The 52,069-nt window shown below is 74.2% G+C and carries 43 protein-coding genes, 1 rRNA gene and 2 pseudogenes; 10 read left to right on the forward strand and 36 right to left on the reverse strand.

What is annotated here, in order from left to right; all coding sequences use genetic code 11:
• Window positions 1–369: 369 nt before the first annotated feature.
• Window positions 370–1,377, reverse strand: a complete 1,008-nt coding sequence (locus ACZ7BZ_RS35400) for a PI-PLC domain-containing protein (protein ID WP_470361933.1) — start codon at window positions 1,375–1,377, stop codon at window positions 370–372.
• A gap of 214 nt (window positions 1,378–1,591) precedes the next feature.
• Here ACZ7BZ_RS35400 and ACZ7BZ_RS35405 point away from each other — a divergent pair, with 214 nt between their 5' ends.
• Complete coding sequence (locus ACZ7BZ_RS35405; protein WP_470361934.1) at window positions 1,592–3,196, forward strand: phytoene desaturase family protein; 1,605 nt, start codon at window positions 1,592–1,594, stop codon at window positions 3,194–3,196.
• 55 nt (window positions 3,197–3,251) lie between these two features.
• Here ACZ7BZ_RS35405 and ACZ7BZ_RS35410 read toward each other — a convergent pair whose 3' ends face one another.
• On the reverse strand, window positions 3,252–3,962 hold the full coding sequence (locus ACZ7BZ_RS35410) for a hypothetical protein (protein WP_470361935.1): 711 nt from the start codon (window positions 3,960–3,962) through the stop codon (window positions 3,252–3,254).
• 323 nt (window positions 3,963–4,285) lie between these two features.
• Here ACZ7BZ_RS35410 and ACZ7BZ_RS35415 point away from each other — a divergent pair, with 323 nt between their 5' ends.
• The 3 genes from ACZ7BZ_RS35415 (at window position 4,286) to ACZ7BZ_RS35425 (ending at window position 7,402) form a co-directional block, all read left to right on the forward strand.
• Complete coding sequence (locus ACZ7BZ_RS35415; protein WP_380459909.1) at window positions 4,286–4,840, forward strand: TetR/AcrR family transcriptional regulator; 555 nt, start codon at window positions 4,286–4,288, stop codon at window positions 4,838–4,840.
• Window positions 4,841–5,133: 293 nt separating this feature from the next.
• Window positions 5,134–6,171 carry an agmatine deiminase family protein gene (locus tag ACZ7BZ_RS35420; RefSeq protein WP_470361936.1) on the forward strand — a complete coding sequence of 346 codons (1,038 nt, stop codon included), beginning with the start codon at window positions 5,134–5,136 and terminating at the stop codon, window positions 6,169–6,171.
• Between the two features lie 67 nt (window positions 6,172–6,238).
• A complete protein-coding gene (locus ACZ7BZ_RS35425; RefSeq protein WP_470361937.1) occupies window positions 6,239–7,402 on the forward strand; it encodes an agmatine deiminase family protein in 1,164 nt (387 codons plus the stop codon).
• Between the two features lie 158 nt (window positions 7,403–7,560).
• On the opposite strand, the gene ACZ7BZ_RS35430 is transcribed toward ACZ7BZ_RS35425, so the two are convergent.
• Complete coding sequence (locus ACZ7BZ_RS35430) at window positions 7,561–8,787, reverse strand: agmatine deiminase family protein (protein ID WP_470361938.1); 1,227 nt, start codon at window positions 8,785–8,787, stop codon at window positions 7,561–7,563.
• A gap of 143 nt (window positions 8,788–8,930) precedes the next feature.
• On the opposite strand from ACZ7BZ_RS35430, the gene ACZ7BZ_RS35435 reads away from it, so the two are divergent.
• Window positions 8,931–9,572 (forward strand): TetR/AcrR family transcriptional regulator, encoded by a 642-nt coding sequence (locus ACZ7BZ_RS35435; protein ID WP_470361939.1) that lies wholly within the window; start codon window positions 8,931–8,933, stop codon window positions 9,570–9,572.
• Window positions 9,573–9,585: 13 nt separating this feature from the next.
• On the opposite strand, the gene ACZ7BZ_RS35440 is transcribed toward ACZ7BZ_RS35435, so the two are convergent.
• From ACZ7BZ_RS35440 to ACZ7BZ_RS35480, 9 genes are all read right to left on the reverse strand, one after another.
• Window positions 9,586–10,479 carry a DUF4436 family protein gene (locus ACZ7BZ_RS35440; RefSeq protein WP_470361940.1) on the reverse strand — a complete coding sequence of 298 codons (894 nt, stop codon included), beginning with the start codon at window positions 10,477–10,479 and terminating at the stop codon, window positions 9,586–9,588.
• Complete coding sequence (locus ACZ7BZ_RS35445; RefSeq protein ID WP_470361941.1) at window positions 10,476–11,678, reverse strand: agmatine deiminase family protein; 1,203 nt, start codon at window positions 11,676–11,678, stop codon at window positions 10,476–10,478. Before ACZ7BZ_RS35445 ends, ACZ7BZ_RS35440 begins: the two co-directional genes overlap by 4 nt.
• A gap of 322 nt (window positions 11,679–12,000) precedes the next feature.
• The gene (locus tag ACZ7BZ_RS35450; RefSeq protein WP_470361942.1) at window positions 12,001–12,798 is read right to left on the reverse strand and encodes an ABC transporter ATP-binding protein; all 798 of its coding nucleotides are present in this window, start codon (window positions 12,796–12,798) and stop codon (window positions 12,001–12,003) included.
• Entirely contained in the window at window positions 12,791–13,747 is a 957-nt protein-coding gene (locus tag ACZ7BZ_RS35455; protein ID WP_470361943.1) for an ABC transporter ATP-binding protein, read from the reverse strand. Before ACZ7BZ_RS35455 ends, ACZ7BZ_RS35450 begins: the two co-directional genes overlap by 8 nt.
• Window positions 13,748–13,838: 91 nt before the next feature.
• Complete coding sequence (locus tag ACZ7BZ_RS35460; protein WP_470361944.1) at window positions 13,839–14,711, reverse strand: ABC transporter permease; 873 nt, start codon at window positions 14,709–14,711, stop codon at window positions 13,839–13,841.
• Window positions 14,708–15,667 carry an ABC transporter permease gene (locus ACZ7BZ_RS35465; RefSeq protein WP_470361945.1) on the reverse strand — a complete coding sequence of 320 codons (960 nt, stop codon included), beginning with the start codon at window positions 15,665–15,667 and terminating at the stop codon, window positions 14,708–14,710. The genes ACZ7BZ_RS35460 and ACZ7BZ_RS35465 overlap by 4 nt, the downstream gene beginning before the upstream one ends.
• The gene (locus tag ACZ7BZ_RS35470) at window positions 15,664–17,316 is read right to left on the reverse strand and encodes an ABC transporter substrate-binding protein (protein WP_470361946.1); all 1,653 of its coding nucleotides are present in this window, start codon (window positions 17,314–17,316) and stop codon (window positions 15,664–15,666) included. Before ACZ7BZ_RS35470 ends, ACZ7BZ_RS35465 begins: the two co-directional genes overlap by 4 nt.
• Window positions 17,317–17,376: 60 nt before the next feature.
• Window positions 17,377–18,387, reverse strand: a complete 1,011-nt coding sequence (locus ACZ7BZ_RS35475; RefSeq protein WP_470361947.1) for an agmatine deiminase family protein — start codon at window positions 18,385–18,387, stop codon at window positions 17,377–17,379.
• A 162-nt stretch (window positions 18,388–18,549) separates the two neighbouring features.
• Window positions 18,550–19,746: an agmatine deiminase family protein gene (locus ACZ7BZ_RS35480; protein WP_470361948.1), complete on the reverse strand. Its 1,197-nt coding sequence runs from the start codon at window positions 19,744–19,746 to the stop codon at window positions 18,550–18,552.
• A 159-nt stretch (window positions 19,747–19,905) separates the two neighbouring features.
• On the opposite strand from ACZ7BZ_RS35480, the pseudogene ACZ7BZ_RS35485 reads away from it, so the two are divergent.
• The 3 genes and pseudogenes from ACZ7BZ_RS35485 to ACZ7BZ_RS35495 all read left to right on the forward strand — a co-directional run.
• Window positions 19,906–20,490 (forward strand): annotated as a pseudogene (locus ACZ7BZ_RS35485) (TetR/AcrR family transcriptional regulator); the annotation flags it as partial.
• 145 nt (window positions 20,491–20,635) lie between these two features.
• Window positions 20,636–22,327 carry a serine/threonine-protein kinase gene (locus ACZ7BZ_RS35490; RefSeq protein WP_470361949.1) on the forward strand — a complete coding sequence of 564 codons (1,692 nt, stop codon included), beginning with the start codon at window positions 20,636–20,638 and terminating at the stop codon, window positions 22,325–22,327.
• A 452-nt stretch (window positions 22,328–22,779) separates the two neighbouring features.
• Window positions 22,780–23,982, forward strand: coding sequence for an agmatine deiminase family protein (locus ACZ7BZ_RS35495; protein WP_470361950.1), 1,203 nt, complete (start codon window positions 22,780–22,782; stop codon window positions 23,980–23,982).
• A gap of 83 nt (window positions 23,983–24,065) precedes the next feature.
• Here ACZ7BZ_RS35495 and ACZ7BZ_RS35500 read toward each other — a convergent pair whose 3' ends face one another.
• The 10 genes and pseudogenes from ACZ7BZ_RS35500 to ACZ7BZ_RS35545 form a co-directional block, all read right to left on the reverse strand.
• Window positions 24,066–25,112, reverse strand: a complete 1,047-nt coding sequence (locus ACZ7BZ_RS35500; protein WP_470361966.1) for an NADase-type glycan-binding domain-containing protein — start codon at window positions 25,110–25,112, stop codon at window positions 24,066–24,068.
• 270 nt (window positions 25,113–25,382) lie between these two features.
• Window positions 25,383–25,451, reverse strand: a pseudogene (locus ACZ7BZ_RS35505) (zinc-ribbon domain-containing protein); the annotation flags it as partial.
• 3 nt (window positions 25,452–25,454) lie between these two features.
• Complete coding sequence (locus ACZ7BZ_RS35510; RefSeq protein ID WP_470361951.1) at window positions 25,455–26,018, reverse strand: phage tail protein I; 564 nt, start codon at window positions 26,016–26,018, stop codon at window positions 25,455–25,457.
• On the reverse strand, window positions 26,015–27,976 hold the full coding sequence (locus tag ACZ7BZ_RS35515; RefSeq protein WP_470361952.1) for a putative baseplate assembly protein: 1,962 nt from the start codon (window positions 27,974–27,976) through the stop codon (window positions 26,015–26,017). Before ACZ7BZ_RS35515 ends, ACZ7BZ_RS35510 begins: the two co-directional genes overlap by 4 nt.
• Entirely contained in the window at window positions 27,976–28,413 is a 438-nt protein-coding gene (locus ACZ7BZ_RS35520; RefSeq protein ID WP_380459944.1) for a GPW/gp25 family protein, read from the reverse strand. The genes ACZ7BZ_RS35515 and ACZ7BZ_RS35520 overlap by 1 nt, the downstream gene beginning before the upstream one ends.
• Complete coding sequence (locus tag ACZ7BZ_RS35525; RefSeq protein WP_470361953.1) at window positions 28,410–28,721, reverse strand: PAAR domain-containing protein; 312 nt, start codon at window positions 28,719–28,721, stop codon at window positions 28,410–28,412. Before ACZ7BZ_RS35525 ends, ACZ7BZ_RS35520 begins: the two co-directional genes overlap by 4 nt.
• 67 nt (window positions 28,722–28,788) lie before the next feature.
• Entirely contained in the window at window positions 28,789–30,567 is a 1,779-nt protein-coding gene (locus tag ACZ7BZ_RS35530) for a VgrG-related protein (protein ID WP_470361954.1), read from the reverse strand.
• Complete coding sequence (locus tag ACZ7BZ_RS35535; protein ID WP_470361955.1) at window positions 30,564–31,286, reverse strand: CIS tube protein; 723 nt, start codon at window positions 31,284–31,286, stop codon at window positions 30,564–30,566. Before ACZ7BZ_RS35535 ends, ACZ7BZ_RS35530 begins: the two co-directional genes overlap by 4 nt.
• A 48-nt stretch (window positions 31,287–31,334) precedes the next feature.
• Window positions 31,335–31,760: a phage tail protein gene (locus ACZ7BZ_RS35540; protein WP_465750777.1), complete on the reverse strand. Its 426-nt coding sequence runs from the start codon at window positions 31,758–31,760 to the stop codon at window positions 31,335–31,337.
• A 92-nt stretch (window positions 31,761–31,852) separates the two neighbouring features.
• Complete coding sequence (locus tag ACZ7BZ_RS35545; RefSeq protein WP_380459954.1) at window positions 31,853–32,122, reverse strand: hypothetical protein; 270 nt, start codon at window positions 32,120–32,122, stop codon at window positions 31,853–31,855.
• Window positions 32,123–33,986: 1,864 nt separating this feature from the next.
• Between ACZ7BZ_RS35545 and ACZ7BZ_RS35550 the strand changes: the two genes are divergently transcribed.
• Window positions 33,987–34,250 carry a hypothetical protein gene (locus tag ACZ7BZ_RS35550; protein ID WP_470361956.1) on the forward strand — a complete coding sequence of 88 codons (264 nt, stop codon included), beginning with the start codon at window positions 33,987–33,989 and terminating at the stop codon, window positions 34,248–34,250.
• 1,105 nt (window positions 34,251–35,355) lie between these two features.
• Here the strand turns inward: ACZ7BZ_RS35550 and ACZ7BZ_RS35555 are convergent.
• From ACZ7BZ_RS35555 to ACZ7BZ_RS35590, 8 genes are all read right to left on the reverse strand, one after another.
• On the reverse strand, window positions 35,356–35,514 hold the full coding sequence (locus ACZ7BZ_RS35555; protein ID WP_188307682.1) for a DUF6760 family protein: 159 nt from the start codon (window positions 35,512–35,514) through the stop codon (window positions 35,356–35,358).
• On the reverse strand, window positions 35,511–36,005 hold the full coding sequence (locus tag ACZ7BZ_RS35560) for a hypothetical protein (RefSeq protein ID WP_465750781.1): 495 nt from the start codon (window positions 36,003–36,005) through the stop codon (window positions 35,511–35,513). Before ACZ7BZ_RS35560 ends, ACZ7BZ_RS35555 begins: the two co-directional genes overlap by 4 nt.
• Complete coding sequence (locus tag ACZ7BZ_RS35565) at window positions 36,002–36,442, reverse strand: phage tail protein (RefSeq protein WP_030290301.1); 441 nt, start codon at window positions 36,440–36,442, stop codon at window positions 36,002–36,004. The genes ACZ7BZ_RS35560 and ACZ7BZ_RS35565 overlap by 4 nt, the downstream gene beginning before the upstream one ends.
• A gap of 45 nt (window positions 36,443–36,487) precedes the next feature.
• Window positions 36,488–38,041, reverse strand: coding sequence for a phage tail sheath family protein (locus ACZ7BZ_RS35570; protein ID WP_465750783.1), 1,554 nt, complete (start codon window positions 38,039–38,041; stop codon window positions 36,488–36,490).
• A 182-nt stretch (window positions 38,042–38,223) separates the two neighbouring features.
• Entirely contained in the window at window positions 38,224–40,314 is a 2,091-nt protein-coding gene (locus ACZ7BZ_RS35575; protein WP_470361967.1) for an AAA family ATPase, read from the reverse strand.
• 17 nt (window positions 40,315–40,331) lie between these two features.
• Window positions 40,332–41,069: a Pvc16 family protein gene (locus tag ACZ7BZ_RS35580; RefSeq protein WP_470361957.1), complete on the reverse strand. Its 738-nt coding sequence runs from the start codon at window positions 41,067–41,069 to the stop codon at window positions 40,332–40,334.
• A complete protein-coding gene (locus ACZ7BZ_RS35585; RefSeq protein WP_470361958.1) occupies window positions 41,066–44,299 on the reverse strand; it encodes a hypothetical protein in 3,234 nt (1,077 codons plus the stop codon). The genes ACZ7BZ_RS35580 and ACZ7BZ_RS35585 overlap by 4 nt, the downstream gene beginning before the upstream one ends.
• 245 nt (window positions 44,300–44,544) lie before the next feature.
• The gene (locus ACZ7BZ_RS35590) at window positions 44,545–45,288 is read right to left on the reverse strand and encodes a helix-turn-helix transcriptional regulator (RefSeq protein ID WP_470361959.1); all 744 of its coding nucleotides are present in this window, start codon (window positions 45,286–45,288) and stop codon (window positions 44,545–44,547) included.
• 226 nt (window positions 45,289–45,514) lie between these two features.
• Here ACZ7BZ_RS35590 and ACZ7BZ_RS35595 point away from each other — a divergent pair, with 226 nt between their 5' ends.
• On the forward strand, window positions 45,515–46,942 hold the full coding sequence (locus ACZ7BZ_RS35595) for a COG1470 family protein (RefSeq protein ID WP_470361960.1): 1,428 nt from the start codon (window positions 45,515–45,517) through the stop codon (window positions 46,940–46,942).
• Window positions 46,943–47,505: 563 nt separating this feature from the next.
• Here the strand turns inward: ACZ7BZ_RS35595 and ACZ7BZ_RS35600 are convergent.
• From ACZ7BZ_RS35600 to rrf, 6 genes are all read right to left on the reverse strand, one after another.
• Entirely contained in the window at window positions 47,506–48,081 is a 576-nt protein-coding gene (locus tag ACZ7BZ_RS35600; protein ID WP_470361961.1) for a hypothetical protein, read from the reverse strand.
• Window positions 48,078–49,475 (reverse strand): hypothetical protein, encoded by a 1,398-nt coding sequence (locus ACZ7BZ_RS35605; RefSeq protein ID WP_470361962.1) that lies wholly within the window; start codon window positions 49,473–49,475, stop codon window positions 48,078–48,080. Before ACZ7BZ_RS35605 ends, ACZ7BZ_RS35600 begins: the two co-directional genes overlap by 4 nt.
• On the reverse strand, window positions 49,472–50,281 hold the full coding sequence (locus ACZ7BZ_RS35610) for an ABC transporter ATP-binding protein (protein WP_470361963.1): 810 nt from the start codon (window positions 50,279–50,281) through the stop codon (window positions 49,472–49,474). Before ACZ7BZ_RS35610 ends, ACZ7BZ_RS35605 begins: the two co-directional genes overlap by 4 nt.
• A 120-nt stretch (window positions 50,282–50,401) precedes the next feature.
• A complete protein-coding gene (locus tag ACZ7BZ_RS35615; protein WP_470361964.1) occupies window positions 50,402–51,229 on the reverse strand; it encodes a zf-HC2 domain-containing protein in 828 nt (275 codons plus the stop codon).
• Window positions 51,226–51,786, reverse strand: a complete 561-nt coding sequence (locus tag ACZ7BZ_RS35620; protein WP_470361965.1) for an RNA polymerase sigma factor — start codon at window positions 51,784–51,786, stop codon at window positions 51,226–51,228. Before ACZ7BZ_RS35620 ends, ACZ7BZ_RS35615 begins: the two co-directional genes overlap by 4 nt.
• A gap of 134 nt (window positions 51,787–51,920) precedes the next feature.
• A 5S ribosomal RNA gene (gene rrf, locus ACZ7BZ_RS35625) occupies window positions 51,921–52,037 on the reverse strand.
• Window positions 52,038–52,069: the final 32 nt, after the last annotated feature.

The following is a 52,069-nucleotide window of genomic DNA, read 5'->3' on the forward strand; positions in this document are numbered from 1 at the left end:
AAGGAACGGACGCTTCCTTCGGACCGCCTTCCAGCGGGCCCTCCGGGCGCTTCGTTCTTTCGTGTTTCCAGCTTATCAGATGTTTTCCGCTCCGTTTTCCGGAGTTTCATTCATCCGATTTCCCGAACTGGCGGGGCCGCTTTCCGCGACGACCACCACATTAGCGCATTCCGAGAGTTACTCGAAATTCACGCTCACACCCTGTCGACGACAACGCCGACGAACCCAACCGAATGGGCTTCGAGGTGTGAGAGTGGGTCCTGCTGAGTGGGGCCGCCTCTCCGGCGACTGGAAGACAGTACCCCTCCCCGGCGCTCCGAACAAAACGGCCGGTCCGGGGCCGCACCCACACGGCCCCGGACCGGGCTGTCACCGGCTCCGCTGCCGGGCGATCAGTGGAAGAGGCGGTCGCCGCTGTTGGCCATGCGGTGGGTGCCGCTGTGGCGGCTCACCCAGTCGCGGACGAGGTTGACGGCGTTGGCGCACTGCCAGCTGTCGTCGTATCTCCCGCACGCCGGTGAAGGCTCCGTAGCCCGCGATGATGCCGTCGACCCGGGCGTCGCCGAGCAGCTTGTCGACGTACCAGGGGTCGTTGTAGGTGGCCGTCCAGGACAGCGTGGCGGCGAGCTGGCCCGAGGCCCGGTCGGCCGCTCCCTTCTTCAGCTCGGCGCAGGTGTTCCAGGTGGCCTCGGTGCAGTTGCCGAACCCGTTCTTGATGTCGGTGTCGCCGTAGTCCATCGCCCGGTGACCGACGGGGATGCCGCCGCCGGAGCGGTTGAAGGCGCCGACGGCCTTGTCGCGGGTGCCGGTGGTGGTCATGCCCTCCAGCGGGCCGAGCCTGCCCTCCAGGCTCTTCCAGCCGCGGCCGCCGACGTCCGGGGTGTTGCCGCCGTGGTACTCGAAGAAGCCGTAGAGGACCTGGATGCCGGCGGCGGTCAGCCGCTGCGCCTTGTCGTGCAGTCCGGCCACGCTGCAGGTGCGGTTGGGCTCCTCGCCGCAGTAGTTCGGGTCCTTGATGTCCAGCCAGACCAGGGACAACCGACGTCCCGCGTTGGCGTTGGAGAGGATGCGGTCGATCATGGCGTCGAAGCTGGGGCCGAGCCGGTTCTCCCCGGCGGAGGAGCAGTCGTGGTAGGCACGCCACTCGTTCGGGTTCCACCAGGCGCAGACGTCGATCTCGATGCCGTTGGCGCCGTGCTTGAGGGCCGCGTCCACGCCGTCCAGCGTGTCGACCCGGTGGGCGATGGCGTAGACGGGGTGGCGCTGGTCGGCCGCCTGGGCCGGGGACGTCCCGAGCGTGGTGCCGCCGATGATTCCGCACAGCGCCGCCGCCAGCGCGGGCAGCGCCCGCACGCCGTTCTTGAGGTGAGTGGTCAAGGAAGGGCACTCCTTCTGGTCGCTTCATCAGCCTGAGGTGAACATGACTGGCCCGACCGACTGTACGTCCTCGAACGGTGCACGGCGACCGAACGGAGCACGGACACAAGGCTTCTGACGGCCCGTACGGTGAGGACCGTTGCGGCGGGACGGGCCCGGCAGTCGCGGCGTCGCACCTGTTCCCCGGCCCGGCTCGGTGTCGTACCGTGACCGCGTGACCACGATCCTCAACTCCCGGTACGACGTCGTGATCGTCGGCGGCGGGCACAACGGACTGGTGGCGGCGGCCTACCTGGCACGGGCCGGCCGGCGGGTGCTGGTCCTCGAACGGCTGGCCAGGGTGGGCGGGGCCGCAGTCTCCGCCCGGGTTTTCCCCGGCGTGGACGCCCGGCTGTCGCGCTACTCCTACCTGGTCAGCCTGCTGCCGCGGAAGGTCGTCCGGGACCTCGGGCTGCGGCTGGACCTGCGCCGACGCCGGGTCTCCTCGTACACCCCCGCCGTCCGGGACGGGAAGCCCACAGGGCTCCTGGTGGACGCGGCGGACCCGGCCCGCACCCGGGAGAGCTTCCGGGCGCTGACCGGCGGCGACCGGGAGTGGCAGGCATGGCAGCGCTTCTACGGGATGACCGGGGAGGTCGCCCGCCGGGTGTTCCCCTCCCTCACCGAACCGCTGCCCACCCGCGCCGAGCTGCGGCGGCGGGTCGGCGACGAGGCCGCTTGGCGCTCTCTGTTCGAACGGCCGCTGGGCGAGGAGATCGAACGGAGCTTCACCGACGACCTGGTGCGCGGCGTGGTCCTGACGGACGCGCTGATCGGCACCTTCACTCATGCCCACGACCCCGAGCTCCGGCAGAACCGCTGCTTCCTCTACCACGTGATCGGCAACGGCACCGGCGACTGGGACGTCCCGGTCGGCGGGATGGGCGCGGTCACGGACGCGCTGGCCGAGGCCGCACTCGCGGCCGGGGCCGAGATCCGGACCGGCTGCGAGGTCACCGCCATCGCCACCGACGGCCGCGGCGACGCCGAGGTCTGCTACCGGCACCGGGACGGCGAAGCGACGGCGGCGGGCCGCCGGGTGCTGGTCAACGCCGCGCCGGCCACCCTGGCCGGGCTGCTCGGAGAGGACCCGGGGCCGGCACCGGAGGGCTCCCAGCTGAAGGTCAACATGGTGCTACGCCGCCTGCCACGGCTTCGGGACACCACCGCCGACCCCCGCGAGGCCTTCGCCGGGACGTTCCACATCGCCGAGGGCTACCGGCAGTTGGAGACCGCGTACACCGAGGCGCTGGCCGGCCGGCTGCCCTCGGCCCCGCCGTCCGAGATCTACTGCCACACCCTGACCGACCCGTCGATCCTCGGGCCGGAGGCCGTCCGGCAGGGGCTGCAGACGCTGACCCTGTTCGGGCTGCACATGCCGGCCCGGCTGTTCGGCGACCCGGCGGCCGAGGAGCGCGCGCTGGCCGCGAGCCTGGCGCAGCTGGACGCGGTGCTGGCCGAGCCGATCGCCGACTGCCTGGCCGTCGACGCCGACGGGCGGCCCTGTGTCGAAGCCAGGACGCCGCCGGAGCTGGAACGGGAGCTCGGGCTGCCGGGCGGGCACATCTTCCATCGTGACCTCGCCTTCCCGTTCACCGACGAGGCTGAGGACGCGATGCAGGGGCCGCAGGGCGTCGCCGCTCGTTGGGGAGTGGCCACGGCGCACCCGACCGTGCTGCTGTGCGGGGCGGGCGCCGTCCGCGGCGGCGGGGTCAGCGGCATCCCGGGGCACAACGCGGCGCAGGCCGTCCTGACCGACCCGGCCGTCCGAGCCGCATGAGCTGCACGAGCAGCCGTATGAGCAGCGGGGCCGGGCCGGTCAGGGGGTCGAGGCGTCAGGCGCGGGCGAGCACCCAGCCGCCGAGGCCGTCACAGGCGCCGGCGTTGTAGAGGGTGGAGCGGAAGCCCGGCGGGACGGGCGAGCCCGGGCAGGTCCACAGGCCGACGCGGGCGGTGTTGTGGCGCCAGGCCCCGGCGCCGTCGCAGCCGGCCGCCAGGTGCCCGGTGATCACGTAGCCGGCCACTACCGGGGAGCCCGAGCAGGTCCAGATCCCGTCGTGCGGCAGGCCGTGCTGCCAGCCGCCGATGCCACCGCAGCCGGCCCGCAGGTGGTTGGTGATGACGTAGCCGGGCACGACGGGCGAGCCCGAGCAGGTCCAGATGCCGTCGTGGACGAGGTTGTGGCGCCAGGCGCCGATGCCCCGGCAGCCGGTGGTCTGGTGGTCGGTGATCACGTAGCCGGTCACCACCGGCGAACCGGAGCAGGTCCAGATGCCGTCCTTGGCGGGCTGCTGGTACCAGGAGCCGTAGCCGTTGCAGCCGGTGCTGTCGTGGTCGGTGATGACGTTGCCGGCTGCGACGGGCTGCCCGGAGCAGCTCCACGTGCCCGCGCCCCACCTCGTCGTCCTGGCCTCCGCCGCGGACATGCCGGAGACCGTGCCGCCCAGGGCGACGGCCGCGATCAGGGCCACGGCCGCCGCGACGGCTCCGGCGCCCCGGCCGACGGACCGAGCGGCCGCGCGCTTCCATAACTGACGAAGCATCATGTTTGTTTTGCTCCAAAGGTGTTGAGGAAAGCCGACAGCCCCCGTGGGACCGGTTCGCCCGGCCCGCCCCGCCCGTCCGGCGGCGGAGCGAGAGCCACCCTAGGTGGTGGTGAGGTGAAAGTTCAGGGGAGGAGTCGAGAATTCCGGCTCCGGGGCCCACCTTGTCCGAAAGCCGTCCTGCCGATCCCCCGCCCTCCCCCGCCCTCCCGCCGCCTCCCGCTCGGCCCGGGCATCTCGGCTGACGGGACTTTCAGCAAGCGGAGGGATCTTGGCCCGGTCCACGGGTAAGGTGGTCGATCGTGGCCAGTCGTAAAACGTCGATCATGGAAGCAGCCGCACGGGTGATCGCCCGGCGTGGTGTGCGCGGACTGCGGGTGGAAGAGCTCGCCGCCGAGGCGGGGGTGTCCACCGCACTGATCTACTACCACTTCAAGGACCGCACCGGGATCCTCCGGCAGACGCTGGAGTTCATCAACGACCGGGCCGAGCGCTACACGACCGAACGCGCGGCGGACGCGCCGCCGTTGACGGCCCGCGAGGAGCTGGAGCAGACGCTGCTGCTGGAGCTCCAGGACAGCGTGGAGGTCCGCGAGAACAGCACCGCCTGGGGCGAGCTGCGGGCGAGCGCGGTGTTCGACGAGACGCTGCGCGAGGACCTGTCGCGCGCCACCCGGGTCTGGGTGCAGGAGATCGCCGAACTGCTCGGCACCGTGCAGCCGATGTCCTCGGCGGTCGCGCTGGCCGGCGCGGCGGAGCGGCTGACCGCGCTGCTGGAGGGCTTGAGCACCCGCTGGCTCAGCGGCAGCCTGCCGCTGGCGCACGCCCGCACCCTGCTGCTGGATGCCATCGACGGCGAGGTCACCCGGCTCGGATCCTGACCGGGTACCCGACCAAGCCCTGGCCGACCCCTGGCCGAACCGCGCCGCGCCCCATCTGAGCGGGCGGGCGATTCGTCGACTCGTCGATTCGTCACGCTCCGTATCGGCTTCCCAGCCGCGGAGTCATGACGCGCCGATGAGTTTGACTGATTTTTCAGTCAGTGCCAGCCTGGACCCGGAGGCAGGGTGCTGCCGCCGACCCGTCCCCGTGGTGCGCCGGTGCGTTGCGGCGCGAAGAGTGGTCCGGCGGCCCCGCACCCTCTCCGGCACCGTCGCACGAACTGGAGACCCTCATGACCAGCTACCACGACGCCCGCTCCGCCGAGACCTACCCCTGGGTGCCCGCGGACGACGTCCCGCACGCGCGGACCTGGATGTCCTGGCCGTCCCGCCGGGGTGTGTGGGGACTGCGCCTGGGCGGCGTCCAGGAGGACATCGCGCTGATCGCCCGCACCGTCGCCCGGTTCGAGCCGGTGGTCATGTGCGCCCCCGACGACTGGACCGCCGACAAGGCCCGGGACCGCTGCGGCCCCGCCGTCGAGGTGATCACCGCCATCCCGACCGACGACCTGTGGATGCGCGACACCGCGCCGGTGTTCCGCCGGGACGGCTACGGCGGCCTGGACGCCGTGGTGCTCAACTTCAACGGCTGGGGCAACAAGCAGGTCCACTACGACGACGCCCGGGTCGCAGAGCGGATCGCCGCCCGCCGCGGCCTGCGCCACACCTACGCGGACTTCGTCGGCGAGGGCGGCGCGATCGAGACCGACGGCGACGGCACGGTGATGGCCACCGAGAGCAGCCTGGTCAACAAGAACCGCAACCGCGGCATGAGCCGGGACGAGATCGAGGAGTCCGTCCTGGAAGCCTACGGCGCGGACAAGATGATCTGGCTGCCCGGCATCAAGGGCCGGGACATCACCGACGACCACGTGGACGTCACCTCCCGGTTCATCCGGCCCGGTGTGGTGATGGTGCAGCTGCCGCCGGCCGACCGCAACGACGAGTGGGCCCGGGACGCCCGCGAGCAGTTCGCGATCCTGTCCGCCGCGACCGACGCCCGGGGCCGCCGCCTGCACGTCACGGTGGTGCAAGGACCGGACACCGTCCGCTCGCGCAGCTCCAAGTTCGTGGACTCCTACCTCAACTTCCACCTCGTCAACGGCGGTGTCATCACCGCCCAGTTCGGCGACGCCTACAAGGACGCCGCCGCGCGCGAGGCGCTGGCCGCGGCCTTCCCCGGCCGCGAGGTGGTGCAGCTCGACGTCGACCGGCTGATGACCGGGGGCGGCGGCATCCACTGCTCGACCATGCACGAGCCGATGCCGTGACCCACCCCGCCCGTCCGACCGCCCGCCCGTCCGCCTGCGCAGCACCGACCTCGACCGGAGTACCCGCATGACCAGTGCCCTGTCCCGCCGCGGCATGATCCGCACCCTCGCCGGCGTCGGCGCCGGTATCGGCGCCCTCACCTTCGGCCTGACCGCCTGCGACCCCACCGACGCCGAGGACCCGGACGGCGCCGTGCCGCCCTCCCAGCAGCCCGGCGCCCCCGGCGTCCGCCGGTTCGGCGCCGAGTGGGAGAAGCACCTGCGCACGGTGATGTCCTGGCCCGCCTCCGAGAACGTCTGGGGCGACCAGCTCCCGGACGTCCGCCGAGACGTCGCCGGCCTGGCCCAGGCCATCGCCGCCCGCGAACCCGTCGTGCTGATGGCCCGCCCCGAGCAGGGGGACGCCGCGCGGAGGGCCTGCGGCTCGGCCGTCGAGGTGGTGCCGATCGCCGTCGACGACCTGTGGGCCCGGGACACCCTGCCGGTGTTCGTGGAGGAGGGCGGCAAGGTCAAGGGCGTCGACTTCAACTTCAACGGCTGGGGCGGCAAGCAGCAGCGCGGCAACGATTCCAAGGTCGCCCGGACGGTACTGGCCAAGTACGGCGTGGAGCGGATCGAGACCCGGCTGGTCGGCGAGGGCGGCTCCTTCGAGACCGACGGCCAGGGCACCCTGTTGGTCACCGAGAGCTCCGTGGTCAACGGCAACCGCAACCCGGGGATGAGCCGGGACCAGGTCGAGGCGGAGCTGAAGAAGGTGCTCGGCGTGACCAAGGTGATCTGGCTGGCCGGCGTCAAGGGCAAGGACATCACCGATGCCCACGTCGACTGCCTGACCCGCTTCGTCGCTCCCGGGGTCGTCCTGCTCGACCAGGCCTTCCCCGGCGGCCCGGCCGACGTGTGGTCGCGCGCGGCCGACCAGGCCCGCGGCGTCCTCACGAACTCCACCGACGCGACCGGCAAGAAGCTCCAGGTCATCGAGCTCCAGCAGCCCGACCCGGACCGGATCACCGGACGCGGGGACGCCTTCGTCTCCTCGTACATGAACTTCTACATCGGCAACAAGGGCGTCTACCTGCCGCAGTTCGGCGACGCCCGGGCCGATGAGCGCGCCCAGCAGGTCCTCAGGCAGTACTTCCCGGGCCGGGAGATCGTCCCGGTGAGGATCGACGCGATCGCGGCCGGCGGTGGGGGCATCCACTGCGCCACCCACGACATCCCCGCCGTGGGCTGACCGGACGGCGGCCGGTCCGGGTACCCTCCGCGGGACGGGCTCCGGGTCGGCCACCGTTCGGGCCGGGTCCGGTCGGCGGACCGGGCCCGGCTCCGTCGGGAGCAGGCTCCGTCGGGAGCAGGCTCCGTCGGGAGCAGGCTCCGTCCGGTGGACGGACCCTAAGCGGCGGGCTGCTGCTGGGTGACGCAGTGGATGCCGCCGCCGCCCGTGCCGAGGTAGTCGATGTTGAGCTGCTCGACCGTGCGGCCCGGGAACAGCCGGGCGAGGGCGGCACGGGCGGCGTTGTCGGCCCGGGTGTCGCCGAACTGGGCCGCGATCACCGCGTTGTCGCACAGGTAGTAGTTGGCGTAGGAGCCGACGAAGTTGGGGTCGGTCGAGCGGATCAGGTAGTAGTCGGGGCCCTGGATGGTGCTGACCGACACCGGGGTGCCCTGGGCGCTGGTGGCGGAGCCGAGGATCGCGTACTGCTGGCGCTCGTCCTGGGACCAGACGTCGGTGTCGGAGGACAGCGGAAGTTGGACGACGGCCTGGCCGGCGCCGAGGAAGCGCGAGGTGGCGTCCACGTGGTCGTCGGTGATGTCCTGGCCGGCGATGCCGGGGAACCAGATCACCTCGGTGGCACCGTAGGCGGCGCACATCGCGGTCTCGATCTCGGCCGGGGACATCCCGGGGTTGCGGTCGGCGTTGATGATGCTGCTCCGGGTGGCCATCAGGGTGCCGGAGCCGTCGGTCTCGATGGCGCCGCCCTCTGCGACCAGTCCGGCGGCGGTGAACGGCAGGCCGAGGTAGGCGGCGACGCGCTCGGCGACCAGGGCGTCGTTGCCGTGCGGGTTCTGGTGGTTTCCCCAGCCGTTGAAGTTGAGGCCGACGGTGTCGAGGCCGCCCGCGCCGTCGGTGCGGAAGACCGGCCCGGTGTCGCGCATCCAGCAGTCGTCGACCGGGATGTCCCCGATGACGGTGACGGACGAGCCGCACATCGAGCGCGCCTTGGAGACACTGGCGGGGTTGGCGCACACGGTCACCGGCTCGTACTTGGCGATGGTCCGCGCGACCAGGGCGATGTTCGACTGGGCGCCGCCGAGCTTGCCGCGCCAGATGGTGCTGTTGTCCGGCCAGGCCATCCAGGTCCGGGTGTGCGGGACGGTGTCCGGTGGCACCCGGAAGGCGCCCGCGGCGACCGGGCCGCGGGCGCTGCGGGTGGTGCTGCCGCTGGTGGTGCCGCGGGCGCTGCCGTCGGCGGTGCCGCGGTGCTGCGCCGCGCGGGCCGGTCCGCCGGTCGCGGCGGTCAGCGCGGTGCCGGCGGCGGCGAGCCCGGCGGCCGTCAGGAACCGGCGGCGGCCGAGCCTCGGGGCGTTCTCGGTGTACGGTCTGGCGCCTTCCTCCATCACTGCCTCCCTGTCAACGTCCTTCTGTGGTAGACGAGTTGAACGAAACGGTAAAACTGGCCAAGCGCTCGGTCAATACGTTGCGCAGGCATCCGCCACCATTCCGCCCTGACGCCTGTCCCGGAGTGGCTACAGTGACGGCCATGGCGACACGGGAGACGGCACCGGCCCCGCGCGCGGCCACCGGAACGGGCGGCGGCAGCGGCCGGGCGCGCGCCTCCGCCAAGGGCGAGCAGACCCGGGCCCGGCTGGTCGCGGCGGCCCGCACCCTGCTCGCCGGCGACGGCGCCGGGCGGTTCACCACCCGCAACGTGGCCGCGCTGTGCGGGGTCTCGCACGGGATGTGCCACTACCACTTCGCCGACCGCACCGATCTGATCGTCGCCGTCGTGGCGGACGTCCGGCCCGAGTGGATCACCCCGCTGGAGCAGGCCGTCGCCGGGCCCGGCGGCTACGCCGAACGCGCCGGGCGCGTCCTGGCCCTGCTCACCCGGCCCGAGAGCCCCGACCTGGCCCGGCTGCACGCGGCCCTGCACTGGCTGGCCCTCAACGACGACCGCGTCCGCACCGCCCTGGAGGCCGAGTACGCGCGCTGGCGGGCCGCCTTCGTCCGGCTCTTCCGCCGCCTGGTCGAGGAGCGCGGCACCGGCGCCGACCCCGTCCCGCTCGGCGAGGCCTTCGCCGCCGCCGTCGACGGGCTCGCCGCCATCGGCTCGCTGGACGGGACGGTGGACGACGGACGGGTGCTGCGGACCCTGCTGGACTCGCTGGCCGCCACCGTCTGACCGGCCGACACCGTCAAGACCCCGAAGGCGCAGTTGCCTCGGCGGCCTCGGCCCGGCGCTTGCGGTGCTCGACCCTGGTGCCCGCGACGACGGTGAAGGCCAGGCTCGCCGCGATGATCCCCTCCGCCCAGAAGAACGCCAGGTAGTCCATCAGCGAGCCGATCGGCGGCGAGCCGGGCGCCGCGTTGCGCATCCCGATCAGCGCGAACAGGGTCGCGGCCATCCAGCCGAGCGAGGGCCAGACCAGCCCCTGGCCGCCCCGGTAGAGCACCTCGGCCCCGGCCAGTACGGCCAGGGCGAGCGCCCACATCGCGGCGATCATGAACCAGGCCAGGATGAAGGTGCTGCGCCCCCGGGTGACCTTGCCCTCCAGCAGTCGCGCTCCGGAGGTGAGCGGGGTACTGGTCGGCCGGACCACGAAGAACGGGTCGACGTCCGCGAAGACCAGGCCGACCGGCACCGGGCCCGCGTTGTCCGAGGCCGCGAAGCCGAGGGCGAAGTGGTAGCGGTCGAAGGGGTAGTCGGACTCGGTGCCCTCGTAGAGGTTCGCCTGGACGGCCTGCGGCGTGGCCGGCTCCCCCGGTGCGGCGCGCAGGTCGGTGCGGGCCGCCGACTGCGCGGTGACGTCGACCTGGCGGGTGAACGCCGTGGAGTCCGGGCCCTCGGCGAGGCTCCCGTGCGGAACGGGCACGACGTAGAGGGTGAGCTCGCCCGTCCCGGGGTCGATCTCCTGGGCGGTGAGGTCCAGTTCGATCCAGTCCCCGCTGGTCGGCAGGGCCAGTTCCCGGGTCTGCTGCCGGGTGTCGCGCTCATTGAGGTAGAGCGCGATGCCGGCCGAGCAGAGCACCGCGAGGAGCAGCAGCGCGAGGGCGAATCGGTTGCCGCGCAGCCGGGCGGGGCCCCTCATGCCGAGGCGGAGGGGGTGGCCGGGCCAGACGTGCTGGAGGAGGCGGCCGTGGCCACGGGCTGCTGCTGGGTGGCACAGTGGATGCCGCCGCCGCCCGCGGCGATGTGGTTGACGGAGACCCGGGTGACCTTGCGGCCGGGGTGGAGGTCGCCGAGGATGCCGGCCGCTCGGTCGTCGGCGGCCTGGTCGCCGAAGCGCGGGACGATGACGCCGCCGTTGCAGACGTAGTAGTTGATGTAGGTGGCGAGGAAGTTCTTGCCGGCGCCCTGGATCAGGTCGAGGTCGGGCTCCGGCAGGTCGACGATCTTGAGGCCGCGGCCCTTGGCGTCGGTCGCGGACTGCAGCACCTGGAGGGCCTGGGCGGAGGCGGTGGTCCAGACGTCCGGCGGGGTGTCGGCAGCCGGGCGGTGCAGGACGACGGTGCCGGGTTCGGCGAAGCGGGCGAGGGCGTCGACGTGGCAGTCGGTGATGTCCTGCCCGGCGACGCCCTTGAACCAGAGCACCTTCTCGACGCCGAGCAGTTCCTTCAGGCTCGCCTCGATCTGGTCGCGGGTCCTGCCGGGGTTGCGGTTGTCGTTGACCCAGGAGCTCTCGGTGGCCATCAGGGTGCCCTGGCCGTCCACCTCGATGGCGCCGCCCTCGCCGGTGATCGGCGCCTGGACGCGGGTGATGCCGTAGTGGTCGAGGAGGGTGCGGGCGACCTGGCCGTCGTTGGCGTGGGTCTGCTTGCCGCCCCAGCCGTTGAAGTTGAGGTCGACGCCGGCCAGACCCTGGGGGCCGGTGACGAAGGTCGGGCCGGTGTCCCGGGCCCACAGGTCGTCGACCATCAGCTCCAGTACCTCGACCGAGGAACCGCAGGCCTGGCGGGCCTGGTCGGCCTGGTCGGGGCGGGCCAGCAGGACGACCGGTTCGAAGCCGGCGATGGCCTGGGCGAGTGCGGCGATGTCCTGGCGCACGCCGGGGAGTTGGTCGCCCCACACCTCCTCCAGGGCCGGCCAGGCCATGAAGGTGCGGGTGTGCGGGCCGGACTCGGCGGGCATCGCCCGGCCGGCGGCCGGCGCCGCGCCCGAGGCCGTGCCGCTCGGGCCCGGCTGCTCCTCCGACGTGCCGCCGGAGGAGCAGCCGCCGGCCAGGGCGAGGGCGGCGAGGGCGGCCCCGGATTGCAGGAGCGCGCGGCGGGACGGCCGGGAGGGAGCCATGGGGCCTCGTTCCGGTAGGTGTCGGGTTCGGCTCCGCAGGCTACTGAAAGACCGGTCAGGGTCCGGCGCGGCGCGGCTCCGCCGTCCGGGGGAATCCGCGTGGGCGAAGCCGCCGGACCGCACGGTGCGGGCCAGGCCGGCGGCGACGATCCCGGGTCGGTCGGGTCGGTCGCGGGGCTGGACTCGATGGTGACCTGCACGGTCGTCCCCTTCTGCGGCGGACCGAGCCGGCCTGCGGGGTCGCCGGCGGCCGGCGCCGGCCGCCGGTGGTGCTGGTTCGCCCGGGTCGGCGGGTCCCACCACCCGCCGGGCCCGGGCCGCCTTACAGCGCGCGGCGCGCGGCGGCGATCCGATCGGGATCCCAGCCGGGCCGGGGGACGGACTCCAGCAGCAGCCTGGTGTAGGCGTGCCGCGGGGAGTCCAGGACGTGGGCGGTGGGGCCTGATTCGACGATCCGTCCGTGCCGCATCACGACGACCCGGTCGGTGACGCAGCGGACCACGCCGAGGTCGTGGGTGATGAACAGGTAACCGATGCCGGTCTGTTCCCGGATGTCGGCGAGCAGGTTGAGCACCTGGGCCTGGACCGAGACGTCCAGGGCGGCGACCGCCTCGTCCAGGACCAGCACGGCCGGCCGTACGGCCAGCGCCCGGGCGATGGCGACGCGCTGGCGCTGGCCGCCGGAGAGCTGGCGGGGCATGGCCTCGGCGGCCCGGGTGCCCAGGCCGACCTGGTCGAGGAGTTCCCGGATCCGGGCCGGGTGGTCGGTGTCGGGGAAGTGCAGCCGCAGGGTCTCGCGGAGCACGGCCTCGACGCTGGTGCGCGGGTCCAGGGAGAGGTACGGGTCCTGGAAGACCATCTGGACCTCGCGGGCCCGGGCGAGCCGTTCGGCCTTGTTCCGGGCCCGGCCGGTCCTGGCCCGGCCGTGCACCAGCACCTCGCCCGCGTCGGCCTGGTCGAGGCCGACGACGATGCGGGCGGTGGTGGTCTTGCCGGAGCCGGACTCGCCGACGATGCCGAGCGAGCCGCCGGCGTCGAGGGTGAAGGCGACGTCGTCGACGGCCTGCACGGCGCCGAAGGCGCGGTGCAGGCCGCTGACCCGCAGGACGGGCTCAGCCATCGGTACGGTTCCCTTCGAGCGGGTGGTGGCAGGCGGCCGGGTGCTCGCCGCGCTGGGCGGGCACCTGTTCGCGGCACGGGTCGGTCGCGTGGCGGCACCGTGCGGCGAACGCGCAGCCCGTCAACTCCTGCCGCAGGTCCGGTGGTTGGCCGTCGATGGCGGCGAGCCGGCCGGCCGGGGCGTCCAGTGCGGGGGTGGCCGCGAGCAGGGCGGCGGTGTACGGGTGCCGGGGCCGTTCGAACAGCGCGGCGGCGGGGCCGTGTTCGGCGATCCGCCCGGCGTACATCACGTAGACCCGGTCGCTGATGGCGGCGGCGAGGCCCAGGTCGTGGGTGACGAACAGCAGGCCGGTGTCGAAGCGTTCGCGCAGCCGGCCGAGGAGGGCGACCACTTCGGCCTGGCTGGTGACGTCGAGCGCGGTGGTGGGCTCGTCGGCGAGCAGCAGGACCGGGTCGCCCATCAGGGCGGCGGCGATCATCACGCGCTGCAGCATGCCGCCGGAGAGCTGGCCGGGGTAGCGGCGCAGCAGTTCCGGTCCGAGGCCGACGGCTTCGAGGAGTTCCACGGCGCGCCGGTCGGCGTCCGCGGCGCTCATTGTGCCGGTGAGGCGGACGCTCTCGGTGAGGAAGTCCCCGATGCGGCGCAGCGGGTTGATGGCGGCCCGCGGGTCCTGGAAGACCATCGCGGCCCGGCCGGTGCGCAGGGCTCGCAGCCGGGCGGGGTCCATGGTCAGCACGTCCTGGCCGTCGACGAGGACCTTCCCCTCCGCCGTGGCGCCGGGTGGCAGCAGGCCGATGGCGGCGCGGGAGGTGAGGGTCTTGCCGGAGCCGGACTCGCCGACCAGGGCGACGGTCTCGCCGGGGGCGACGGTGAGGTCGACCCCGTCCAGGACGGGGCGGGCGGTGCCGGGCAGGCGGAGCCGGAGGCCCTGGATGTCGAGGGCGTTCACGTGGTCCTCCGAGTCATCCGAATCATGCGGTTCTCCGCTCCACGCGGTCCCCCGTTCTCACGCGGTCGCCCGTTGTCACGCGGCCCCCCGTTCATGTGGTCCTCCGGGCGACCTGGTCGGCCCAGCGCTCGCCGACGACGTTGAAGGCGACGACGGTCAGCACGATCAGAGCGCAGGGCAGGATCGCGGAGAGCGGGTAGCCGTGCTGGATCGCGGTCTGGCCGTCGAAGACCGTCCGGCCCCAGTCGGGGGTGAGCGCGGGGACGCCGAGCCCGAGGAAGGAGAGGCCGGCGAGGTCCATCAGGGCGTAGCCGAAGTTGACGGCGGACTGGGCGAGGACGATCGGCGCGATGTTGGGCAGGACGTGCCGCAGGCAGATCTGCACCGCGGAGTGGCCCTGGACCTGGTACGCGGAGACGTACGGCCGGGTCCGTTCGGCCAGCACCAGGGAGCGGGTGAGGCGGGAGACGTACGGCAGGTAGGCGATCGCCAGGGCGACGACGGGGGCGAGCAGGCCCTCCCCGTACACCGAGACGATCAGGATGGCGAGCAGCATGCCGGGGAAGGCGAAGACCAGTTCGGTGCTGCGGGACAGCACGGAGTCGAGCCAGCCGCCGCGCCAGCCGGCCGCGAGGCCGACCGCGATGCCGGCGACGGTGGAGAAGGCCACCACGCCGAGCGGGCCGAGCAGCGAGGTGCGGGCGCCGAGCAGCAGCCGGGAGAGGGTGTCGCGCCCGGCCGGGTCGACGCCGAGCAGGTGCTCGGGCGAGGGCCCGGCGAGGGCGTTGCCGAGGTCGACGGCGTTCGGGTCGTACGGCGAGAGCCAGGGGGCGAGCAGTGCGGCGAGCACGACCAGGACGGTGAAGCCGAGGCAGACCAGGTGGAGCGGGCCGCCGGCGGACTTGATCCGGGCGAGCCCGGGGCGGCGGGTGAGGCCCGACCGCTGGATGAGACCGGTACTCATGCGCCGGACCTCCTGGAACCGAGGGTGATCCGGGGGTCGACCAGCGGGTGGATCAGGTCGACGACCAGGTTCACCGTCATGAACAGGGCCACGATGATCAGGGAGATGGCGTGGACGGTCGGGAAGTCCTTGGTGGTGGTGGACAGTTCGAGCAGCTGGCCGATGCCGCCGATGCTGAAGGCGGACTCCACCAGGACGGTGCAGACCAGCAGGGTGGAGACGATCAGGCCACCGGTGGTCAGCACGGTGCCCAGCGAGTTGCGGAACACGTGTCGGCGGATCACCTCCCGCTCCGGGACGCCCCGGCTGCGGGCCACGGTGACGTGCTCGCCCTCCAGGGCCTCCAGCATGGCCGTGCGGGTGACCCGGGCGAGCATGCCGATGAGGTAGAGCGCGAGGGCGACCGCCGGCAGCGTGAGGTGCCGGAGCATGTCGCCGAGGCCCTCGCCGACGCCGCCGACCGGGAACCAGCCCAGCTTGACCGCGAACAGGCCCTGGAGCAGGACGGCGGCCACGAAGGACGGCGTGCCGAGGGCGATCGTGGTGGTGACCAGGATCGTGGCGTCGGTGGCGCCGCCGCGCACCGCACCGATCCGGCCGAGCGCCAGGCCGATGACGACCACGACCACCAGGGCCATCCCGACCAGCAGCAGGGTGGCGGGCAGCCGGTCGGCGAGCAGCTTGGAGACGTCGGTGCGGTAGGTGATGGAACGCCCGAAGTCGCCCTGGAGCACCTGGCCGAGCCAGCGGAAGTACCGGACCAGGAACGGGTCGTCGAGGTGGTACTGGTCGTTGATCGCCTGCAGGGCGGCCGGCGAGGCCGACCGGCCGGACAGCAGGAAACTGGCGGGGCTGCCCGGTGCCAGGTACATCGCGCCGAAGACCACGAAGGAGGCGCCGAGCAGGGTCACCGCCATCTCGATCAGCCGCCGGGCGGCGAATCGGAGGAAGCTCACCGGGCGGCCCCCACATCGGCGGCCCACGGGTAGTACATGTACGAGATGGTGGTCGGGGCGCCGGTGATCCGCTTGTTGAGGAAGACGGCGGTGGGCCACTCCGCGACCGGGATCCACAACAGCTGCTGGGAGGCGGCCTGTTGGAGCTTGGCCTCGACCGCGCCGCGCTTGGCCGGGTCGTACTCGGCGGTGGCCCGGTCGACCAGGTCGTCGTAGGCCTTGTCGCTGTAGCCCGCGAAGTTCTGGTAGGCGCCGGTGCGGAAGTTGACGAGCAGGTCGAGCGGGTCGGTGACGGAGTCGTAGTACGTCTCCGGGAACATGTCGACGCCCTCGCGCGCCTTGGCGTCGGTGAACAGCGCGGTGAAGGCGTTCGGGGCGATCGTCTTGAGCTGGATGTCGAGCCCGATCTTCGTCCCGGCGGCCTGGACGGCGGTGGCGAGCAGCGACACGTCCTGGCCGATGGTGCTGGTGGCCATGACGAGCGTCTTGCCGCTCGCGCCGGCCTCCTTGACCAGGGCCTTGGCCTTGTCGATGTCCTGGGTGGTGGGGGTGAGGCCGTCGAAGGCGCTCTTGCGGACGTCGTCGGGGGCGCCGCCCCAGGCGGCCCGGGTGGTGAGGGAGCCGGTGACGGTGCCGGCGCCGGCCAGGCCGGTCCTGACGAAGCCGGAGCGGTCCAGGGCCAGCGACAGCGCCCGGCGCACCCGGACGTCGCCGAGCGCGCCCTTCATGTTGGTGACGTTGACGTTGACGGTGCTCAGGCCCTCGCCGAAGTAGAGCGTGCCCGGGCCGCTCTTCCGCAGTCGGTCGTAGCTCTCGGTGGGGATCAGGTAGCCGCCGTCGACGTCGCCGGTGAGCATCGCGTTGGTGCGGGCGGAGGAGTCGGTGAGGAAGCTGAACACGACCTTCTTGGACTTGGCCTTGGTGCCCCAGTAGTCGTCGAAGCGCTGGAGTTCCAGCGACTGGCCCTTGGCCCAGGTGCCGAGCCGGTACGGTCCGGTGCAGTCGAGGCTGCCGCTGGTGCCGTAGTCCTTGCCCGCGGCCTCCACCCCGGCCTTGGCGGCGACGACGCCGGCCGCGGTGGCCATGTACTGCGGGAACTGGGAGTCGGGCTGCTTGAGCTTGACGGTGACCTGCAGCGGTCCGGTCCTGGTGACGGTGTCGACGTTCTGGAACACCTGGGCCCAGGCCGCCGCGTTGTCCGGGTTGGTCTGCCGGCCGAGGCTGTACACCACGTCGTCGGCGGTCATCTCGGTGCCGTCGTGGAAGTGCACCCCGGAGCGCAGGTCGTAGACCCAGGTGGTCGGGTCGGGGTTGGTGGCCTTCTCCGCCAGGCCGGGCGCCAGGGTGAGCTGGGGCGTCCAGCGCATCAGGCTCTCGCACACGTTGGAGAGGATGGTGTTCTGCGGGTAGTCGAAGGCCTGGACGTAGTCGAGGGTCGGCGGCTCGGCGTAGGTGGCCCAGGTGAAGGAGTCGAGCTCGCCCTTGGCCGGCGGGGTGGTCGCGGAGAGCTGGACGCCCCCCTGGTCGGCGCCGGCGTCGTGCGGCGGGCCGGAGCAGGCGGCGACCAGCGCCGCGGCGGACAGCAGGGCGGTGGTGGCGAGGGCGAGCCGGCCCGGGGAGGCGGCTCGTCTCGCGGGGGTGAGGGTCATGAGGGTGGGCTTCCGGTCGGAGCGGGGAGGGGACGTGCGGTGCGCCGTGCGGATGGCGCGTCAGTCGCGGACGGCCGGGACCTGCTGGGTGATGCAGTGGATGCCGCCGCCGCCCCAGGCGATCACCCGGGAGCGGACGCCGACGACCTTGCGGTCGGGGTACGCCCCGGCGAGGACGGCGAGCGCGGCCTCGTCCTCGGGGTGGTCGGCCACCGGGACGACCACCGCGCCGTTGGCCAGGTAGTAGTTGAGGTAGCCGACCTCGACCTCGCGGCCGTCGACCTCGGCGAACGCGGCCTGCGGGACGTCGACGATCTCGAACGGGCGGCCCTGGGCGTCGGTGGAGTGCTCCAGCACGGCGCGGTTGGCCCGCATCCGGGCGTAATCGGGGTGCTCCGGGTCGGCGGGGAGCTGGACGACGACCTTGCCGGGGGCGGCGAAGGCGCAGACGCCGTCCACGTGGCCGTCGGTCTCGGTGTCCAGCAGGCCGCCGTACGGCAGCCAGATCACCTTGGTGACGCCCAGGCGCCGCTTGAGCTCGGCCTCGATCTCCTCGCGGCTCATGCCGGGGTTCCGGTTGGGGTGCAGCAGGCACTGCTCGGTGGTGATCAGGGTGCCCTCGCCGTCGACGGTGATGGCGCCGCCTTCGAGGATCATCTCGGAGCGGACCGCCGGGGTGCCGAGGTGCTCCAGCAGCAGGGCGCTGATCCGGTCGTCGGCGTCCCACGGGTGGTGCTTGCGGCCCCAGGCGTTGAAGCGGAAGTCCACGCCGGCCCGGCGGCCCTCGGCGTCGAGGACGAAGATCGGCGCGGAGTCACGGAACCAGGAGTCGTCCATGGGCAGTTCGACGACGGTGACGCCCTCTCCGCACAGGGCACGCGCCTCCTCGCCGTGGCCGGGCGGGGCGGTCATCGTCACGGGCTCGAACCGGGCGATGGTGCGGGCGACTTCGGCGTACTCGCGCTTCGCCTCGGCGAGGGTGTCGCCCCACAGGTCCTCGCGGACGGGCCAGGCCATCAGGCAGCCCTCGTGCTCGGTCCACTCGGCGGGCATGCGGTACGTGACGGTCACGGGATACCTCTTCGGGATCGGGTGTGCAGGTGGAGCGGTGGGCCCGGCGGCCCGCCTCCGTGGGTCGGCCTGCGGGCCGCCGGGAGTCTCGGGGTGGTGCTCGGACGGTTCGGCCTGATCGGTGGCTCGGCCTGATCGGCGGCTCGGCCCGGCTCGGACGGTTCAGCCGAGCGGCGGGACGCTGGGCTGGGACTGGGTGGCGCAGTGGATGCCGCCGCCGCCGCTCGCGATGGTGTCGATGTCCAACTGGACGACGTCGCGGTCCGGGTAGGCGGCCTGGAAAATCGCGTACGCCGTTCCGTCGGCCACGGTGTCGCCGAACTGCGGGACGAACACGGCACCGTTGGCGGTGTAGAAGTTGGTGTAGCTGGACAGGAAGTCCTTGCCCTTGCCGCGGATCAACTGGCGGTCGGGGCCCGGGAGTTCGGTGACGACCAGGGAACGGCCCCGGGCGTCGGTGGTGCCGGCCAGGGCCTGCTTGGCCTGCTCGTAGACGTCGATCCAGATCTGGTCCGTGCCCGGGCCTGGCCGGTCCAGGACGACCTCGCCGGGTGCGGTGAAGCGGGCCAGGCAGTCCACGTGGTCGTCGGTGATGTCCTGGCCGGCCAGGCCGGGGAGCCAGATGACCTTGCTCAGGCCCAGACTCGTCCTCAGCGCCTGCTCGACCTGGTCCTGGGACATCCCGGGGTTGCGGTTGGCGTTGACCAGCGAGCTGACGGTGGCCAGCAGGGTGCCCTGGCCGTCCGTCTCCAGTGCGCCGCCCTCGCCGGTGAACGGCGCGCGGACCCGGTCGACGCCGTACTCCTGGAGGAGGGTGGCCGCGACGGCGGCGTCCTCGGTGAAGGGCTGGTAGTAGGGCGCACCGCTCTTGCCCCAGCCGTTGAAGTTGGTGTCCAGCCCGGCGATCGCACCGGGGGCGGTGAGGAAGGTCGGGCCGAAGTCCCGGATCCAGAGGTCGTCGTTGGGGATCTCCAGGACGGTGATGCCGTAGGCGCCGCCGCGGCCGAGCCGGTAGCGGGCGTCCGAGGCCTGGTCGGGGCGGGCCACCACGACGACCGGTTCGTAGCGGGAGATCGCGTAGGCGACCCGGGCGATGTCGTCGCGGACGGCCGACAGCTGGCTGCCCCAGATCGAGGACAGCGCGGGCCAGGCCATGAAGGTGCGGTCGTGCCGGTCGGTCTCGGCCGGCATCCGCAGCGTGGGGGTCGCTGCGGATGCCGGCTCGGTGGCGGCCCGGGCGACGCCCGGCAGGACCGCGCCGAGCGCCAGCGCCGGCAGGGCCGCCGCGCCGAACCGGAGCAGTCTCCGACGGGAGGGGGAGGGGCTGGGGGTGGCCTCGGTGGGTGTGGGGGTGGTCATGGACGCTCCCTGCAAGAGGTGGGAGGTGTGGGGGTTGCCCCGCATCCTGTACCTCACTGAAAATCCAGTCAACCCTGTGAGCGACATAAAGCTCATCGGCCTGACCAAATGATCAGGATTTCATCAAGTCCGCATCCAGGACGGGTAGAGTGAGCGTCCATGTCAGACCGCCGGACAGGGATACTCCAGGCCGCCACCCGCGTCATCGCCCGACGCGGCGTGCGCGGTCTGCGGATGGGCGAGCTGGCCGCCGAGGCCGGGGTGTCCACCGCGTTGATCTACTACCACTTCACCGACCGGGCGGGGATCCTGCGCCAGACGCTGGAGTTCATCAGCGACCGCGCCGACCACTACACCGCCGAGGACCAGCCCGCGCCCGCCGCGGGCCCGCCCGCCCGGGGGCAGGACCGGGACCCGGGCGCCGAACTCGAACAGGTCCTGCTGCTGGAACTCCAGGACACCACCGAGGTGCGGGAGAACAGCACCGCCTGGGGCGAGCTGCGGGCGACCGCCGTCTTCGAGCCGGATCTGCGCGAGGAGCTGGCCCGGAACACCCACAGGTGGGTGCACGACGTCGCCGGGCTGCTCGCCCACACCGACCCGACCGGCACCGCCCCGGCCCACGCGGCCGCCGCCGAACGGCTCACCGCCCTGGTCGAGGGCCTCAGCGTGCGCTGGCTGAGCGGATCGCTCCCGGTCGAGCAGGCCCGCCGGCTGCTCCGCGGCGCGATCGAGGCGGAGCTGGACCGCGGCCGGGCGGCTCCGGCGGGGGCCGACTCGATGGATCCTGACGAAACCTCTAAACTCTGCGGCGCCAGCGGGCCGTGCCCGCCCACTCCGGGGCACTACAGCCCGCTCCCGTCCCGGTCCGCCGAGAGAGGCAGCCCGCATGTCCGCTGACCGATCCCCCTTCGCCCTCCAGCCGGTCTTCCAGGAGCTGACCGCGGACGACCCGCGCGAAGTCGGCGGCCACCAGCTGTACGCGCGGCTCGGCGCCGGCGGCATGGGCCGGGTCTACCTCGCATACACCCCGGGCGGCCGCCCGGTGGCACTGAAGGTGGTGCGGCCCGAACTGGCCGAGGACCCGGACTTCCGGGCCCGGTTCGCCCAGGAGGTGGCCAGCGCCCGACGCATCCACGGGCTGTTCACCGCCCAGCTGATCGACGCCGGCCCGGACGCCGCCACCCCGTGGCTGGCCACCACCTACGTGCCGGGACCGTCCCTGCAACAGGTGGTGCAGCGCTTCGGCCCGCTGCCGGAGCGCACCGTGCTGCTGCTGGTGGCCGGGATCGCCGAGGCGCTCCAGGCGATCCACGCCAGTGGAGTGGTGCACCGCGACCTCAAGCCCGGCAACGTGCTGATCGCCGCCGACGGCCCCCGGGTGATCGACTTCGGCATCGCCCGCGCCGCCGACGCCGTCGCCCTGACCGGCACCGGACTGCAGATCGGCTCCCCCGCCTACATGGCCCCCGAACAGGCCGTGGGCCGGGCCGCGACCCCGGCCACCGACGTGTACGCGCTCGGCGCCCTCGCCGTCCACGTCGCCGGCGGCACCCCGCCCTTCGGCGACGGCCCGCACCCGGTGACGCTCTACCGGACCGTCCACGAGGAACCCGACCTCGACCGGGTGCCGAACGGCCTGCGCGACCTGCTCCGGGCCTGCCTGGCCAAACGCCCCGAGGACCGGCCGACCACCGCCGAGGTGATCGCCGCCGCCCGCAGCCACCCGGCGGTGGGCGGACACCTCCGGTTCGGCGAGGACTGGCTGCCGCGGCAGCTGACCAGCCAGATCACCCGGCACGCCGAGCTGCCGCAGGCGCCGGCGGAGGCCGCAGGCGCCGCCGCCGGGCCCGGCCTGAACGCGGCGCCAACGGTCCTCGCACGCCCGGCCGGGCCGACGCCCACCCTGCTCGCCGCCCTGGGCACCGAGGCCGCGACGGGCGGCGAGCCCGCCACACCTGCCGGGCCGGCCCCGGCGGCGCGACCGGGCGTGCCGCCGAAGCGGGCCCGCGGCCGCACCGCGCTGATCGCCGCCGTGGCCCTGGCCGTCGGCGCCGCGGCGGCGGTGTTCGTACTGGACGACTCGGACCCGGTGGAGGAGGCCACGACCGACGCCCCGGTGACCGGCTCCGCCGCACCCGGCGCCCCGGCCGGATCGCCGACACCCGCCGGACCACCGAGCCCCGCGCGCCCGGACCCCGCCGCCGGCTACACGGCCGACTACCGGGCGGTGGAGCTGACCTCGGCGGACGCCGGCTACGAGTTCGACCTGGCCTCGGGCACGGTGGTGCCGACCGACAGCGTGAACTGGTACGTGGGGCGCAGCGACAGCGAGTTCTTCGTGCCCGAGAACGCCGACGCCCACATCGGGCGGGATGCCGGCCTCGGCGTCGCCGAGTGCCTCCAGGGGCTCGGCGCCCACCCCACCACCCGGGTGCCGTTCAGGGCGGTCGGCCCGCGCGGCGCCTTCTGCGTGCGGTCCTCGGACGGCAAGGAGCTGGCGGTGGTGCGGGTGCTGTCGACGGCGGGCGCGGACGGGCCGGTCAGGGTTTCGCTGGACCACTACCGCCGCAACGGCTGAGCGGTCGGCCGAGGCGCGGCGACGTCCTGTCGACACCGGCGTACATCGGACGTCTACCGGGCCCCGCCGCGCATCCCGCACAGCGGCTGACGCCCGCCACAGGACCGGGAGCGGCCCGGCAGCCCCGTACGGGCCGCTCCCACCCGACCGCTGGCGACAGGAATCCAGGCCCCGGCGAACCACCCCCGTCTACCGGCGGCCGCGCACCTCGTGCTCCTGACGGCGACGGAGGTCACCCGGCGTTCGGACCGGGGTCGTGTGGAGGCGAACCGGGTGCACCGGATCGCCTCGGGGTGGTTTGGGTGGCTTCACCTTCAGACTTGACTGATTTTTCAGTCAATGCCAGAGTTCAGTTCCGGCAAGGCCGGGCGACTGCGCCCGCCCCCGTACGCGGCACCCGTCGGCGCCCCGCCCGCCGGACCGCCCCGCCCTCGGCCCCACCGGAGTCCACTGTGTCCCAGACCTCCCTCGCGCGCCGCACGGTGCTGCGCACCCTCGCCGGCGCCGGCCTCATCGCGGCCGGCGCGACCGCCTGCGCGGCCCCCGCCGACCAGCCGGAGCCGGCCGGCCCGTCCTCCTCCGGCGCCCCCGCCGACCGGCCGTCCGAGCCCGCCACCACGCCGCCCGCGCCGGCCGCCCCCACCCCGGCCCGCCGGCGCCGGCTCGGCGGCGAGTGGGAGACGCACGAGCGGACTTTCATGGCCTGGCCCGCCTCCGAGAACGTCTGGGGCGAACAGCTCGGGCCGGTCCGCAAGGACATCGCCTCGGTGGCCCGCGCCATCGGCGGCCGCGAACCGCTGGTCCTGCTGGTCCGCCCCGGCCAGGAGGACTCGGCCCGCAACTCCTGCGGCAAGGACGTCGAGCTGCTGTCCGTCCCGGTCGACGACCTGTGGGCCCGCGACACCGTGCCGGTGTTCGTGGAGGAGGGCGGCAAGGTCAAGGGCGTCGACTTCAACTTCAGCGGCTGGGGCGGCAAGCAGCAGCACGACAGCGACGCCCGGATCGCCCGGGCCGTCCTGGACAAGTTCGGGGTCGAGCGGATCCCGACCCAACTGGTCGCCGAGGGCGGCTCGTTCGAGAGCGACGGCCAGGGCACCCTGATGGTCACCGAGAGCTCGATCGTCAACGCCAACCGCAACCCGGGGCGCGACCGCGACCAGATCGAGGCCGAGCTCAAGCAGGCCCTGGGCGTCACCAAGGTGATCTGGCTGGCCGGCGTCAAGGGCAAGGACATCACCGACGCCCACGTCGACTGCCTGGCCCGGTTCGCCGCCCCCGGCGTGGTCCTCCTGGACCGGGCCTTCCCCGGGTCCCCGGCGGACGTCTGGTCCCGCTCGGCCGACCAGGCCCGGGCCGTCCTGGCCGAGGCCACCGACGCCACCGGCAAGAAGCTCAAGGTGGTCGAGATCAGCCAGCCCGACCCGGACCGGATCACCGGGCGCGGCGACGCCTTCGTCTCCTCGTACATGAACTTCTACATCGGCAACAAGGGCGTCTACCTGCCGCAGTTCGGCGACTCCCGGGCCGACGGGCACGCCCAGGAGGTCTTCCGGGACCAGTTCCCGGGCCGCGAGATCGTCCCGCTGGCGATCGACACCATCGCCTCCGGCGGCGGCGGCATCCACTGCTCCACCCACGACCAGCCGACCCTCTGACGCCCGCCGCGCCGCCGCCGGGGGGCCGGGGGCCCACCCGAACGGCCCCTGCTCCCTCTCACCCCGCGGCGGCGGGCACCGCTTCAGGTGCGTTTGAAGAACTCCACCTCGGCCAGCGCGATGGTGCGGCCCGGACCGGTGCCCGCGGCCTCGCGGACGGTCAGCTTCACCTGGACGACGTCGCTGATCCCCGTCCCCACCGTCTGCGGGCCCGGCTGGTCGTTGAGCGTCACCTGCTTGCGGTGCACCTCGCCGTCCGAGGCGGTCACCTCCAGGTCCAGCAGCACCGGACGGGCCTGCTGCCGGAAGTGCTCCGGGTCGGCGGAGTCGCCGGTGTGGATGATCAGGTCCACCAGCCGGAACGGGCTGCGGAAGGTGAAGCTGACGGAGTCCCCGATCGCCGGCGCCCCCCAGTAGGTGTTGGAGAGGCCGTCGTCGGAGAGGGTCGCGGGATGGCCCTCGACGGCGGCGCTCGCCGTGGTCAGCGAGGGGGCGATCGGCGCGGTGCTGCCCAGCTTGTCCAGCACGTCCTGGTAGGCGCTCTTGCCGAGCGGCCACAGCAGGACCCCCGCCACCACCAGCGCCACCAGCACGATCAGCGCGATGACGCGGCGCAGCGCGTTGCCCGAACCGCCGATCCGCACCCGGCGGCGGAACGGCCACCGGGTGCGCCACCAGGGCAGCTCGGGCGCGGCCGCGGTGACGGTCAGTGGCGCGGCGCAGCGGCGGCAGAACCGCCGCTCGGGCAGGTTGGGCGTGCCGCAGCGGGGGCAGGGCGGGCCGTCCTGGGCCTCGTCGACCGTGGCGGTCCGGACCACCGGGCGGGGCGCGATGGGCTTGGCGGGCTGCACCGCCACCGGGTCGGCCGGCGGCACGGGGGCCGGTTCGGCTGCCGGTTGGGGCACCGGTCCGGGCGTGGCGGCCGGAACCGGGGCGGGCTGGGGCGCCGGGGCGGGCCGGGCCCGGGTGGAGGTCGAGCGCGAGGTCGCCACCGCGGGCGGGGCCGGCGGCTCCTCGGCGGCCGGGGTCGGCGCCGCGGGTTCGGCTCCGGGCTGGGCCCCGGGCTCGGCCACGCGTTCGGGGGCGGGCTCCGGGGCGGGCGGCTGGGCGCGCCTGCTGCGGCTGGTCACCCGCCGGGAGACGTTGCGCCAGGTGGAGCCGGTGCGCGCGGTCCCGGGGGCGGCGGACTCGGCCTCGGCGGGCGAGGGCTCGACCCGCGCGGGCGAATGCTCGGCAGGGGCGGCCGCGGGCGCCGCCGACGCAGGGGCAGCGGGCGCGGGAACAGCGGGCGTAGGAGTAGCAGAGGTGGAAGAAGCAGGCGTAGGAGTAGCAGGGGTAGGAGCAGCGGGCTCAGGAGCGGCAGGCGAAGTCGCCGGCGTACTGCGCGACCACCCCAGGTAGGCGCCGCAGTTGCCGCAGAAGTCGTCCCCCTCCGCATTGGCCGTTCCGCATTCGGGACACACCGGCATCCGTCAGCCCTCCGATCGCCCGGGTGGACCGGGCAGGATCTCGATCCGGCAGTTCAGGTGGACCGGGCAGCCCGCCCGGACGGCGGACAGCAGCCGGTCCTCGTCCAGGGCCGCGCCGTCCAGCGGCCAGACCCGGATCAGCACCTCGCCGCCCGGCGCGGACGGCGGGGCCTCGCCGGGGGTGGTGGACCAGGAGACGCCGCCGCCGTCGCTGATCTCGCAGCCGGCGCCCAGCACCAGACGCAGCCGCTCGGCGAGGCCGCGCCGGGTGCCGCGCCACCGGTGCAGTTCCACGGCGCGCCCGACCACCGCCCGGCGCACCTCCTCCGGCCAATCCGGGTCGATGTCCACCGCGACCCAGGTCGCCAGCCAGTCCAGGAAGTCGACCGGCGCCAGGCGGGGCCGGAAGTAGGCGGGCAGGTTGTCCAGGGTGCTGAAGACCGGGGCGAGGACGGTGTCCAGGCCGGCCGTGAAGCGCTGGGCGAAGTCGTCCTCGGCGAAGAGGGCGGGCAGCAGCTCGCCGATCGGGTGCGGGCTGGGCAGCCCGGGTACGGCGGCGCGGGTCATGACGTGCCGTCCTCGGCGAGGGCGGTGACCACGACCTGGTGTTGGTGCGAGAAGACCAGGGCGTCCGGGGGGACGTCGACCCGCTCGGCGGGTGCGCCCCGGCGCCCGGTGATCGGGTCGGCCGGGAACAGCCGGAGCTCCTCCACCCCGGCGACGGCCGCCTCCCGCTGGAGCACGGCGAACACTTCCCCGTACTGCACCGCCCGGCCGAACGGCCAGCCCGTGCCGTCGGCGCCGCCGCGCAGCGGGTTGAGGTAGCGGTACAGCGCCTGCAGCACCGCCTCGCGGACCCGGTCCGGGTCGGCGGCGCGGGTGGTGAGCCGGGCGACCACCGTGACGCCCTGGTAGGTGGGCGGCTGGACGAGCACCCGGGTGCCGATCAGCCGCCGCTCGTCCAGGGCGGTCGCCACGGCGGCCAACACCTGCTCGTCCGGGATGAGTTGCTCGAAGCGCAGCCGGTCGCCGTCGTCCGCGACCGCGTCCGGGACGACCAGCACCCGCACCGCCCCGGCCTCGCCGCCGGCCGCCGGCACGCAGCTGACCCGGGCGGCGGAGGGCGCGGCCTGCCGGGCGATCAGCTCGAAGTCCCCGGCGGTGACGGCGCGTTCCTGCAGCCGCAGCTGGTGCGGGGCGCGCGCCTTGGCGTTGTCCACGGTCTCACCGTCGACCCCGCCCCTGGCCGCCTCGCGGTTGTCCACCCGGGCGATGTACGGGACGGAGCTGCGCAGCACCGTGACGGTGTTCCGGGCGACGTTGCCCGCGATCCCGCCGCCGGTGCGGTACTGCGGTACGCGCAGCCGGGCGCCCTTGGGCGGCACCGCGCCGAACGCGCGCAGGCTGCCGTCCGCCTCCCGGACGGCGGGTGGGAACAGGAACTCGCCGTTGGTGGCGTCCAGCACCACGTGCCGGTCGGTGGGCGCGGAGTCGCCGAAGTGCTCGACGACCGTCCAGCGCTGCCAGCCCTCCCCGGCCGAGACCTCGACCACCGGTGGCCCGCCGTCGAGCAGCACCGGCGGCCGGGCGAGGCGGAACCGCTGGCCCGCGACGCCCTCCGAGCTGCCCAGCGGCGCATCGGTGACGGTCTGGGCGTGCGCCGCCGTGGCGGTACCGCCGACGGTGAACACCTCGGCCCGCCGGACGGTCGGGGACTCGGAGTAGAACGGCTGGCCCGGCCGCGGCTCGGTGACCCGGCAGCGCAGCCAGCCGGCCCGGCGCCCGGCGACCACCGACGCGGTGTGCCCGGCCGGTACGAACACCACCACCTCGCCGGGCCGGTTGAGCCCGCCGGTGGTGTCGCTGCCGGTCTCGCACTCGATCCAGCGCGCGCCGTCCCACACCTCCCAGGCCAACGGCGGCTGGCGAGGGTCGACGCCGACGCCCTCCACCCGGCTGTCCAGCCGGACGGCCAGGATGCAGCGCGGCACCACGGCCGGCAGGGCGAACAGCATGGCGTCGCCGGCCACCGGGCGCGGCTGGAAGCACGGCACGTCCGCGCCGTCGGCCAGCCGGGTGGTCACGTCGGACTGCTCCCCGGCGGCCGAGACGGTCACCAGCCGCTCCAGCGTGCTGGGCACGATCGGCAGGTCCTCGGCGGTGGCGAAGACCACCGCCTCGTCGGTCTCGGTGCGCAGGGTGGACACCTCGGTGCCGGCCCGCAGCAGCACCGTCTCGGGCTGCGGGGCGGAGAGCCAGAAGTCGACCTCGGCCCGGGCGGCGGCCGGCGGGAACAGCCGGATGCCCAGCAGGTCGAGGAAGGCGGAGTAGTTCTTCTCCGGCACCCGGTTCAGCCGGTAGAGCAGCTGGTCCACCAGGTAGGCGAAGGTCTCGATGAGGGTGACGCCCGGGTCGGAGACGTTGTGGTCGGTCCACTCCGGGGCGCGCTGCTGGACGTATCGCTTGGCCTCGTCGACGAGTTGCTGGAAGCGGCGGTCGTCCAGGTTCGGGGAGGGCAGGGCCATCAGCGCACACTCCCGTCCAGGGCGGCCGGGGACTCCGCGGACGGCGTCTCCGGGATGGTGTAGAAGGGGAAGACCAGGTTGCGGCGGTCGTTGGTGGCCCGCACGGTGTAGTGGACGTCGATGTAGAGGGTGCCCTCGTCGACCCGGTCGAAGGCGATCACCACGTCGTCCACGGTGATCCGCGGCTCCCAGCGCTCCAGCGCGATCCGCACCTCGCGGGCGATCCGCCCGGCGGTGGTGCTGTCGCCCGGGGCGAAGACGTAATCGTGGACGCCGCAGCCGAACTCCGGGCGCATCGGCCGCTCGCCGGGGGCGGTGCCGAGGATCAGCCGGATCGCCTCGGCGATCTCCCGGTCCCGCTCGACCATGCCGATGCCGCCGGTGGCGTTCACCCGCAGCGGGAAGGCCCAGCCGCGGCCGATGAAGCTGCTGGTCACACGGCACCCCCGATCAGTACGTTGATGGCCCCGGCGATGATGGTGGCGCCGCAGGTGGTCTTGTCGCCCATCCGGGCCGCGGGCAGGCCGCCGATGAGCACCATGCCCCCGGTCATCCCGCCGAGTTGGGGCTCCACGAGGTTGGCGGGCCCCATCTCCACGTGTGGGACGCAGGCGTGCACGGTGCCGGCCACCGCGGCGGGCCGGCCGCCGATCAGCACCGTCGCGACCTTGAGGGCACCCGGCGGCGGGGTGGTGAGGGCGCCACCGTGGTCGGTGGGGTCGCCGGTCCGGGCTGCGGGGGGCATGTACGGTCTCCATTCCGATGGCTCCTGCCGGAGCGCAGTGATCTTCCTTCCGTCATCTGACGCCACGTCAGTTGATGTACACGAAAGCCCCCTTGATGACCGCCTCGGCACCGCCGTCCACGGTCACCGCCGTGGTGCCGCGGACGGTCACCGAGCCGCCGCGCACGTTCACCTCGCCGGTGCCCGCGTCCAGGGTGATGCCGGAGGGGGTGAGGCGCACCGTGCTGCCCGCCCCGCCGACCCCGCCGTGCACGGTCAGCACGATCTCCCCCTTCTGCTGGTCCAGCCGGACCTCCAGCTTGCCGTCGCCGCTGGCCAGCCGGACGCCGGAGCTGCCGCCCGGCACGTCCAGCAGTTCCATCCGGTGGCCCGAACGGGACACCACCGAACGGCGGTTGACCTTGCCGGCGGTCGCGTCGACCAGCGGCACGTCGTGCGGCGAGGGCTCGTCCACGCCGTTGTAGAGGCCGCCCAGCACATAGGGACTGTCCAGGTCCCCCTGCTCGAAACCCACCAGCACCTCGTCGTTGACCTCCGGGCTCACCACCCCGCCGCCGCCGTGGCCGCCCCACTGCACGGTGCGCACCCAGTCGGAGACGTAAGTGTCGTCCAGCCAGGGGAACTTGAGCTTCACCCAGCCGCGCTGCGCGCCGCCCGGCTCCCGGACGTCGGTGACCACCGCGACGGCCAGGCCGGGCATCCGCGGCCCGCGCGGCGGCGCGTTGCCGCCGGTCGCCAGCCCGGCCAGCGAGCGGTCCGGCGCCGCGCTGACCACCACCGTGGTGCGGTAGCCGCGGAACGGCTCCAGCAGGTGCCGCGCCCCGGTGACGGTGTAGCGGCCGGAGAAGGCCGCGCCGACGTTCCCCAGCGCGACGGCGGTGCCCGCCCGCAGCCGCGGATTGCCCTCCACCACCGCCTCCAGCTCCCCGAAGCCCGCGGCCACCGAGGCGGCCAGCGAACGCGCCACGGCGGTGGTCTCCGCCTGGGTGCGGTACGGGGTGTCGGCGACGGTGAACCGGGCCTGGCCGGGGAAGGCCGAGGCCACCACCGAGGGGCTCATCCCCGGAAGCACGGTCGGCGAGGTCACCGAGGGCTCGGTGGCCACCAGGGCGCTCTTGGTGGTGACGTTCCAGCCGCGCGCCTCCACGGTGTCCGCACCGGCCGCACCGGTCAGCACCCCGCGCAGCTCCAGCAGGTTGCGCCCGTACTCCAGCACCAGCGGGCTCTGCGGCGCGGGCGTGCTCGGGGCCGGGGCGGCCGACGCCGGCTGAGGCCGGACGAACTCCAGCTTGCCGTCGTCGTCCACCCGCACCTGCGCACCGCTCTCCTGCGCCAGGAACTGCAGGAACTCCCAGTCCGGGACGTTCGCCTGGGACAGCTGCTGGTGGACCACCGGGAAGGAGTCCACCCGCCCGCAGGTCAGGCCCGCGCCGGCGGCGACCTGGCGGACGATGTCGGCGGTCGTCATGTTCCGGAAGGCCTTCACCCGGCGCCCGCGCATCAGCCGGTGGGTCACCGCCGAGGCCCGCACCACCGTGTACGAGCCCGTGGTGTCCACCTCCAGCTCCAGCGCCGTCACCTCCCCGGTGAACAGCCGCACCTGGGTGTGCCCCTGCACGGTGACCACGGACACCCGCAGCTCGGTGCCGATGGTGATGCCCGTCGCGGACAGGAAGGTGTGGTCCGCGTCCCGGAAGCTCAGCACCGCCGTGTCCGGCAGCCCCACGCTCTCCTCGATGTCGCAGGACACCAACTGGGCCGCCCACACCGGCGGCAGCGGCCCCGGCGCCTCGACGACGGGATCCGCGGCGAACGGCCGGCCGCCCCGGGCCTCGGGAGTGGTCACGGCCGGCCTCCTCGGGTGAGTTCGTCGATCCCCGGCACGATCAGCTCCGCACCGGGCACCAGCACCAGCGGATCGTCGATGTCGTTCGCCTCCGCGATGGTCCGCCAGGCCGTCGCGTCCCCGTACGCGCGCCAGGCCAGCAGCGGCAGGCTGTCGCCCGCGATCACCCGGTGGGTGCTGCGGGCCTCCGGGGAGCCGGAGGTCGGGTTCTGCCCGGCCGGGTCGACGCTCGCCTCGTCGATAGACAGCGAGCAGACCGCGCGCAGCGGATTGCCGTCCACGTCGAACAGCGTGTACGTGACGGACAGACCGGTCAGCACCCCGTTGAACGAGGTCGTCTTCAGGGTGCCCCAGTCCAGCCGGATCCACGGACTCGCCGGGGTCTTGCGCGCCAGGCTGGTCGGCGTCGGCACGCATGCCTTCATCAGCTGCTCCACCGCCGCCTCCACCGAGTTGTCGTGCGTCGCCGTCGAATCCAGGAACACGTCGAGCGACAGCGAGCGAGGCCCGCTGCCGACGAACTCCGGCAGGGCCGACTCGCCCGCCATCCTGGACGGCGTACGCCGCCACTCGGTGGTCTTGCGCAGCACCAGGGTCGCCGGGTTGAACTGCAGCGGAAGCCGCGCGATCGGACCGCCGGGCTGGGCGCCGACCGTGGACGGGGGCTCCATGATGGTCAGTTGGGCCCGGGTGACGCTGGCGGGGACCGCCGAGGACATCCTGCTGCTCCTTGGGTGGTGGGTGGACGGGCGGGCGGGACCGGCTTCTCAGGACGGGCGCAGGCCCGCGTGGGCGATCTCCAGGGACTCCATCGCCGGCTGCGAACTCGACGGGTCGAAGGACGGGCCCTCCCAGCGCACCGGGACGATCCCCTGCACCTGCCAGCCGACGATCCGGCTCAAGTCGGGGCGCAGCGCCACGATCTCGCCGTCCTTCGGCTCGACCTTCCGGACGATCTCGTTCAGCCACCGGGCGATCTTGGCGGTGTCCGCGGTGACCGCGCGGGACAGCGTGATGTTCGACCAGGTGATGCGGCCCGGCAGCTGCCAGGCGAAGCCGTTGTTGCCGCCCTCCGCGTACTGCTCGATCTCGACCTGGGCTCCGAGCCCCGAACAGGTGGTGAACTCGCCCAGGTCGTTGCCGCCGATGGTCAGGCTGAAGAACACGCTGCTCGCGAAGATGTTGTCGGTCATCGGGGCCCCGCCTCCTGCTTGGTGCTCGGTACTCGCTGTTGCTGCTTGGCGCTTGCTGCCTACTGCTTGGTGCCTGCTGCCCGGCGTCGTGCTCAGCGGCGCAGGTCGTACGGCCTCCCGGCGCGTTCCCGCCCCCGGCGCAGTTCGGTGCGCAGCAGCCGGCCGACCGGCTCGACCAGACGCCGGGCCAGTTCGTCCAGGTCGGCGGGCGCGGCGCTCTCGGGGTGCTCGGCGGTCTCGCGGGGCGCCGGGGAGCCCCCCTTGGACGGCGAGGCGGTCGGCGGGGCCGCCTGCACCGTGGTCGGCCTTCGTGCCGGGACGGCGGTCAGCGGGATCCCGGCCAGCCCCGCCTGCTCTGCCACCCGTTGCAGCACCTGGGCGGTGCCGGGCGGGGCTTGGGCGGGCCGCGGCGCGGACGCCCCGGACCGGGGGATGACCGGCGAGGGCGCTGCGGGCGGCTGCGACCAGGACTGCGGCTGGGGTTGCCGGGGCTGCGCCGGTGGCTGAGACGAGGCCGCGGCCCCGGCGGGCAGCCGCTGGAGCGACCGGGCCACCGGGGGCGCGGGCCGAACCACCGGCACGGACCGGGCCGCCGACCCCGGCCCGGGCACCGGCGGGGCGGACAGCGGGGACCCGGCGGACCAAGCAGGCTCGGGCGGCGCGGAGGGAACGACCGGCGCGGCTCGCCCGGGGCCCCCTGGACGCGGCACGGCGGGCAGCCGCTGGAGCGACCGGGCCACCGGGGTGGCGGGCCGCACCACGGACGCGGACGGTGCGGCAGGGCGGGCGTCGTGGCCCGGGTTCCCCGCGAACACCCCGGCGACCGGGAGCCCTCGGGGTTCCGGGCGGCCGGCGCTCGCAGTCACGGCGCTCGTGTTCCCGATGCCCGCGTTCCCGACGCTCGTGTTCCCGGCGTTGGCGGCCTGGGCGTTGGCGTTCTGGGCGTTGGCGTTCTGGGCGTTCCTCGCCGCGCGGGCGCGAGCCGTCCGGGCCGGACGGGCACGCGGTGGATCCGCGGGCGCAACCGCGGTCGGGGTGGCCCCGAACGGCACCGGGCTCCCCTCCCCGGACGGCTGCCCGTCCGCCGCACGACCGTCCCCGCGCACCGGTGAACGCCGGGAGCGCGAGCGCTGCACGGCCGCCACGACCCCGCGCAGCACTCCCGTACCGGACGAAACACCTGTGCCGGACGAGACTCCCGTGCCGGACGAACGGCCGGGCGCCGCCACGGCACCCGGCGCGCCGGACGGCGCCGGGCCGCTCTCCCCCGGCGCCCACGACCGGTGCGCCGCTGCCCGCTGCGGGACGGCCGCGCCCCCGCGTCGCCCGCCGGCTCCGGGCGCCGGGGCCGGCCCGGAGGCCGGTGCGTCGGCCGTGGGGCGCGCGAGCGAATTGGGCCAGACCGCCGGGACCACGGGCGGGGCGGCTGCCGCGCGAGGCGCCGTCGAGGCGGCGGCGCTGCCCGCGAAGGGCGCCGGCGGGGTGCCGAGAGCGACCGTCATCGGGCGCTCACCGATCAACCCACGCCTCGGAGCGGTGCGTTGGACGGCTCGCTGCACACCCAGGCCACCGCCCGCCGGACGTGCGAGCACCGTCGGCGGAACCACCGGCCCGCTGCTGCTCCCGCTTCCACTCCCGCTCTGACGCGAAGTGCCGACACCGGGCCCGGCCACGGGTGCGGGCGACTGGGACGCGGCCGTGGCCGCCGGGCGCCCGGACACCGACCTGCCGGCGCCTCGCTCAGCCGTCACACCGGAAGCTGTTCCTGAATGACCGTCAGTTGCACTGAGGGGCAGAGGGGTCGAATCTGACGCGCGGTCGGCGGTCCGCTGTACGGGCAGCCCTCCACGGGCCTGCTCCGCCGCACTCCCGGCGCTTCGGCCCGCGCCACCCTCCGAGATCGGCCCGGTGATCCGCCGCACCGGTCGGCGCCCGCCGAGCAGTGGAGCGGTACGGCCTGGCGCCGCCGCCGTCGGAGGCAGCGCGTCGAGGGGCGCACCCAGTCCGGTGCGCGTGCGGGCGGGCGCCGGGTCGGGCTGTACCCGTGCGGGAACTGCGGGAAGTGAGGAGGGAGCCGACGTGGACGCCGCGCGCTGAACGGGCGGGCCGCTGGTGGGCCCCTGCCCGGAGCGGGACGGAGCGCTCCGCCCAGCGGCCGCCTCGCGCACCCCGCCCTCGGTCTGCCGGGTGTCGGGGGTGACGCCTGCGTCGGCGCGAACGACGGGCATGACCGGCGCCGCCGGGGCGGGCTCACCGGCCCTGGGCCCGGCCGGAGCCACCGGCGCGGCGCTCGCGGGCAGCGCGCTCAAGGGCGCGCCGAGGACCGGACGGGTGGCGGGTGCCGCAGCACCCGGCGCAATCGCACGCTGGACGACCGCGCCGGCGGGCGCACCCGCACCGCCCGGCGCGGACGCCGGACGCACCACGGCCTCGCCGCTCGCGGACGGCCGCACGGCGTCCACCGGGTTCTCCACCGCCCCGGCGGGCTGAGCCGACGCCACGCCGCCCCGCACCGAAACGGCCGGGACGGGGCGCACGGACAGCAGCCGGGGACGCCGGGCCACGGTCAGCGGCGCACCGACGGCACGCGGCCGCACCGGGCGTACGACCGCCGGGCCCTCCGGATCACTCCGGCGTGGCGACTCCGCGCCCGCACCGGACTTGGACGTACCGGCCTCCGGCGCACCGGAGACCGGCGCACTGGACGATGGCACCGGGCCGGCCCCGGCGCTGCTCGGCACGGCAGCAGCAGGCTTCGCCGCACCGGACGCCGACGCCGGAGGCACCGCAGCAGAGGACGTCGCCACGCGGGACGTCGGCGCACTGCCGCTCCCCGAGCCGCGGGTCGCAGCGGCACCGGGCTTCGTCGCACGTGACCTCTGCACGACGCCGGTCCCCGCCACCCGCGGCGTCCCGGTGGCAGAAGGCGTCGCCGCACCAGCCGAAGCAGACGCCGGACCAGCCGGCGAGTCCGCTGACGGACCAGCCGCCGAGCCGGCGCCCGCCGACCCGCCCCGCCGGTCGGCTCCGGCCGCACGCGCGGCACGCGGCCCCAGCCGTACGGGCAACCGTCGTACCGGGAGGGCCCGTTGGACCGGCCGCGCCTGCCGCCGCTGCCCTGCTCCCCCCGGCTCCCCTCCCGCTTCGAGCTGGTCCGGCTCCGCCGGCACCGCTCCCCCGGCTGCCGCCGGCAGGACGAGTGCCTCCCCGCCCCCGACCGCGACGGACGGAGCACCGGGCGAAACCACCGCCCGCAGGATCCCCACCGGGGCGGTCGGCAGCACGGCATGGCCGAGCGGTCCGCTCAGCGAAGGGTTCTGCCAGGAGGCGAGCCGGGAGCGGAACGCCAGGCCGTCGCTGACCCCGTGTGCCGCCCCGCCGCCCAGGGTGGGGACCAGCGGCGCCACCGCGCGCCAGCCCCCGTCCCCGGCCGCCGGCCGAGGCCGCGCCACAGCTCCGGCGCCTGCCGTCCCGCCCCCGGCCTCCACAGCACCGGAAACGGCACCGGAAACGGCACCCGGGACGACACCGGAACCGGCGCCGGACTCGGCCCCGTCGCGTCGCCGCGCGATCCAGTCCCGCAGCCCCACCCGGCTCACCCACCCTCACTGACACGGGAGTTGATCCGCGCGATCTCGCGCACCCACTGCCCGCGTTCGCGGTGGGTCAGGTCGAGGAGGTCCTCGCGCGGCCAGTGGAAGTGGTAGGCGATGTACGCGATCTCCTCGTACAACCGAGCAGGCGCGTACGTCACGATTCCCCCAGGCGCCCACCGGCGAGGTCGACCTCGAAGGCGCCGTCGCAGTGCGGGCAGGTCACCGCGGCGCGCGTGTGGCCTTCGCTGTTGATCCGCTGGTAGAGGTCCTGCAGGAAGGCGACGTCGGTCGCGTACATCCGCTCGACGATGCCGGCGTGCACGTCGGTGAGGTCGCCCAGCCTGGTGATCACGTGGCTGAGCAGCACCACGCTGAGGTAGGCCGGGTTCTCCTTGACCCGCAGGTCGATCTGCGGCATCAGTTCATCGCGGGCGGTGGCCAGCCGCATGGCGCCGTGGCGGTGCACGGTGCCCTCGTCGTCGACGTAGCCGAGCGGCAGCTCGAACTCGAACTCGCTGTGCGGCGACTGCCGTCGGGGCGGCCCGGCCGGCCCCGGCTGTCCCGGGGCCTGCTGCTGCGGCGCGGTGCCCTGCGGGGCCGGGGCCGGGGCCCGTTCCAGCAGTTCGTCAAGGCCGATCTTCCGCCTCACTCGACGCTGATCTCCTCGAACACGATGGTCACGGTCTCGGTCGCGGCGCTGGATTCGCCGGCGCTGAGCGTGGGGCCCTCCCAGCGGCTGGCCCAGGCGTTGGTGAGCTGGATGCGGCGCAGGGTGGCACCGGTGGTGTCCTTGACCTCGATGGTGAGGTTCTGCCGCGCGGTGTTGATCGCCCCGTTGTTGAGGGTCTCCTTGATCCAGTCCGTGAAGGCGCCGCTCTTGTCCAGGCCGCGGGTGATGGTCACCTCGCCGGGGAGCCGGGCGCCGGGCTGCTTGCGGACGATCAGTTTGCCCTCTTGGGTCACCTGCTTGTACTCGACGACGTCCTGCTCGACCGTCAGGTTGCTGATCTCCTTGACGGACTCGACGTTGTAGCCGCCGAGTTGGACGCCGAATATGTGTGTGGAGAGCGGATCGCCTTCAGCCATGGCGTGCTGTCACCTTCCGTGCGATGGGGGCCGACCGTACGACGATCACTCGTTGACGAGGCTCGTGCTGTCGGAGAACTGGGCCAGTCGGAACACCACGAACTCGGCCGGCTTCACCGGCGAGACCCCGATCTCGCAGATCACCTGGCCGAGGTCGATGGACTCCGGCGGGTTGTTGTCGCGGTCGCACTTGACGTAGAAGGCCTCGGCCGCGGTCTGGCCGAACAGCGCCCCGCGCCGCCACTCCTCGGTGAGGAAGGCGGTGATGTTCCGGCGGATGCTGGACCACAGCCGGTCGTCGTTGGGCTCGAAGACGACCCACTGGGTCCCCAGGAGGATGGACTCCTCCAGGTAGTTGAAGAGCCGGCGCACGTTGAGGTAGCGCCAGGCCGGGTCGGAGGAGAGGGTGCGAGCGCCCCAGATCCGGATGCCGCGGCCGGGGAACGCCCGGACGCAGTTGACGCCGATCGGGTTCAGCAGGTCCTGCTCGCCCTTGCTGAGCCGCAGTTCCAGGTCGACGGCGCCGCGGATGACCTCGTTGGCCGGCGCCTTGTGGACGCCGCGCTCGGCGTCGCTGCGCGCCCACACTCCGGCGGCGTGCCCGCTCGGCGGGACCAGTACGTTGCGGCCGGTGGCCGGGTCGAAGACCTTGACCCACGGGTAGTACAGGGCGGCGTAGCGGGAGTCGTAGCCCGCCTCGTCCTGTCGCCAGGTGCGCATCCGCTGGGCGTTGAGGCCGGGCGGCGGGTCCAGGACGGCGATCCGGTCGCCCATCTGCTCGCAGTGCGAGATCACCGCGAGCTGGACGGTCCGCAGGCCCTCGTCGTCGAGGTCGCCGCGCTGGTAGGCGCTCATCAGGTCGGGTACGGCGACCATGGTGATCTCGTCGATCGCCTCCAGGCCCGCGAAGCCGGTGCGGGCGGCGGCGTCGCCGACGTACTCGGCGGGGTCGAGCCGGGCCGCAGGGGCCGGCACCGGGCCGGTCGCCGGCGCGGCTGCGGCGGCGAGGGCGTGGGTGCGGCGCTCGGGGCGGCTGGGCGCGGTGCCGGGCTGTTCGGTGACCGCGACGAGCTTGGACTCGCGCAGCTGGGTGACGACGTAGCCCTTGGTGTTCTTCCGGGTGGAGACGTCGTAGCTCTCCACGACCTCGGCACCGCGGCGGACCAGCAGCCGGAAACGGTCGTCGGGGACGTTCTCGCCCTCGGCGTCGGCGATCTCGACGGACACGTCCCCGCCCGCGCCGGGCAGGGCGGAGATCAGGAAGCCCGAGACCTCGGCCGGCGGGGCCGCGGTGACGGCGGCGGGGGCGGGCGCGCCGCCGGGGGCCTGCCGGGCCGGGTCGCCGATCCGCACGACGTAGGCGGAGCCGCCGCCGTTGGCGAAGAAGCCGTAGACCGCGTGCGCGAGGTAGGTGCCCTCGATGAAACCGCCGAACCGCTGGACGTACTGGTCCCAGTTGGTGACCAGCGTGGGCTCGTGGAAGGGTCCGGATCCGGCGAAGCCGACGAAGGCGGCCACGGCCGTGCCGACGCCCTCGATCGGCCGGGCACCGGACTGGACCTCCTCCACGTACACGCCCGGGGTCAGGTACGACGGCATTCGCGCTCCTTCGGATGACCGGTCATTCGCCTGGTTCTCCCCCGAGTCTGCGGCCGGGTCACCGCCCGGGGACATGTCCCCAGGTCCCGCGCCGGGGGCAGCACCGGCTGCCCCCGGCGGCTACTCCCAGGCGCCCCGAACGGCCCCGCCCGTCCCCGCCGTCCCCGCCGACGGGCGCCCGGTCAGCCGTGCCCGATGTCCCCGAGGACACCCAGCCACGGCCCGAACTCGCTCTCCAGCACCAGCCGCCCCAGCTTGCGGTACTCGCCGACCACGGCCGCGACCAACTGGGCCATGCCCAGCGGGGTTCCCGTCCCGGCGGCCAGGTAGGCCGCGGAGACGGCGCAGGCCCGGATGGAGCCGCCGGTCAGCTCGAAGTGCCGGGCGCAGAAGTCCAGGTCGAGGTCGTCGCCGCGGGGCAGCCGCGGGCCGAGCGAGCGGTCCCACAGCAGGCGGCGCTGCGCCTGGTCGGGCAGCGGGAAGTCGGCGATGACGTCCAGCCGCCGGGTGAACGCCTCGTCCAGGTTGGCGCGCAGGTTGGTGGTGAGCAGCGCGATGCCCGCGAAGGACTCCATCCGCTGGAGCAGGTAGGCGGTCTCCACGTTGGCGTGGCGGTCGTGGGCGTCCTTGACCTGCGAGCGCTTCCCGAACAGCGCGTCCGCCTCGTCGAACAGCAGGACGCCGTTGACCTGCGCGGCCTCGGTGAAGATCCGCTCCAGGTTCTTCTCGGTCTCGCCGATGTACTTGTCGACCACGGTGGAGAGGTCCACCACGTACAGCTCCATGCCGAGTTCGGCGGCGACCACCTCGGCCGACATGGTCTTGCCGGTGCCCGACTCGCCGGCGAACAGGGCGATCACCCCGTTGCCCCGGCCGCCGCCCGGCCGCATCCGCCACTGCCCGAGCACCTGGTCGCGGTGCCGGGCGCGCAGCACGAGTTCGCGCAGCCGGGCGGCGGTGGGGACGGGCAGCACCAGGTCGTCCCAGCCGACCGCGGGCTCGATCCGCCGGGCGAGGCGGGCCAGGCCGGCCGCGTTCTGCGCCCGGACGGCGGACCGGAGGTCCTCGGCGCGGACGGGGCGGCGCTCGGCGGTGGCCGTCCTGGCGGCCACCGCGGCGGCCCGCTCCAGCTTCTCCCGGTCGACCCGGTAGGCGGCCACCGTCTCGGCCAGGCCGTCCGTCAGCTCCTCGGCGAGCGGTGCCCCGGTGGTGGCCAGCGCGCGGGCCCACTGCCCGGCGCGGCCGGCGTCGTCCGGCGGCGGGGCGGTGACGACCACGGGGCTGTCCCGGGTCCAGGCCGGGTCCCACACCTGGGGGCCGTGCACGATCAGCGGGACGGCGGCGAGTGCCGCGACCAGCTCGCGCAGCAGCGCCGCCCGTTCGGGGCGTTCGGGTTCCAGTCGGTCCAGCGGGCCGAGCACCACCCCGGCCCCGCCGAGCCGGGCCTCGCGGGCGAGCACCCGGACCAGGTCCGGCGACGGCCGGGCGGCCAGCGCGGCGGCGTCCACGACCAGCGGCGTACGGCCGTCGGCGGCGAGGGCGGCGACGGCCAGCGGGCCGGCGTGCCCGTCACGGTCGAGCAGGTGGACGGGGCCGGCGCCGGTCGCGGCCGCGCGCAGCCGTTCGACGGTCTCCCCGTCGGCCTCCGTCCCGGGCAGGGCCCGGTGGGCCAGGCCGGCCAGGGCGTCGTCCGGTTCGTCGTCGCCGAGCAGGTGGGCGGTCACCCGGTCCGGCACCCGCAGGGTGCGGGAGAGCAGCGGCCGCTCGGGCTCGGCGATCTCCAGCAGGCCGCCGGCGATCAGCGGGGCCTGCCCGGAGAACCGCAGCCGGCCGACGCCGGCACCCGGGAGCCCGCACAGTTCGAGGGCCAGGCCGACGGTCGCCCGGCGCCTGGTCAGGTCGTCGTTGAGGTAGCCGTAGAGCTGTTCGAAGCGGGTGTCGAGCTCGGGGGCGAGGGCGACCATCAGGAGGTCGAGGTCGACGGGGAGCAGCCCGAAGGCAGCGCCGAGCCGGGCGAGCCGCGAGCCGGGTGGCGGGGCGGGCTCGTCCCGGACGTCCGCACCGCTGCGGCCGGTGGCGGCGGCGGAGGCCAGGATGCGTTCCACCGCCTCCGGGCCGAGGTACTGACCTCGATACGGGTCGTCCGGGTCCGGGTCGTCGGCGCGGCGCTCGCGCACGGCGGTACGGACCCGCTGCTCGACCCGGTGCAGCCGCTCCCACAGGTGGTCGGGTTCGCCGCCGGGGTCGAGGCCGGACGGTGCCCCGTCGAGCACCGTCCGGAGGTCCACGCTCACCGCTTCCCGCCCCTGGTCCGGCGGCCGGGCGGCAGCGTGCGGTCGCGGGGCGCGGCGAAGCCGTCCGCGCCGGGGTCGGTGGCTCCGTGGTAGCGCAGTCGGCGGCCGGGGCCGTCGGGAGGCGGCGCGTCGTCCCCGGTGCGGCCGTCCCCGGCGCCGTCCCCGCCGGCGTCCCTGGCGTGCACGACCAGGCCTTCGGTGACGGGCGGTCCGGCGGGGTCGAGCGCGCCGGCGAGCGGGGCGAGCAGCCTGAGGTCGATCGAGGGCCGCAGTTCGCCGCCGAGCGCGGACCAGACGTCGGACACCGACGGCAGGCCGGTGTCGCGCCCGGCGATGTCCATCTCGACGGTCAGGCCGAGCCGGGCGAGCGTGCCGGTGAGCAGCCGGGCGGGCAGCGCGTCGACGGCGGTCAGGCACTGCAGCACCTCGGCGAGCAGCCGGTGTTCGTCCTGCGGGCGGTTGGTCCAGACGGTGACCAGGTAGGCCAGCTCGAACCAGCGCGGCGCGGGCCGGCGGCCGATCACCACGCCCTCGGCGTCGTACTCGGCGACGGCGCCGGCCTGCCGGCGGCCGGTCTCCTCGCGGATGCCGTAGAGGAAGACGCTGACCGTCGGCGCGGTGCGCCGGGCCGCGAGGTCCCGGGTCGGCCCGTCGAACACCACCTCGACCCCGCGCTCCGGCAGCCCCGCCTCGGCGAGCAGCAGCCGCAGCGCCTCATCGACCTCGTGGATCATCGGCGCTCCACCTCCGCCGGCGGGCCGATGGTGCCCTTGACGACCAGGAACGGGGTGGTCACCGGGGAGAACCCGGGGCCGTCGGCCTTGATGGTGCGCGGACCGGTCTCGTCCTTGGGGAGGATCAGCAGCTGGCCCGCGAAGGTCCCGTCGGCCTTGGGGTAGGTCGGGGCCGCGTCGGCGGTGATGCCGGGCTGCCAGGTGAACCGGACGGGTGCGCCGGGCGGGAAGTCCACGCCGCGCACGGAGGTCACGAAGCCGGGCTTGCCGATCGGCGGCACGGCGACGATGCGGGGCTGGAGGATCCGCAGCGGGGTGCTCGCCCGGTGCGGTCCGGGGGTGGCGTCGGTACCGGTGGTGGTCAGTTCGGCGGTGATGGTGGTGTCCAGTGCGGCCACCGGCGACAGCACCACCCGGATCACCTGGCTGCGGCCGGGGGTGAGGTCGGCCAGCTCGCAGCTGCCGGCCCGGCAGCCGGGGGGCAGCGGCTCGGTGGGCACCCCGGCGGGCAGGCCGAGGGTGAGCCGCAGGCCGGTGGCGAGGGCCTGTCCGGTGTTGCGCACGGTGTAGCTGACGGTCACGTGGCCGCCGACGTAGCCGGGGGCGGGCTGGGCGCCGACGGTGACCGTGGGACCGGCCTGCGGCGGTGCGGGTGCCGGCGGCGGGGGCGGCGCGGGGGTGGTCGGATCGGGGGTCGGGGTCGGGCTCGGTGTCGGGGTCGGCGAAGCGGTGGGCGTCGGGGTCGGGGTGGGCGTCGGCGCGGGCTTGTCCAGCACCGGCAGCACCGTCTCGGCGGAGTCGTTCTCCGGGTTCGGGTCGACCACCGCTCCGGTGACGGTCCAGCCGAAGGGCTGGTCACCGGTCCGGGTGCCGATCAGGGTTGCGGTCACCTTCACCTCGGCTCCCGGTGCCAGGGTGCCGAGTTCGCAGCGCAGCGCGTCGGCGTCGCAGGTCCCGACGGGCGTGGTCAGTTTGCCGAGCCGGGCTCCGGCCGGCACCGAGGCGGTGAGGACGGTGCCGGGCGAGGGCGCGGGGCCGTGGTTGGTGACGGTGACGGTGACGTCGGTGCCGCCGTCGACCCGGACGGCCGGGGTGCGGGGCGGCGCGCTCAGCGCCAGGTGGACGGACCGCTGGACGGCCGGTTCCTTCTGCCGTCCCGGCAGTCGCCAGTCCAGCGGGGTGAGCTTGCCGGTCGCGAAGTCGTAGGTGCCCAGCCCCTCCGGGGAGTTGGGCGGCAGGGCGCGGCGCGAGGTGAGGACCAGCCGGGCGCCGTCCGGTGTCCAGGCGACGTCCCGGGGCTGGTACGGGCCGGTTTCGGAGGTGTCGGGCAGCGGCCGGGTGCAGGCGCCCTTGTCATCGGTGTGCCCGGCGGGCAGCAGCACCGTGCAGCCGGTGCCGGCGGGCGTGGTGACCAGCAGGGCGTCCCGGTGGTTGTTCCCGCCGTCGCCGGCCTTGCGGTTGAAGGCGATCCGCCGGCCGTCGGGCGAGAACACCGGGCTGTCGTCGATGACGTTGCAGTTGCCCGGGCAGGCCGTCCGGCTGAGGTCGGTCTGCCGGGTGAGGTCGTCGGCGGCGACCGTCCAGACGTGCAGGTTGCCGGTGTTGCCGTTGACCGCGGCGGTGCGGGAGAAGGCGATCAGCTTGCCGTCGGGGGACCAGAAGGGTTCGCCGTCGGCGGCGCCCGGCTGGTCGGCGGGCGGCTGGACGGTGCCGACGATCGCGCCGGTGGCCACCTCGGCGATCAGGATCCGGCCGGGGCGGGCCGGGGTCCGGTCGCTGCCCGGGGTGCTGCGGCTGAACACCATGAGCCTGCCGTCCGGGGAGAGCGAGGGGTCGGTGTCCCGGTCGGTCGGGCCGCGGCCGGCGAGGTTCATCGGCTGCGGGCCGGAGCCGTCGGCGTCGGCCTGCCAGATCCGCTGGATCCGTCCGGCCGGGGAGTCCTCGTAGCGGGTGGCCACGATCCGCCGGCCGTCGGGCGTGTAGGTCTGGCGTTCGTACCAGGGGTCGTAGCCGGGGCGGGGGTGGAAGAGCGGGTCGGCGGCCGGGTCGGGGTTGGTGTTGGTGTCGGCGGCCGGGTCCTCGGTGAGCACGCTGATCCCGAGGTCGCGCGGGTCGGTCCCGTCCTGGCGGACGTCCTGGACGTCGGCGATGTTGGCGGCGGCGGCGCTGGTCTGCTCGACCACCGGGCCGCCCTGGGCCTGGGTGCCGAGCCAGGTCGGCGTGGCGATCAACCGGTTGGTGCGGTAGAGCAGTTGGGGGTCGGTGCAGTCGCAGGTCGGCGCCCGGTAGAGGTTCACCACGGGCGGCTGGTTCGGGTCGGGCTGGGGCGCCGGGGAGGAGCCGAGCTGGTCGGCGCTCAGGAAGAGGACGCCGCTGCCGTCGGCCATCCAGGAGGCGGAGCCGGACCGCCAGGTGGAGCCGGTGCCGGGGAAGAACGCCTTGTCGCCGCCGGTCGGCGAGGTGAGCATCAGGGTCCGGCCCTTGTCGCCCTGGTCCCAGGTGTAGACGATCTGGTTGCGGTGCGCGTCGTCGTTGACCGGGTTCCAGGTCGGGTCGACGGCGTCGCCGCTGGTCACGTTGGTGACCTTGACGGGTGCGCCGCCGGCGAACGGCCGCAGGTAGATCTGGATGTGCCCGGGCTCGCCGGTGCAGGCGTACGCGACCCAGCGGCCGTCGGGCGAGACGGTCGGGTGGGTCTCGTCGGCGGCGCCTTCGGTGATCCGGCGAAGCCCGGTGCCGTCCCGGTTGACCGCCCACAGCACGTGCTGGGTGCCGCCGGCCGCGGTGGGCTCCAGGGCCTCGAAGACGACGCCCTTGCCGTCCGGGGCGAGCGCGGGGTGGGCGGTGTCCATGCCGTTGGTGAGCCGGCGGACCGCGCCGCTCGCGTCGCGCAGGTAGACCTGGGGCAGCGGGCCGTCCCGCAGGCTGGTGAAGACCAGGTCGTCGCCGCGGGCCGACGGGTCCCGGTCGAAGTGGATCGGGCCGGGTCCGAACAGCGGGGTGCTGGACGCCGCTCCGGTCACCCGGCCGAGGCCGCGGTGGTTGGTGCCGGCGTAGAGCACCCGCCCGGCGGCCGGGTCCTCGGCGGTGGCGGCCGGGGCGGTGCGGCCGGCCGGCCCGGCTGGCGCGGAGCCCAGGGTCAGCATGGCGACGGCCAGCGCGAGCAGCACCGCGACGGCGGCCCGGGCCGGCCGCCGAACGGAGCGGGGATTGGCGGGGGCGCCGGTCACGCTCGACCTCACAGGGTGGCAGGGGCGGTCTCCCCCGCAGTCTCACCGGCCCGGGCGCCCGGGTACAGGGCCCGGGCGCCCGAGCCGGGGGTAACGAGCGGTGTCCGCAAAGGGCAGGCCGCCACGGTCGCGGGCGTTGGGGACGGCCGTCCGCGCCGTGGCTCGCCGTCCGTTCCGGGACGGCGGTGCCTCCTGCCCCTCCGGCCGGATCCTCGGGGACGCTCCGCCCCCTCCGGCCGGCCTCCTCAGATCAGCCCGCGCCGCATCGCGTACCCCACGGCGTGCGCCCGGTTGCGCAACCCGAGCCTCGTGATGATCTCGTGCAGCACGTTCTTGACGGTGCGTTCCGAGTAGGAGGTCTTGGCCGCGATCTCACTGGTGTCGAAGCCCTCGGCGACCAGCCGGAGCATCTCCGCCTCCCGGGCCGTCAGGGTCGACAGCGTCAGGCCCTTGCCGTCCAGCATGGTGCGCTGGAGCGTCCCGATCCGGTCGAGCAGCTCACCGAGCAGGTCGCCGGGCATCACGCCCTCGCCGTTGGCCAGCGCGGTGATGAGGTGCACCAGCCGGTCCTGGTCCGCCTCCGAACGGCGCAGCACGGCGGCGACCCCGTGCTCGACGATCGCCTGCAGCCCGCCGGCCTCGAACTGGCCGACCACCAGGCCGATCCGGCCGGAGGTGGCGAGCCGCAGCCGGCGCAGGTGGTCGACGACCGCCTCGGTCAGGGCGTCCACCACCAGCAGGGAGACCTCGGCCCGGCCCGCGTCGGCCTCACTGAGCAGTTCCACCTCGGGCCGCTGGCGCAGCTGTTGGACCACTCCGGTCTGCAGGATGAGGTCCTCGGCGTACACCGCCACGGGTATCTGGGCGGGCCGGCCGCGCCCTTGGACCGGTATGCGTGCCCCGGCCGGCCGGACGCTGCCGGACGGCTGGGCCGTCGGCGTGCGCCGGATGGTGACGGCTTCCCCGCGGGATGCCTCGGTCGACGTCATCGAACTCTCCAATTTCCAGTGGACCTGCGGCGGTGGTGGCCGGGCGCCGCGGAGCGGAGCCGGCCGGGTGCCCGGTCGAGGGTCTGGTTGCTGCGGGGGCCCGGGTCGCGCGGTGTGCCGCGACGGCGCCGGGCAGGGTCGGTCGGTCCGCTCGGGCAAGGGGTGTGCCCACGGCTTGCCCGTACGGCCCTCTCCGCGGACGGTCCTCCGGACCTACCGTCGCACCATGACCACATCCGCCGAACTCGGCCTGCCCGCGCTGACGGTGGCGCCCGGTGGCGTGGCCACCACGACCCTGACGGTGCGCAACGACCTCGACATCGTCGAGGCGTACACGCTGGAGGTGGTCGGCGACTGCGCCGCGTGGACGACGGTCGAACCGGCCCGGGTCTCGCTCTTCCCGGGAACGTCCGAGACGGTGACGGTTCGCCTTGCTCCGCCGCGTTCGCCGGCCGCCCGGGCCGGTGAGTTCCCGCTCGGGATCCGGGTCCTGCCGACCGAGCGCCCCGAGCTGGTGACCGTCCCGGAGACCACGGTCACCGTGACGCCGTTCCAGGAGCTGCAGGCCGCGCTCGCACCCCGCCGCCGTCGTGGCTGGCTGCGCGGCCGCTACCGCGCCTCGGTGCGCAACCAGGGCAACGCCCCCACCACGGTGGTGCTCACCCCCGGACAGGCCGGTGAGGACCTGCGGTTCCGGGCCACTCCGGAGAAGCTGCGGCTTCAGCCCGGGGAGTCCGGTGAGCTGCGGCTCCAGGCGCGGGCCCGCAAGCTGATCTGGTTCGGCAAGCAGGCCTCCTGGCCGTTCGAGGTGACGGTCGGGCCGGAGCAGACCGCCGCGGCCAAGGTCGCCGACTCCACGGGCAAGGACGGAAAGAGCGGAAAGGACGGAAAGGGCGGCGCCGAGGGCACGGGCACCGGCGGCAGGAACGCCGCAAGTGCGTCGGCCGCCACTCCGGACTCCGTCCAGCGGCCGCTGCTGGAGGGCGAGTTCCTCCAGCTGCCGATCTTCCCCAAGTGGCTGCTCGCCCTGCTGGCGGCCCTGATCGCACTCCTGCTGGCCTGGTTCGCCCTGGTCCGCCCGGCGGTGCGCAGCTCCGCCAAGCAGGCCGCCGAGCAGGCCGTCGCCCAGCAGAGCGCCACCCCGGCCCCGAACCCGGCCGCCCCCGGCGGCGGGACCCCGGCCCCCGCGGGCGGGACCCCCGGCGGCCAGACCAAGCCCGGTGCCGGGCAGCCCAGCCCCGGAGGCGGCAACGCCCCCGGTCCAGGAGGCCTGGCCCAGCCGGGCACCGGCCAGCAGAGCTCCGCCACGATCGACGTGCAGACGCCGAACGGCGGCGCCGCCACCGGCAGTTACCAGGTGCCGCACGGCAAGGTGTTCGACATGACCGACCTCGTGATCGCCAACTTCCAGGGCGACCAGGGCGTGGTGACCATCATGGCCGGCAAGCAGACGCTCATGACGATCGCGCTGGAGACCTTCCGCAACCAGGACTACCACTGGGTGACTCCCATCCAGGTCCCCGCGGACCAGGCTGTGACGGCCAACGTGACCTGCGAGTCCCCGGGCACTCCGGCCTCGGGCAAGCAGGCACCCACGTGCCACGAACTCCTCAACATCAGCGGAACGCTGAGCGACATCCGACAGGGGCACTGACCCGGATTGCCCGGGCGGGCTTCCCCGCCCGGGCAATCCGGACCGGAAAGGTGCACCCGCCGCACCGACGGTGTCAACGGGCCCTTCCCCCCGGGATCACCGCGTCCGCCCCCAGCGGTCCCGCTCCTCCCCATCTCCTCTCACGCCCTGTGACCATGTCAAACCCGACGGCCACCTCGGCCGGCACGCACGCCGGCCGACAACCCGTCCGAACCGCACCAATACGGGGCACGTGCCCTTCCAGGGAAGCCCCGGCTGCCCTCCAGGGGCAGACGATCCGCCCCGAGCGCCCCCCGGGCCCGCCCCCCGCGTACGTTACTGACGCGTACTCAGTACATCAGCAACCCGGCGCCGATCCGCCGCCAGGGCCCCTTTCGACCCGTATACGCACCGAATCGACACAAGAGGGAAACAAACCACCGCCACACATCCATACCGACCGAACGGCCGGTCCGGGGGCGTCCCGCCCCACCGCCGGGCGCCGGAGACGCCGTTGAGCACCGCCCCGGTGGGACGGTGCTCAACGGCTCGTCAGTTTCGTTGTGGCTGAGTCGAGTTGACCGCTAAGGCCGCGGTCCCGCCATGGTGTACGCCGCCGTGCCGATCCCCAGCAGCACCAGCGCCGTCTCGGTGGAGGCCGTCGTGCCGGGCGGGAAGACCAGCCAGTGGAGCACCTCTCCCACGGTGCCGCCCGGCGCCGGGGTGAGCAGGATCACCGCGAGCCAGGCCATCGGCAGCGTCCAGGCGAACGCGGCACCGAACAGCGCAGCCCCGAGCGCGGCCAGACCGGCCAGCCCCGCGCAGTCCCGGACCAGCAGCTCCACCGGCGCGAGCCTGGCCCCGGTCGCCCGGACCGCCAGCAGCACCACCCCGGCGAAGACTCCGATCAGCAGCGCGTGCGCCGCCCGGCGGGGCACCCAGCGCAGCGCGGCCGTCCGCTCCAGCACCACGTCCGGTCCACCGAGCCCGATCGAGCACGCCGCCACGTTCGCGGTGAGGACCAGGACCGCCGGTGTCAGGTGCTCCGACCCGGATCCGCCCGGCCCGGTGAGAGCCCAGAGCGCCAGCGCCATCAGCAGGACCGCGGCCGCCGAGACCGGCACCTGCCGGGAGCGGGCGTACAGCACCAGCCACCTCATCGGGCCGCCTCCCCCATCAGGATCGGCAGCTCGCCCCGCCCCGAGCAGGACAGCATCGCCGCCCGCACCGCGGCGATCCGCGCGCGCTGCTCGGCCGGCGGTGCCGCCGTCAGCCGCTCCCAGGCGGCGTCGGCGTCCGCCCAGATCCTCAACGAGTAGGCGTCGTCGCCCTTGTCGGCGAGCGGCTGGATCCGGGCGTCGTGCATGGCCCAGCTCACCACGACGCTCTGGACCGGGACGTCGCCGCGCCCACCGCCCTCCCGGTCGTTGCTCGGGGAGCAGTTCGGGGCCAGCCCCTGGGCGATCAACGCGCGGGTCAGTGCCTCGCCCGTCGCGTCCCGGAGCGTCCTCTCGTCGAAGTCGATCAGCACCACGTCGTCATGGAGCCGACGGTCGTCGCTGATCCTGCGCAGCTCCGTGTTCTCCCGCACCGTCTGCGGCGCCCCGTCGCCCAGGACGTCGTGCAGCACCTTCAGCGCCTCCCTGCCGCGCGGGGCGAGCTCCGGCAGCCGCCCGCTGTTCGACCTGGTGACGCACACCGGTCCGTCGCAGACCGGAGCGGCGGCGGCCCGGTCCACCACGTAGGAGTCGCGCGGGGCGCCCGGGAGGACCAGCAGGGCCAGGGCCAGCCCGACCAGGACCGGCAGCACGGCGAGCGCCCGACCTCGGCGGGTGACGGCCGACAGCAGGGCGAAGCCGGTGCCCAGCAGACCGAGCAGCCAGAGCGTCTGGCCGAGGTGGACGGCCCCGGACAGGGTCAGCAGCATCTGCCGCGGCTCGGCGGTCGCCAGGGACAGCTGGGTGAGCCGGTTCGGCACGCGACCCTCGGGCACCAGTCCGTCGCTGTTCGGCGAAAGCAGGAGCGACAGCAGCAGGAAGAGCAGCACCACCGCCGGCGGGGTGAGCACGGAGGGCAGGGCCCGCGCGACGCCCATGCCGAACACGGCGCCCGCGACCAGGCCCAGCGCCCCCACCAAGGCGATCGGCAACCACCCCACGGGCGCGTACGTGGTCCGGCCCAGCGCCACCTGGACCCCGCCCACCAGCTCCACCAGCCCGTACCCCGCCGCCAGCGCGAGCGCCAGCGCACCGGACGGCACCGCCGCCCGCCGCCAGGCCGGGCGCGGCGTGCTGCACAGCAGCTCGCCCATCCGCGAGCGGGAGTCGCGCAGCCCGTACACCGCCCCGAACCCGACGGCCAGCGGCCACCAGAACGCCAGGAAGTGGCGCGTCCACATCGCCATCGAGGTCCACTGCGCCGTCCACCCGCCGGCGCCCCGCCACCAGATCCCGTCGATCAGGAAGAACACCGCCAGGCTGCCGGCCAGCACGACGAGCCCGGCCCACGGCGCGGAGGAACGCCGCAGTTCGATACCCAGCACACGCCCGTTCACCAGTTGCCTCCCGGACGCCCGGAGTCGTCGAGGAGCGCCGAGTAGCCGCGCTCCAGGGGGCTGTCACCCGGGTGCTCTGCGCCGCCGGCCGCGGCCAGGTCGTCCGGAGTGCCCTGGAAGACCAGCCGGCCCTCGGCGAACAGCACCACGTCGGAGCACGCCGCCGCGACGTCCTCCACCAGGTGGGTGGAGACGACCACGCAGGTGTCCCGGCCCAGTTCCTGCAACAGCTCACGGAAGCGCAGCCGCTGCGCCGGGTCCAGGCCGGCCGTCGGCTCGTCCAGCAGCAGCACCGCGGGGTCGTTGACGATCGCCTGGGCGATGCCGGCCCGCCGGACCATGCCGCCGGAGAGGGTCTTCATCCGGTGGTCGGCCCGGTCCGCCAGGCCCACCCGCTCCACCGCCCGCTGGACGGCGGCCGGGACGTCGGCCTTCGGCACCTCCTTCAACCAGGCCATGTACTCCACGAACTCACGCACCGTGAAGCGCTTGTAGTAGCCGAAGTCCTGCGGCAGGTAGCCGATCCGGCGACGCAGCGCCCGATGGTCTCCCAGCCCGCCCACGGAGGTGCCGAGCAGCTCCAGCTCGCCCCCGGCCGGCCGCAGCACCGTCGCCAGGGCCCGGATCAGGCTGGTCTTGCCCGCCCCGTTGGGGCCCAGCAGGCCGTGCGCGCCGATGCCCAGGGAGAGGTCCAGTCCGTCGACGGCCATCTTCTTCCGGCCGACCCGCACTCTCAGGTCACTGGCCCGGATCTCCCAGGCGTAGGTCTTCGGCGCGGTCTCGGCCGCGCTCGTCATGGCTGCCATGCGATGGTCCCTTTCGAGGGTCGATGGTCGTTCGTCCGGTGCGTTTCAGAGCGCGCCACGCTTCACGGCGCGCCGCGCTTCACGGCGCGGCGCGTTTCACAGCGGTAGGGCAGGTGGTCGTCAGAGCGTCGCGTAGGCGTTCCGACGCACCATCACGGCGCCGACGCCGAGCGTGAGCAGCAGCGCCCACCCGGGCAGCGCGCCCGATTCCAGGACGAGCCGCACGGCCGCCGGGACCTCGCCGGTGACCCCCGCGGGCACCAGCACGGCGAGGCTCCAGGCGGCCACCAGCCCGGCGGCGGCCCGGGTCACCCCGATCACGCTGCCCAGGGCCAGAGCGGTGGAGGTGAAGGCCAGTGAGGGCAGCAGCCACTGAGCGGCCGACACGGTCCCGGTGAGCCAGCCCGTCAGCAGGAGCCCGGGCACGACGACCACGAGCACCGCCGTGGTCCGCCTGAGCAGCAGCGGCAACCCCGCCCGGGCGGTCGAGGCCGTCAGCTCATGAGCCGGGTCCAGAGCGCGCGACCAGGCCGCGGCGACACCGAACAGCGGCAGCACGGGCGCCACCAGGGCGACGGGCGAGGCACCGCCGGGCAGCAACGTCGGCGCGAGCGCGTCCAACAGCAGCGCCACCAGGGCGACAGCGACGGTCATCGCCAGCCACGGCCCCATCACCGGGGTCAGCCAGGCCGACGTCCAGCGCGGACGGCGGCGCCGGGCGGGTGCCCGGACCGCCGCGTCCAACTGCGGCTCCAACCCGGCCCGGACGGTGTCCAGCAGCGCGGAGACGTCGGGCGCCTCGGCGGCCACCGAGGCCGCCAGCAGGCTCCGGCACGGCGCGCAGGTCTCCAGATGAGCCTCCAGGGCCCACACCGTGTCCGCCGCCATCGCGGCGTCACCCCGGGCGTAGTCGTCGATCAACCGCCTCGACGCGTGTTCCTCCCTCATGCCAACGCCTCCCGCATCGCGATCCGGGCCCGACGGGCGCGGGTCTTGACCGTGCCTTCGGGCAGTCTGAGCAGCACGGCCGTCTCACGGACGGAGAGCCCGTCGAGCACCGTGGCCTGAAGTACCTCGCGGAGTTCCGGCGCCAGCCGCCGCAGTGCGTCGCCGACGTCACCGCCGACCGTCCCGGCCAGCGCCTCCTCCTCGGCGGCCGGCACCACCGCCGACCTGGCGGCGGCGACCGGCGGCTCGGCGTGGTGGGCACGCCGCCGGAACGCGTCGATCAGCCGACGCGCCGCGATCGTCCACAGCCACCCGACGGCCGAGCCGCCGACCGCACTGCCGGCGAACGCGCCGGCCGCGCGCCACACCGCGAGATAGGTCTCCTGCATGACCTCGGCTACGACCTGCTCGTCCGAGCAGCGACGGCGCAATCGCACCGCCAGCCACGGCGACGTCCGGCGGTACAGCTCGTCGAACGCCCCGCGGTCGCCCCTGGCCACCAGCCGGAGGAGGCGCGCCTCGTCCAGCTCGTCCAGTGCTCTCCTACGTGATCTCACACCAGCCAGACGCCCGGTCCGGCGCCCAGGTTCTCACTCCGGCGTGACCTGCATCACAGTCAGAGGTCCCCATCCCTCCGGAAATGCGAAAAGCCCCTGATCCGTTTCCGGATCAGGGGCTTTTCTGAAGAATTGTTCGGCGGCGTCCTACTCTCCCACAGGGTCCCCCCTGCAGTACCATCGGCGCCGTGAGGCTTAGCTTCCGGGTTCGGAATGTAACCGGGCGTTTCCCTCACGCTATGACCACCGAAACACTATGAAACTGTCGACCCGCCGACAAGGC

The sequence above is a fragment of the Kitasatospora sp. NPDC036934 genome (assembly GCF_055608425.1).

Coding starts and splice junctions, on each gene's coding strand:
- ACZ7BZ_RS35540 (WP_465750777.1), bottom strand. CDS start 31,760: ATGACCGACAACATCTTCGCGAGCAGCGTGTTCTTCAGCCTGACCATC.
- ACZ7BZ_RS35425 (WP_470361937.1), top strand. CDS start 6,239: ATGACCAGTGCCCTGTCCCGCCGCGGCATGATCCGCACCCTCGCCGGC.
- ACZ7BZ_RS35550 (WP_470361956.1), top strand. CDS start 33,987: ATGACCGGCGCCGCCGGGGCGGGCTCACCGGCCCTGGGCCCGGCCGGA.
- ACZ7BZ_RS35570 (WP_465750783.1), bottom strand. CDS start 38,041: ATGCCGTCGTACCTGACCCCGGGCGTGTACGTGGAGGAGGTCCAGTCC.
- ACZ7BZ_RS35535 (WP_470361955.1), bottom strand. CDS start 31,286: ATGTCCTCGGCGGTCCCCGCCAGCGTCACCCGGGCCCAACTGACCATC.
- ACZ7BZ_RS35410 (WP_470361935.1), bottom strand. CDS start 3,962: ATGATGCTTCGTCAGTTATGGAAGCGCGCGGCCGCTCGGTCCGTCGGC.
- ACZ7BZ_RS35430 (WP_470361938.1), bottom strand. CDS start 8,787: ATGGAGGAAGGCGCCAGACCGTACACCGAGAACGCCCCGAGGCTCGGC.
- ACZ7BZ_RS35600 (WP_470361961.1), bottom strand. CDS start 48,081: ATGAGGTGGCTGGTGCTGTACGCCCGCTCCCGGCAGGTGCCGGTCTCG.
- ACZ7BZ_RS35565 (WP_030290301.1), bottom strand. CDS start 36,442: ATGGCTGAAGGCGATCCGCTCTCCACACACATATTCGGCGTCCAACTC.
- ACZ7BZ_RS35525 (WP_470361953.1), bottom strand. CDS start 28,721: ATGCCCCCCGCAGCCCGGACCGGCGACCCCACCGACCACGGTGGCGCC.
- ACZ7BZ_RS35595 (WP_470361960.1), top strand. CDS start 45,515: ATGACCACATCCGCCGAACTCGGCCTGCCCGCGCTGACGGTGGCGCCC.
- ACZ7BZ_RS35470 (WP_470361946.1), bottom strand. CDS start 17,316: ATGACCCTCACCCCCGCGAGACGAGCCGCCTCCCCGGGCCGGCTCGCC.
- ACZ7BZ_RS35515 (WP_470361952.1), bottom strand. CDS start 27,976: ATGGCCCTGCCCTCCCCGAACCTGGACGACCGCCGCTTCCAGCAACTC.
- ACZ7BZ_RS35460 (WP_470361944.1), bottom strand. CDS start 14,711: ATGAGTACCGGTCTCATCCAGCGGTCGGGCCTCACCCGCCGCCCCGGG.
- ACZ7BZ_RS35580 (WP_470361957.1), bottom strand. CDS start 41,069: ATGATCCACGAGGTCGATGAGGCGCTGCGGCTGCTGCTCGCCGAGGCG.
- ACZ7BZ_RS35415 (WP_380459909.1), top strand. CDS start 4,286: ATGGAAGCAGCCGCACGGGTGATCGCCCGGCGTGGTGTGCGCGGACTG.
- ACZ7BZ_RS35610 (WP_470361963.1), bottom strand. CDS start 50,281: ATGGCAGCCATGACGAGCGCGGCCGAGACCGCGCCGAAGACCTACGCC.
- ACZ7BZ_RS35480 (WP_470361948.1), bottom strand. CDS start 19,746: ATGACCACCCCCACACCCACCGAGGCCACCCCCAGCCCCTCCCCCTCC.
- ACZ7BZ_RS35590 (WP_470361959.1), bottom strand. CDS start 45,288: ATGACGTCGACCGAGGCATCCCGCGGGGAAGCCGTCACCATCCGGCGC.
- ACZ7BZ_RS35450 (WP_470361942.1), bottom strand. CDS start 12,798: ATGGCTGAGCCCGTCCTGCGGGTCAGCGGCCTGCACCGCGCCTTCGGC.
- ACZ7BZ_RS35490 (WP_470361949.1), top strand. CDS start 20,636: ATGTCCGCTGACCGATCCCCCTTCGCCCTCCAGCCGGTCTTCCAGGAG.
- ACZ7BZ_RS35420 (WP_470361936.1), top strand. CDS start 5,134: ATGACCAGCTACCACGACGCCCGCTCCGCCGAGACCTACCCCTGGGTG.
- ACZ7BZ_RS35435 (WP_470361939.1), top strand. CDS start 8,931: ATGGCGACACGGGAGACGGCACCGGCCCCGCGCGCGGCCACCGGAACG.
- ACZ7BZ_RS35510 (WP_470361951.1), bottom strand. CDS start 26,018: ATGACCCGCGCCGCCGTACCCGGGCTGCCCAGCCCGCACCCGATCGGC.
- ACZ7BZ_RS35615 (WP_470361964.1), bottom strand. CDS start 51,229: ATGAGGGAGGAACACGCGTCGAGGCGGTTGATCGACGACTACGCCCGG.
- ACZ7BZ_RS35440 (WP_470361940.1), bottom strand. CDS start 10,479: ATGAGGGGCCCCGCCCGGCTGCGCGGCAACCGATTCGCCCTCGCGCTG.
- ACZ7BZ_RS35445 (WP_470361941.1), bottom strand. CDS start 11,678: ATGGCTCCCTCCCGGCCGTCCCGCCGCGCGCTCCTGCAATCCGGGGCC.